The organism is Gilliamella sp. N-G2 (assembly GCF_002142215.1).
Lineage (GTDB): Bacteria > Pseudomonadota > Gammaproteobacteria > Enterobacterales > Orbaceae > Gilliamella.
Window position 1 is genome coordinate 1 of the sequence record NZ_NAST01000004.1, and the last position, 53760, is coordinate 53760.

The 53760-nt window shown below is 36.8% G+C and carries 78 protein-coding genes and 2 pseudogenes (1 of these 80 only partly in view); 56 read left to right on the forward strand and 24 right to left on the reverse strand.

What is annotated here, in order from left to right:
• Positions 1 to 398: 398 nt before the first annotated feature.
• From B6C99_RS02845 to B6C99_RS02930, 17 genes and pseudogenes are all read right to left on the reverse strand, one after another.
• Positions 399 to 1670 carry a hypothetical protein gene (locus B6C99_RS02845; RefSeq protein ID WP_086358434.1) on the reverse strand — a complete coding sequence of 424 codons (1272 nt, stop codon included), beginning with the start codon at positions 1668 to 1670 and terminating at the stop codon, positions 399 to 401.
• A 9-nt stretch (positions 1671 to 1679) separates the two neighbouring features.
• Complete coding sequence (locus B6C99_RS02850) at positions 1680 to 1916, reverse strand: hypothetical protein (protein WP_086358435.1); 237 nt, start codon at positions 1914 to 1916, stop codon at positions 1680 to 1682.
• Between the two features lie 164 nt (positions 1917 to 2080).
• Positions 2081 to 2410: a hypothetical protein gene (locus B6C99_RS02855; protein ID WP_086358436.1), complete on the reverse strand. Its 330-nt coding sequence runs from the start codon at positions 2408 to 2410 to the stop codon at positions 2081 to 2083.
• The gene (locus tag B6C99_RS02860; RefSeq protein ID WP_086358437.1) at positions 2410 to 2850 is read right to left on the reverse strand and encodes a D-Ala-D-Ala carboxypeptidase family metallohydrolase; all 441 of its coding nucleotides are present in this window, start codon (positions 2848 to 2850) and stop codon (positions 2410 to 2412) included. Before B6C99_RS02860 ends, B6C99_RS02855 begins: the two co-directional genes overlap by 1 nt.
• Positions 2850 to 3158 carry a phage holin family protein gene (locus tag B6C99_RS02865; protein ID WP_216819362.1) on the reverse strand — a complete coding sequence of 103 codons (309 nt, stop codon included), beginning with the start codon at positions 3156 to 3158 and terminating at the stop codon, positions 2850 to 2852. The genes B6C99_RS02860 and B6C99_RS02865 overlap by 1 nt, the downstream gene beginning before the upstream one ends.
• 222 nt (positions 3159 to 3380) lie before the next feature.
• Complete coding sequence (locus B6C99_RS02870; RefSeq protein WP_086358438.1) at positions 3381 to 4067, reverse strand: hypothetical protein; 687 nt, start codon at positions 4065 to 4067, stop codon at positions 3381 to 3383.
• Positions 4068 to 4124: 57 nt separating this feature from the next.
• A complete protein-coding gene (locus B6C99_RS02875; RefSeq protein WP_086358439.1) occupies positions 4125 to 4820 on the reverse strand; it encodes an endonuclease in 696 nt (231 codons plus the stop codon).
• A gap of 155 nt (positions 4821 to 4975) precedes the next feature.
• A complete protein-coding gene (locus B6C99_RS02880; RefSeq protein ID WP_086358440.1) occupies positions 4976 to 5707 on the reverse strand; it encodes a BRO family protein in 732 nt (243 codons plus the stop codon).
• A 244-nt stretch (positions 5708 to 5951) separates the two neighbouring features.
• Positions 5952 to 6305 carry an antiterminator Q family protein gene (locus B6C99_RS02885; RefSeq protein ID WP_158092427.1) on the reverse strand — a complete coding sequence of 118 codons (354 nt, stop codon included), beginning with the start codon at positions 6303 to 6305 and terminating at the stop codon, positions 5952 to 5954.
• A complete protein-coding gene (locus B6C99_RS02890) occupies positions 6305 to 6865 on the reverse strand; it encodes a recombination protein NinG (protein WP_086358442.1) in 561 nt (186 codons plus the stop codon). Before B6C99_RS02890 ends, B6C99_RS02885 begins: the two co-directional genes overlap by 1 nt.
• A 290-nt stretch (positions 6866 to 7155) precedes the next feature.
• Positions 7156 to 7602, reverse strand: a complete 447-nt coding sequence (locus B6C99_RS02895; RefSeq protein WP_086358443.1) for a recombination protein NinB — start codon at positions 7600 to 7602, stop codon at positions 7156 to 7158.
• A gap of 131 nt (positions 7603 to 7733) precedes the next feature.
• The gene (locus B6C99_RS02900; RefSeq protein ID WP_086358444.1) at positions 7734 to 7937 is read right to left on the reverse strand and encodes a DUF1187 family protein; all 204 of its coding nucleotides are present in this window, start codon (positions 7935 to 7937) and stop codon (positions 7734 to 7736) included.
• 295 nt (positions 7938 to 8232) lie between these two features.
• Entirely contained in the window at positions 8233 to 8436 is a 204-nt protein-coding gene (locus B6C99_RS02910) for a hypothetical protein (RefSeq protein ID WP_086358446.1), read from the reverse strand.
• Complete coding sequence (locus B6C99_RS02915) at positions 8417 to 9100, reverse strand: replication protein P (protein ID WP_086358447.1); 684 nt, start codon at positions 9098 to 9100, stop codon at positions 8417 to 8419. Before B6C99_RS02915 ends, B6C99_RS02910 begins: the two co-directional genes overlap by 20 nt.
• Positions 9100 to 9819: a replication protein gene (locus B6C99_RS02920; protein WP_086358448.1), complete on the reverse strand. Its 720-nt coding sequence runs from the start codon at positions 9817 to 9819 to the stop codon at positions 9100 to 9102. Before B6C99_RS02920 ends, B6C99_RS02915 begins: the two co-directional genes overlap by 1 nt.
• Positions 9819 to 10001, reverse strand: a pseudogene (locus B6C99_RS02925) (helix-turn-helix domain-containing protein); the annotation flags it as partial. The gene B6C99_RS02920 and the pseudogene B6C99_RS02925, both read right to left, overlap by 1 nt.
• Positions 10002 to 10041: 40 nt before the next feature.
• Entirely contained in the window at positions 10042 to 10266 is a 225-nt protein-coding gene (locus B6C99_RS02930; RefSeq protein WP_086358450.1) for a YdaS family helix-turn-helix protein, read from the reverse strand.
• Positions 10267 to 10390: 124 nt separating this feature from the next.
• On the opposite strand from B6C99_RS02930, the gene B6C99_RS02935 reads away from it, so the two are divergent.
• Both B6C99_RS02935 and B6C99_RS02940 read left to right on the forward strand, forming a co-directional pair.
• On the forward strand, positions 10391 to 11107 hold the full coding sequence (locus B6C99_RS02935) for a S24 family peptidase (protein WP_086358451.1): 717 nt from the start codon (positions 10391 to 10393) through the stop codon (positions 11105 to 11107).
• Between the two features lie 479 nt (positions 11108 to 11586).
• The gene (locus tag B6C99_RS02940) at positions 11587 to 11811 is read left to right on the forward strand and encodes a hypothetical protein (RefSeq protein ID WP_086358452.1); all 225 of its coding nucleotides are present in this window, start codon (positions 11587 to 11589) and stop codon (positions 11809 to 11811) included.
• Here the strand turns inward: B6C99_RS02940 and B6C99_RS02945 are convergent.
• On the reverse strand, positions 11783 to 12736 hold the full coding sequence (locus tag B6C99_RS02945; protein ID WP_086358453.1) for a hypothetical protein: 954 nt from the start codon (positions 12734 to 12736) through the stop codon (positions 11783 to 11785). The two genes, B6C99_RS02940 and B6C99_RS02945, sit on opposite strands and share 29 nt — an antisense overlap.
• Positions 12737 to 13138: 402 nt before the next feature.
• On the opposite strand from B6C99_RS02945, the gene B6C99_RS02950 reads away from it, so the two are divergent.
• From B6C99_RS02950 to B6C99_RS03030, 18 genes are all read left to right on the forward strand, one after another.
• Positions 13139 to 13414 carry a hypothetical protein gene (locus tag B6C99_RS02950; RefSeq protein ID WP_086358454.1) on the forward strand — a complete coding sequence of 92 codons (276 nt, stop codon included), beginning with the start codon at positions 13139 to 13141 and terminating at the stop codon, positions 13412 to 13414.
• Positions 13415 to 13690: 276 nt separating this feature from the next.
• Positions 13691 to 13918 carry a hypothetical protein gene (locus B6C99_RS02955; protein ID WP_086358455.1) on the forward strand — a complete coding sequence of 76 codons (228 nt, stop codon included), beginning with the start codon at positions 13691 to 13693 and terminating at the stop codon, positions 13916 to 13918.
• Between the two features lie 205 nt (positions 13919 to 14123).
• Positions 14124 to 14477 carry a hypothetical protein gene (locus B6C99_RS02960; protein ID WP_086358456.1) on the forward strand — a complete coding sequence of 118 codons (354 nt, stop codon included), beginning with the start codon at positions 14124 to 14126 and terminating at the stop codon, positions 14475 to 14477.
• 16 nt (positions 14478 to 14493) lie between these two features.
• Complete coding sequence (locus B6C99_RS02965) at positions 14494 to 14982, forward strand: hypothetical protein (protein WP_086358457.1); 489 nt, start codon at positions 14494 to 14496, stop codon at positions 14980 to 14982.
• On the forward strand, positions 14983 to 15159 hold the full coding sequence (locus B6C99_RS13160) for a hypothetical protein (RefSeq protein WP_158092428.1): 177 nt from the start codon (positions 14983 to 14985) through the stop codon (positions 15157 to 15159).
• A 10-nt stretch (positions 15160 to 15169) separates the two neighbouring features.
• Entirely contained in the window at positions 15170 to 15766 is a 597-nt protein-coding gene (locus B6C99_RS02970) for a DUF1071 domain-containing protein (protein ID WP_086358458.1), read from the forward strand.
• Between the two features lie 16 nt (positions 15767 to 15782).
• Positions 15783 to 16412 carry a lambda exonuclease family protein gene (locus tag B6C99_RS02975; protein ID WP_086358459.1) on the forward strand — a complete coding sequence of 210 codons (630 nt, stop codon included), beginning with the start codon at positions 15783 to 15785 and terminating at the stop codon, positions 16410 to 16412.
• A gap of 2 nt (positions 16413 to 16414) precedes the next feature.
• Positions 16415 to 16966, forward strand: a complete 552-nt coding sequence (locus B6C99_RS02980) for a hypothetical protein (RefSeq protein WP_086358460.1) — start codon at positions 16415 to 16417, stop codon at positions 16964 to 16966.
• Between the two features lie 28 nt (positions 16967 to 16994).
• Positions 16995 to 17891 (forward strand): recombination-associated protein RdgC, encoded by an 897-nt coding sequence (locus B6C99_RS02985; protein ID WP_086358461.1) that lies wholly within the window; start codon positions 16995 to 16997, stop codon positions 17889 to 17891.
• A gap of 176 nt (positions 17892 to 18067) precedes the next feature.
• Positions 18068 to 18250 (forward strand): hypothetical protein, encoded by a 183-nt coding sequence (locus tag B6C99_RS02990; protein WP_086358462.1) that lies wholly within the window; start codon positions 18068 to 18070, stop codon positions 18248 to 18250.
• Positions 18251 to 18254: 4 nt separating this feature from the next.
• A complete protein-coding gene (locus tag B6C99_RS02995; protein WP_086358463.1) occupies positions 18255 to 18518 on the forward strand; it encodes a hypothetical protein in 264 nt (87 codons plus the stop codon).
• 3 nt (positions 18519 to 18521) lie between these two features.
• Positions 18522 to 18908, forward strand: a complete 387-nt coding sequence (locus B6C99_RS03000; protein ID WP_086358464.1) for a single-stranded DNA-binding protein — start codon at positions 18522 to 18524, stop codon at positions 18906 to 18908.
• 71 nt (positions 18909 to 18979) lie between these two features.
• Complete coding sequence (locus B6C99_RS03005) at positions 18980 to 19204, forward strand: hypothetical protein (RefSeq protein WP_086358465.1); 225 nt, start codon at positions 18980 to 18982, stop codon at positions 19202 to 19204.
• Between the two features lie 13 nt (positions 19205 to 19217).
• Positions 19218 to 19814: a hypothetical protein gene (locus B6C99_RS03010; protein ID WP_086358466.1), complete on the forward strand. Its 597-nt coding sequence runs from the start codon at positions 19218 to 19220 to the stop codon at positions 19812 to 19814.
• Positions 19815 to 19816: 2 nt separating this feature from the next.
• On the forward strand, positions 19817 to 20041 hold the full coding sequence (locus B6C99_RS03015) for a hypothetical protein (RefSeq protein ID WP_086358467.1): 225 nt from the start codon (positions 19817 to 19819) through the stop codon (positions 20039 to 20041).
• Between the two features lie 17 nt (positions 20042 to 20058).
• Entirely contained in the window at positions 20059 to 20304 is a 246-nt protein-coding gene (locus B6C99_RS03020; protein WP_086358468.1) for a DUF3850 domain-containing protein, read from the forward strand.
• A 19-nt stretch (positions 20305 to 20323) separates the two neighbouring features.
• A complete protein-coding gene (locus tag B6C99_RS03025; RefSeq protein ID WP_086358469.1) occupies positions 20324 to 20938 on the forward strand; it encodes an MT-A70 family methyltransferase in 615 nt (204 codons plus the stop codon).
• A gap of 206 nt (positions 20939 to 21144) precedes the next feature.
• Positions 21145 to 22191 (forward strand): site-specific integrase, encoded by a 1047-nt coding sequence (locus tag B6C99_RS03030; RefSeq protein WP_086358470.1) that lies wholly within the window; start codon positions 21145 to 21147, stop codon positions 22189 to 22191.
• Positions 22192 to 22379: 188 nt separating this feature from the next.
• Here the strand turns inward: B6C99_RS03030 and B6C99_RS03035 are convergent, their stop codons facing one another.
• From B6C99_RS03035 to B6C99_RS03045, 3 genes are read right to left on the reverse strand one after another with little or no spacing between them, the layout of a single operon-like run.
• Positions 22380 to 23381 carry a tyrosine-type recombinase/integrase gene (locus B6C99_RS03035; protein WP_086358471.1) on the reverse strand — a complete coding sequence of 334 codons (1002 nt, stop codon included), beginning with the start codon at positions 23379 to 23381 and terminating at the stop codon, positions 22380 to 22382.
• A gap of 3 nt (positions 23382 to 23384) precedes the next feature.
• Complete coding sequence (locus tag B6C99_RS03040) at positions 23385 to 23810, reverse strand: hypothetical protein (protein ID WP_143413958.1); 426 nt, start codon at positions 23808 to 23810, stop codon at positions 23385 to 23387.
• A 13-nt stretch (positions 23811 to 23823) separates the two neighbouring features.
• Complete coding sequence (locus B6C99_RS03045) at positions 23824 to 24189, reverse strand: helix-turn-helix transcriptional regulator (protein ID WP_086358473.1); 366 nt, start codon at positions 24187 to 24189, stop codon at positions 23824 to 23826.
• A gap of 159 nt (positions 24190 to 24348) precedes the next feature.
• On the opposite strand from B6C99_RS03045, the gene B6C99_RS03050 reads away from it, so the two are divergent.
• The 10 genes and pseudogenes from B6C99_RS03050 (at position 24349) to B6C99_RS03095 (ending at position 31287) form a co-directional block, all read left to right on the forward strand.
• Positions 24349 to 24573 carry a hypothetical protein gene (locus B6C99_RS03050; protein WP_086358474.1) on the forward strand — a complete coding sequence of 75 codons (225 nt, stop codon included), beginning with the start codon at positions 24349 to 24351 and terminating at the stop codon, positions 24571 to 24573.
• A 143-nt stretch (positions 24574 to 24716) separates the two neighbouring features.
• Positions 24717 to 25064: a hypothetical protein gene (locus B6C99_RS03055; protein ID WP_086358475.1), complete on the forward strand. Its 348-nt coding sequence runs from the start codon at positions 24717 to 24719 to the stop codon at positions 25062 to 25064.
• On the forward strand, positions 25061 to 25276 hold the full coding sequence (locus tag B6C99_RS03060; protein WP_086358476.1) for a DUF2732 family protein: 216 nt from the start codon (positions 25061 to 25063) through the stop codon (positions 25274 to 25276). Before B6C99_RS03055 ends, B6C99_RS03060 begins: the two co-directional genes overlap by 4 nt.
• Entirely contained in the window at positions 25269 to 25481 is a 213-nt protein-coding gene (locus tag B6C99_RS13625) for a TraR/DksA C4-type zinc finger protein (protein ID WP_086358477.1), read from the forward strand. The genes B6C99_RS03060 and B6C99_RS13625 overlap by 8 nt, the downstream gene beginning before the upstream one ends.
• A complete protein-coding gene (locus B6C99_RS03070; RefSeq protein ID WP_086358478.1) occupies positions 25471 to 25917 on the forward strand; it encodes a hypothetical protein in 447 nt (148 codons plus the stop codon). The genes B6C99_RS13625 and B6C99_RS03070 overlap by 11 nt, the downstream gene beginning before the upstream one ends.
• A gap of 46 nt (positions 25918 to 25963) precedes the next feature.
• Positions 25964 to 26976: pseudogene (locus tag B6C99_RS03075) on the forward strand (phosphoadenosine phosphosulfate reductase family protein).
• Positions 26977 to 26986: 10 nt separating this feature from the next.
• Entirely contained in the window at positions 26987 to 27808 is an 822-nt protein-coding gene (locus B6C99_RS03080) for a Dam family site-specific DNA-(adenine-N6)-methyltransferase (RefSeq protein ID WP_158092429.1), read from the forward strand.
• A gap of 11 nt (positions 27809 to 27819) precedes the next feature.
• Positions 27820 to 28671 (forward strand): DNA cytosine methyltransferase, encoded by an 852-nt coding sequence (locus B6C99_RS03085; protein ID WP_086358480.1) that lies wholly within the window; start codon positions 27820 to 27822, stop codon positions 28669 to 28671.
• The gene (locus B6C99_RS03090; RefSeq protein ID WP_086358481.1) at positions 28672 to 30744 is read left to right on the forward strand and encodes a replication endonuclease; all 2073 of its coding nucleotides are present in this window, start codon (positions 28672 to 28674) and stop codon (positions 30742 to 30744) included. It abuts the gene before it with no gap.
• 99 nt (positions 30745 to 30843) lie between these two features.
• A complete protein-coding gene (locus B6C99_RS03095) occupies positions 30844 to 31287 on the forward strand; it encodes a hypothetical protein (protein ID WP_086358482.1) in 444 nt (147 codons plus the stop codon).
• A 345-nt stretch (positions 31288 to 31632) separates the two neighbouring features.
• On the opposite strand, the gene B6C99_RS03100 is transcribed toward B6C99_RS03095, so the two are convergent.
• Positions 31633 to 32646: a phage portal protein gene (locus B6C99_RS03100; protein ID WP_086358483.1), complete on the reverse strand. Its 1014-nt coding sequence runs from the start codon at positions 32644 to 32646 to the stop codon at positions 31633 to 31635.
• Positions 32647 to 32648: 2 nt separating this feature from the next.
• Positions 32649 to 34430: a terminase large subunit domain-containing protein gene (locus tag B6C99_RS03105; protein WP_086358484.1), complete on the reverse strand. Its 1782-nt coding sequence runs from the start codon at positions 34428 to 34430 to the stop codon at positions 32649 to 32651.
• A gap of 154 nt (positions 34431 to 34584) precedes the next feature.
• On the opposite strand from B6C99_RS03105, the gene B6C99_RS03110 reads away from it, so the two are divergent.
• The 25 genes from B6C99_RS03110 (at position 34585) to B6C99_RS03230 (ending at position 53177) form a co-directional block, all read left to right on the forward strand.
• Positions 34585 to 35424 (forward strand): GPO family capsid scaffolding protein, encoded by an 840-nt coding sequence (locus tag B6C99_RS03110; RefSeq protein ID WP_086358485.1) that lies wholly within the window; start codon positions 34585 to 34587, stop codon positions 35422 to 35424.
• Positions 35425 to 35481: 57 nt separating this feature from the next.
• Positions 35482 to 36492, forward strand: coding sequence for a phage major capsid protein, P2 family (locus B6C99_RS03115; protein WP_086358486.1), 1011 nt, complete (start codon positions 35482 to 35484; stop codon positions 36490 to 36492).
• 10 nt (positions 36493 to 36502) lie between these two features.
• Complete coding sequence (gene gpM, locus B6C99_RS03120) at positions 36503 to 37150, forward strand: phage terminase small subunit (RefSeq protein ID WP_086358487.1); 648 nt, start codon at positions 36503 to 36505, stop codon at positions 37148 to 37150.
• A 93-nt stretch (positions 37151 to 37243) separates the two neighbouring features.
• Positions 37244 to 37714, forward strand: coding sequence for a head completion/stabilization protein (locus B6C99_RS03125; protein ID WP_086358488.1), 471 nt, complete (start codon positions 37244 to 37246; stop codon positions 37712 to 37714).
• The gene (locus B6C99_RS03130) at positions 37714 to 37917 is read left to right on the forward strand and encodes a tail protein X (RefSeq protein ID WP_086358489.1); all 204 of its coding nucleotides are present in this window, start codon (positions 37714 to 37716) and stop codon (positions 37915 to 37917) included. The genes B6C99_RS03125 and B6C99_RS03130 overlap by 1 nt, the downstream gene beginning before the upstream one ends.
• 4 nt (positions 37918 to 37921) lie before the next feature.
• Positions 37922 to 38302: a putative holin gene (locus B6C99_RS03135; RefSeq protein ID WP_086358490.1), complete on the forward strand. Its 381-nt coding sequence runs from the start codon at positions 37922 to 37924 to the stop codon at positions 38300 to 38302.
• Positions 38299 to 38595, forward strand: coding sequence for a phage holin family protein (locus B6C99_RS13630; RefSeq protein ID WP_086358491.1), 297 nt, complete (start codon positions 38299 to 38301; stop codon positions 38593 to 38595). Before B6C99_RS03135 ends, B6C99_RS13630 begins: the two co-directional genes overlap by 4 nt.
• Positions 38582 to 39160, forward strand: coding sequence for an N-acetylmuramidase family protein (locus B6C99_RS03145; RefSeq protein WP_216819364.1), 579 nt, complete (start codon positions 38582 to 38584; stop codon positions 39158 to 39160). Before B6C99_RS13630 ends, B6C99_RS03145 begins: the two co-directional genes overlap by 14 nt.
• Before the next feature lie 341 nt (positions 39161 to 39501).
• On the forward strand, positions 39502 to 39735 hold the full coding sequence (lysC, locus tag B6C99_RS13635) for an Rz1-like lysis system protein LysC (RefSeq protein ID WP_216819365.1): 234 nt from the start codon (positions 39502 to 39504) through the stop codon (positions 39733 to 39735).
• A complete protein-coding gene (locus B6C99_RS03155) occupies positions 39722 to 40168 on the forward strand; it encodes a phage tail protein (protein ID WP_086358493.1) in 447 nt (148 codons plus the stop codon). The genes lysC and B6C99_RS03155 overlap by 14 nt, the downstream gene beginning before the upstream one ends.
• Complete coding sequence (locus tag B6C99_RS03160) at positions 40153 to 40614, forward strand: phage virion morphogenesis protein (protein ID WP_086358578.1); 462 nt, start codon at positions 40153 to 40155, stop codon at positions 40612 to 40614. The genes B6C99_RS03155 and B6C99_RS03160 overlap by 16 nt, the downstream gene beginning before the upstream one ends.
• 60 nt (positions 40615 to 40674) lie before the next feature.
• Positions 40675 to 41313, forward strand: a complete 639-nt coding sequence (locus B6C99_RS03165; RefSeq protein WP_086358494.1) for a phage baseplate assembly protein V — start codon at positions 40675 to 40677, stop codon at positions 41311 to 41313.
• Positions 41310 to 41663, forward strand: a complete 354-nt coding sequence (locus B6C99_RS03170) for a GPW/gp25 family protein (RefSeq protein ID WP_086358495.1) — start codon at positions 41310 to 41312, stop codon at positions 41661 to 41663. Before B6C99_RS03165 ends, B6C99_RS03170 begins: the two co-directional genes overlap by 4 nt.
• Positions 41651 to 42562: a baseplate J/gp47 family protein gene (locus B6C99_RS03175; RefSeq protein WP_086358496.1), complete on the forward strand. Its 912-nt coding sequence runs from the start codon at positions 41651 to 41653 to the stop codon at positions 42560 to 42562. Before B6C99_RS03170 ends, B6C99_RS03175 begins: the two co-directional genes overlap by 13 nt.
• Positions 42552 to 43157 (forward strand): phage tail protein I, encoded by a 606-nt coding sequence (locus tag B6C99_RS03180; RefSeq protein ID WP_086358497.1) that lies wholly within the window; start codon positions 42552 to 42554, stop codon positions 43155 to 43157. Before B6C99_RS03175 ends, B6C99_RS03180 begins: the two co-directional genes overlap by 11 nt.
• Positions 43154 to 45073: a phage tail protein gene (locus tag B6C99_RS03185; protein ID WP_086358498.1), complete on the forward strand. Its 1920-nt coding sequence runs from the start codon at positions 43154 to 43156 to the stop codon at positions 45071 to 45073. Before B6C99_RS03180 ends, B6C99_RS03185 begins: the two co-directional genes overlap by 4 nt.
• Positions 45074 to 45085: 12 nt before the next feature.
• The gene (locus B6C99_RS03190) at positions 45086 to 45691 is read left to right on the forward strand and encodes a tail fiber assembly protein (protein WP_086358499.1); all 606 of its coding nucleotides are present in this window, start codon (positions 45086 to 45088) and stop codon (positions 45689 to 45691) included.
• Positions 45692 to 45897: 206 nt separating this feature from the next.
• Complete coding sequence (locus B6C99_RS03195) at positions 45898 to 47073, forward strand: phage tail sheath protein (RefSeq protein ID WP_086358500.1); 1176 nt, start codon at positions 45898 to 45900, stop codon at positions 47071 to 47073.
• An 11-nt stretch (positions 47074 to 47084) separates the two neighbouring features.
• Complete coding sequence (locus tag B6C99_RS03200) at positions 47085 to 47597, forward strand: phage major tail tube protein (RefSeq protein ID WP_086358501.1); 513 nt, start codon at positions 47085 to 47087, stop codon at positions 47595 to 47597.
• 62 nt (positions 47598 to 47659) lie between these two features.
• The gene (locus tag B6C99_RS03205) at positions 47660 to 47959 is read left to right on the forward strand and encodes a phage tail assembly protein (RefSeq protein WP_086358502.1); all 300 of its coding nucleotides are present in this window, start codon (positions 47660 to 47662) and stop codon (positions 47957 to 47959) included.
• A gap of 50 nt (positions 47960 to 48009) precedes the next feature.
• Positions 48010 to 48084: a GpE family phage tail protein gene (locus B6C99_RS13500; RefSeq protein ID WP_232356458.1), complete on the forward strand. Its 75-nt coding sequence runs from the start codon at positions 48010 to 48012 to the stop codon at positions 48082 to 48084.
• A complete protein-coding gene (locus tag B6C99_RS03215; RefSeq protein WP_086358504.1) occupies positions 48077 to 51397 on the forward strand; it encodes a phage tail tape measure protein in 3321 nt (1106 codons plus the stop codon). The genes B6C99_RS13500 and B6C99_RS03215 overlap by 8 nt, the downstream gene beginning before the upstream one ends.
• Position 51398: 1 nt before the next feature.
• Positions 51399 to 51815, forward strand: coding sequence for a phage tail protein (locus B6C99_RS03220; protein ID WP_086358505.1), 417 nt, complete (start codon positions 51399 to 51401; stop codon positions 51813 to 51815).
• Positions 51812 to 52894: a phage late control D family protein gene (locus tag B6C99_RS03225; protein WP_086358506.1), complete on the forward strand. Its 1083-nt coding sequence runs from the start codon at positions 51812 to 51814 to the stop codon at positions 52892 to 52894. The genes B6C99_RS03220 and B6C99_RS03225 overlap by 4 nt, the downstream gene beginning before the upstream one ends.
• A gap of 73 nt (positions 52895 to 52967) precedes the next feature.
• Positions 52968 to 53177, forward strand: coding sequence for an ogr/Delta-like zinc finger family protein (locus B6C99_RS03230; protein WP_086358507.1), 210 nt, complete (start codon positions 52968 to 52970; stop codon positions 53175 to 53177).
• Between the two features lie 23 nt (positions 53178 to 53200).
• On the opposite strand, the gene B6C99_RS13165 is transcribed toward B6C99_RS03230, so the two are convergent.
• The gene (locus B6C99_RS13165; protein WP_158092430.1) at positions 53201 to 53374 is read right to left on the reverse strand and encodes a hypothetical protein; all 174 of its coding nucleotides are present in this window, start codon (positions 53372 to 53374) and stop codon (positions 53201 to 53203) included.
• Positions 53375 to 53755: 381 nt separating this feature from the next.
• On the opposite strand from B6C99_RS13165, the gene B6C99_RS03235 reads away from it, so the two are divergent.
• On the forward strand, positions 53756 to 53760 hold the 5' end (the start) of the coding sequence (locus B6C99_RS03235) for a hypothetical protein (protein ID WP_086358508.1). It continues 202 nt past the right edge of the window; the window shows 5 of its 207 coding nt (coding positions 1-5); it begins with the start codon at positions 53756 to 53758; its stop codon lies beyond the right edge, outside the window.

Below are 53760 nucleotides of genomic sequence, written 5' to 3' on the forward strand. Positions count from 1 at the left end.
GCCGTTTATTAAAATACTCAGCCACTTTTAAAGATGTGGTCATTACTTGATTACCTTGTAAAGTAACCATGTTTTCAAATTTAAATTGAGTTATAGTCATATTATGTCTCTCTATAGAATGAGCCTACGTCTCACACAGAATAAACAGCCCAAGAGTTAGACATTAACTGTCATTCTCATAGACTCATTCTGTAAAGCTCTCGGTTAATATTTGCCGTGTGATTGGCATTGTGATTGTAGAATTGGTTGCGGTGCGTTTTTGCACCGATTGAAGTTAAATTTTTTTGAATTTTAGGCACAAAAAAACCACCAATTAGGTGGTTATATGTTTTTTAGATACAAAAAAACCGCTCTAGGCGGTTTAATGAAAATATACTTTTGAAGTAAAATTGTTTGTTTTATTGTTTTTTTGAATTAGACACCAATTTAAATAATTCTTCTATTTTATCTTTAGGTAGAGATTTAATTAAATCAGATAAAGTGTCAACATCAAATGGGGTATGTTTCACTTTATCATTATATAATCTTGTTGGATTATCGCCTAAATTGTTAACAGCTATTTCAAGTAATTTCCCAAGTAAATCCCCAGATATTTCTTGAACTTGCTTTTTATATCCCTCAAAAGCCATCGCAGAAGAATACTTATAAGCATAATCTTCTCTAATTCTGCTTAAATATGCACTTTTTCTACTTGTTAACCATGCTAACCATATTAAAGGAAGTGTAATTGGTATTCTTGATAGAAATTCAGTAATAGAAAAACCTTTGTCACTATAGCTAACTGTAAAAAAGAATACTAACAAAATACAGATAGATAATAGCACCAGGTAGGTAATGGTATCTAACCATCTTAATGTAGATGTAATTTCTGTTACACGTGTTTTAAAAGAACCGGCCATACTAGCTCTATTAGCATCATCAATAATTTTTTGAATTTCAGCTTGTTGATTGCTAAAACTTTCTTTCATAACTTGCTCATAAACAGTTAAATCACTGAATTTTTTTTGAATTTCTTTTTCACTCTTGAGGTTTTCTTCAATTTGATCATCAGCTCTTTGTTTAGTAGCCTTTATTCCTGAAATTATTTTTGACGATTCAGCTTGATCAGCTGATATTTCAATTAATCCACTTTTTGCGTATTCTGCCAACTCAGAAATTTTTTCCTTATAACCTTCTACTTCTTCATTTATTTCCGATATTTTTACAATAGTATCTTCGGCTTTATCTATACTTTTCTCTAGATTAGATAAAGCTTCTGCTTTTTTTAATAAGGATTTATACTCTTCTTTTTGTTTAATTAAATTATTAATATCTTCTGAGAGAGCAGCTAATTCAGCTTCAGTTCTATGTACTGGTTCTACAATATTTTGGTAAGCAACTTTTATGATATAAGTTGCCATAAAAATATTTTTTAGTAAGCTATCATTATTAAGTCTTTCACTATTTAGATCATTTTTATTTTGTTTAGTGATAAACCTATTTGCGAATTCTTGTGCTATTAAAATCTCTTTTTTTGTTAAGACATTTACATTTAATTGATTTAACCTTTCAACCAACCCATAAAGTTCTTCAAGTGCTGCGCAAATTAAAGTATCATCCTTATCAATCTCTAGAACTCTAGTTTTTAGTTTTGAAATATTACCTTTTAAAGCACTTGCACTAATAATCATATCAGCCTCTTATTTTCTGTTTAATTCCCATAGCAAAACATCATATAGAAGCCATTTCCTAGATAACGGAAGATCTCCGTCTATAATTGGTTTAGGGAATTTTTCACTACAAATTATTTCATTTTTTACAACAAGATAACGAATTCCAAGTATAGCTGAAATATCAGAAATGTTAACATATAGTTTAGTTTTTTTTGCTATAATCAATAATGCATTGTATTGAATTTCATGCTTATTTATATTCATTATTAATCTCTCTTATCGCCCTTTTATCCGCATTACACTGCCTAAGCTCATTCAATAACTCAGTGTACAAAACTGGACACTGCCCCCAAGTGATTTGCTTATCAATATGAGGCTCGTTATTTGGCTGTGTCAGCGATGCAGGAATATTACATTGATAAACGTACTCAGTTTTTACCGTTCCGCATCCAGTCAGAAATATTGCTGGGCATAATTTCATTAGCACACTGATTATTTTTAAGCGCATCTTTCATTTGCTCGTGAAGTTGTTTAATTGATATAGCGTCTCGAGCTTTTTCTTGCTCACGTTGTGCTATGATTTGATTATTTTTCTCGATAACTTGTTGTAGTTTTTCCAATCGAGAGGTTAGCTCTGTTAGTTGTTTTTTTGCGGTTTGTTCATCTTGGAAACATTGATATGCAAAATAGCTAGCAAAAACTGTAATTACTAATAGAACTATTGGTGACAATCGATAAATTTGTTTTAATTTTTCCATCAGACTAACCCATTGATGTAAAATGTTTTTCCGCCCTGTTTAACTGCAGTTAGAACTATTTGACGGTTATTACTCGGACTGAATCCAATGTGCACCCACTGATTGTGTTCCTGGATTAACTTATCAAACTGAACACCGGTATCAATTAAACGCTGGCAAATTTGTTTGGGATTGCCATAGTCACAGTGGAAATCAACGGCTAAACCTTTTGTATGAGCGCTAGTTGATGCGCCTCCTACACGTTTATTTAGCTCAATGCATCGGTATCCAGATGTAATGATGATAGGTTTACCTAACGCTTTTCTGACTAATTCCAGTTTAATAGCGGTTAATTTGACATTTGGCATTAATTCGTCAGGTACCGAATTATCAATTTTTAATCGACTGGCTATTGTTGAGCGGGTGAATTCCTCAAGCGTAAAATGTTCTGTTAGTTGCATTAGTTATCTCCTTTAGCTTTTTTAATCAGTCTTTCTTCCAGCGCCTTAATTAGTGTTGCACCTGACCAACCAGCCAGCCCAGCAACACCGCCAGCTAATTCAAAATCTAAATTAAAATAGCTAGCACCTAGCACAACAAGCGCGCCTGCAAATGTTGATACCAGTATTTGCGCCAATAATGTGCCAATGCGGAACGTGTCGCCGTTCATAATGTGATAGCAATAGCTAGCTAATGAACCTAATAGAGTGATAAAAAATAAATATACAACAACCGTCCAATTGACGTTGTTAGGGTCTTTTATTGGCATGATAAAATCTTCATGTTAGTTAATAGAAATGACAGCGTACTAGCGAAGGGTTAGTAGTGTGTGTGTCTAGCGTTGCTGTCGATGCTGTGAAACCTCAGAACTGAGGATTTAAAAATAAAAATAGCAACCAACGAAAATATAGTGTTTGCGATGAATTAATGCTGATTGCCGAAAAATAGACATAAAAAAACCGCAATTACGCGGTTAGTCTATTGTTTTAAATTAATTATCCGTCAATAAAAAATCATCTCCAAATTGTGCAGATAATTTATCTATAACTTTTTTATGATATAGGTTTTTAATATTAATAAAATATAAAATTTCAGCTTCCTTGATTTTTAAATCATAAAAGAGAAAAGCTAGAAATTCAAAAGATGCCGATAGGAATGCCCATAAAACATAGTAATAATAACTAATATCACTAGCTTTGCTTTCTTGTAAACAAAGATAAAAATACCCCACTGACAATACAATACAACTAACGATAGAAATCCAATTGCATATTGAAGATCTTTTCATTTTATCTTTGTTTATAAATATATCTTCATGATCAAAAGACAAACACTTATACAATTTCTTAAATTGATTATACGGTATAATATGCTTGGAAATATTAGATAATTCATAAAAATAAAGTGCTAACCTTCTATCTCGTGATTCAGTCAGACTCATTTTACTTATAACCGATAATTCTTTCTCGGATTCTGAAATCAAATCTTTATCCAAATCTTTATTTGAAATGATCTCAGATAGCCTATTTTGGGCTCTATTAAATATTTTTTTTGAAAAAAATGATGTGATAGGCATTACCGTTTTTGTGACAAATGATGGCATAAAAAGCAATAATATAAATATTGGCTGTATTGTAAATGGCAGCGATTTTATCAGTCCGATTAATAAATCATTCATTCTAACTACACCCTCTGTTAATATTTGAGGATATAATTTAAACACAAAATAATCAAATTAATTACATTTTTCGGTAACAAACTTATTATCATTACCCTGAATTTTTTCTATTTGTCGATTCCTGTCGCATTCCCATTTTTCAGGTGGGTACATCTTATTCCATGCTGTCATCAACTTATTTTCAGAATCTGATAGATTGATATTGTATGTATCACGCATATAAAAATAGGTCCGAGCAATCATACCCCGAATTTCGTCACGCGGTTGGAATTTTCGGTTTTTAAAATCGACTGCTGATTGACATTGCCCGTACTGAGTAAATTCTTTTGTAAATTGTGAGTAGCGATAATTTGACCTGTCTCCATTCACCTCGCCAATAGCTGGTTGTAAATTATGCAAATCGCCTTCCATTGCATTAAAGGTTGCATCCTTTTTACACTCTTTACGACCACCGTCACGCCAGCATTGCAAGTGTCTACCAAAATTCTCGGCTGGCATGACATGCTCCCATTCGATGCGAGATGCTCTTTGCTCATTTTTCCTCGGTGTATAACCGCATTTACTAAAATCTACCGAGCCTTTTTTACCGTCAAATGAAAACTCACAGCCACAATAAAACGTTGTTTGCTCAGGGTTTTCTTTATAGATTTTAACTAAATGAGTTTTGGCGGTGTTAAAATTTTGCTGAGATGCGAATGTAGCTGTAGATATTAAACAAAACGTGATTATTGTGATTTTTTTTAAGAATTCCATTTCATTGGACACAATTAAATTTTAGATAATAAAAAGCCCAACTTTTGATTGGGCTTGTAATTTATGCGCTTTAAACCGCATTTTTACTACATTATCCGTTTAAACGTTTAAACAGTCAAGTATTTAACATTAGTTTTATGATAAAAATACCATTTTTATACTTGCCGTAATTGTTTCTTTTCTAGCTGTTGTTTAAACATCGAAGCAACAAAAGCACCGTCGCCAAAATGATCATGAGTTTTAACTCCAAAATCTGAACCTAGCATTTTAAAAACATCGTATAAGCGATTATCTATATAGAAATTATTCAACCATAGCATGTGATGAACCAGACAGATTAAATTTGTTCGATTAACCTCAATCATGTCTTTTCTTGCTTTTGTAACTCCACCCAACCACTTAATAGCTTCATCAAATTCAGACACTGGCAAATCTTGGTATCGTGGTACTTTAAATTGCTGATAGAATTTAGTATAGATGGCTTGATGATGTTCACCTGTTCGATATGAACGTTCATTGACAGCTTGTTTGATCGCCTGCTGTTGTTCTGTATTGATAGTTAATGAATACGAGCCTGTTTTGCGGATTGTTGGTAAAACTTCATTAAATACCCAATTTTGGAAATCTATTGCTTCTTTTTTATTACTGCGAAAAATAACGCGGTATAAATTAGGTTCGTTAATGAAAGTTAATTCTCTTTGTTGCCCAGATGACCTGAGGTACATTTTATGTACCCCAGCTTCAGAAAGATTGAAACGACTAGATTTAGCATTTGATATATTTAAAATTTCTGCTATATCTTTTAAGCAAAACAATGGCTCATTGTTTACTATTTGAATGCGTACTTGGGATTGGTTGAAGTTAAAAACAGATATTTGATTTGACATATTTTGTCCCTTTCGTAAAGTTTAGTTAGTTGATCACTTAGTGGGTGATCGGGCTTCAACTACCGCTTTACGACGGCGAGACTTATTTCTCTTTCGAGTATTGTATTTCGTCTTCTCGACCCGATCATAGATATGATCAAATACCTAAATAACAGGCATAAAAAAACCGCTAGGCTATCGGGTGCGGAAGTCCGCGTAAAGTTGTAGTATTTACAACTATACAACCCGATAAAATTATTGTCAACTATGCCACCTTTGAAAACAATTCAATAATATAACCTCTAATAAAACACTCTGCAGCTAGTAATATTTTTGTAATTTCGGTTGTTTGTTTACCCAAAATTCGCGCTTGTTTACTGCATGATATTTCTCGGAGATAAAATGAGGTTAGCACAGCCCACTGGTCAACATTATCAGCTTTCAGCATTAACACCGCATTATCAACAATCTGGGCTTCTTCTTCTGTCAAGTATTGTCGATAATCAAAATCTCTAGGTGCACCTTCAATGCCTGCTGATTTTGATGGATATTCTGTTCCCATTCTTCTTAAAATGCGTGTGTTCTTCCACGCCGTCAGAATGTCTTTAGTTTCTCTCACTATGCACCTCGTTTTAACTCTCTTAATTTATTTTTATAGTTAGCTTTAATCTCTTTGATTTCATCGATGCTATATTTTTTCGGCTCGTGTTTCCCTTCCAGCCATTCAACCTGTTCTGCGCCGATTTTTTTTACTAAATTGATTCTATATTCCAGAATATTTCCAGACTTATGGTTATTGCATGCTGAGCATTGTTTATGTACATTTAACTCACAGAAACGTAACTCTGGACATGCCCCAACACTCCGATAATGCCCTGCGTGATATTGCCCGCTATGATACCGTCCACAACTAATGCACGGCTCGTTTTTATCTCTTTCTCGAATAAATGCATTGAATACATTTTGTGCGTCTTTCAGATAATCAGAACGTGTTTTAATCCTTTCTTTCTTTATTTTAAATATTGCTCTTTGTACCCGTTCCTGTTTGTGATTCTCTGTACCATATTTAATTGCACATTCGAATGAACAGGCAAAAGCCAGTGAATTGAACGGCAAGAACTTCTCACCGCACACTCTGCATTTTTTCTGTTTTATTGTTTTTTGAGCTTCTTTTTTCATTGCTTGTACTTAGTTTTATCAAGATAGAATTTACCGCAAGAGCCTTTTATCTGACCATCGACTGTAATCAACGGTCTAGCACAAACAAATAAATCTAAATCTACGTTATAGACACATTTGCCACTACATTCTGGGCATGTCGGTATTAGTTTGTGTTTTCTCGGCGTCTTTCACCTTATTTAAATTATTTCGATTAATTATTTCCCTACGCCGTTCGTGTAAAAAATTTAATACTCGCTCAGTCTCTGTGATTCGTTCATCTACTGTTTCTAATTGTTCTAAATCGTTCATCACGCCACCTGTTGCATTTTTAATTTTTGATATTCGCTGTCACTCGGTATTCTCAATCTAAACCCGTTCTGGCTAGCCCAAACTTCAATTTGCTGCAAATAAAAGTGCATTTCACCTGTGTCCAATTCTGATGTTTTTCTTAACTGCTGGGTTACGGTTGTCTCACCAGTTAACAGGTTTTTATGCTCGACATTTTCGTAACCTAAAAATGTTTCTTTTAAATCGCGCTTAACACTTTTTGTAGTGTAGTTATTGGTTTTAGTTCTAGCGTTAGCCTGTTTTGCTAAATCGTCATACCACATGTGAGATAGCGAGTTCTGATCGATACTGCGCTTATCTTTCCAAATTTTTATAATCAATCTGTATCGTTTGCCGCTTTTAGCTAACTCTAATAGCGTGTTCACAATCGACTTGATATTGCTTTCGTGTAGACAGAGATCATCCATTTTTTTCACCTAATAACTTTCTTTTTTTACAAAACAAACTCAGTGCACAGCGCCAAAGTTGATACGAAAAAATAAAGAAACCATAAGCCGAGAAAGCTATAATCACTAAAGTTATTACTTGATCACCCATGCTAGACCTTCACACACTCGAAATTACGCACCTGCACATCAATTTTAGAATTACCAAAACCTTTTTTTACAGTAGCGAATGATTTTGCCAATGATTCTTCTGTCATTGGTGAATCACGATTTAATGCAACACTCGCCCATTCCTGATCTCCTTTCTTAACTTCTGCTGTTATTTGATATTTTTTAGCCATTTTCATTGTTCCCATTATTTCTAAATGTCTTCACCATCGATAAAAAAATCATTTTCAACATGATCAATTTTTTTCCAGTCGGCGCAATTCGTCTGCAACCGTTCTAATAAACTAATTCCAATTTCACATTTACGTGATTGCCGTCTGTCGTTTATGTTCTCCCTAATAGCGCCACAGTAGTTATCACAGTAATTTTCACAGGTTATGCATGATCTTGTTGCTACGTTTGAAAAGCACTTAGCTTCGTGATTATCTATACCTTTTTGCGTCTTCCTGAGTACTTTTAAACAGTGCTCACATTCAAACATTGTCAACTTTCTAGCCATTTTTGTATTAATTCCCTTAATTTTTCCCTTTCTTCATCAGTAAATTTCTTTACTCTTTCTGCTAACTCATATTTAATTTTTGCTACATTTGCGCCACGTTTTCGTATTTTAGTTACATAGTCATATGCTATTTTGTCTAGCATGTGATTAAGACCGAATGGGCAGTGATTAACTAACAACTTTCGCATGACTAAAACCAAATCGCCGTTTTATTTCTTCAAGCTTGGATAACTGCATTTCTTTTGATAGCGGTCTTTCTTCGACTTTTTTAGGTAAAGCCTTGTTAGGCGTTGGGATGACATAGCCTTTCATTATTTTTTTTGCCATTTCGGCAATCATTTTTTCCGCTCTTAACTGTAATTTTTCTATCCCTAAATTTTCATCTTGCATTATTCGGTGGAGATCATTTATCAACCAATAATTAGCATCACTTCCGTAGTCGTAATCGCAAAAATCATCAAATCCCTTGTATTTACCAAATTCAATAACCGCTTTAGTCAAACTTTCTGCGGTTGGTAGTCCATATTGCTCTGCTAACCCTTTTTCACACCACCCGATAAATTGCCCTACCGATGGCATAAACGGATTACTTTGTTGTCTGGCTATACGCATACCTGCATTAATCATTGCTGGATTGATGCCATTTTCAATAAAACCAATTATCCATTGACGTTTAATTGAACTCTCATCATTGTTATTTAAAGTGTGAAACATCGCAGGACACGCCGCTTTAAGTTGTTTAAATAATTTATTTACAATCTCGGCAACCTGTTCTTTATGCTGTTGTTTATTTGAATCATCAGCGATATTAACAGGCTTGAACTGCGGAACTAATTCGGTGATATTTTTCATTAAAACATTTCTCCATTAAGATCATTTATCCACGAAGTGTCACTAACAGGGCTTCCTGTGGTTAGGGCGTTTTTTAGTGGAAAAAGACCTTGCCAACCGTTCATAATGGATCGGTTTATCATGGCTTCGGGGTTTTCTTGTTCCTCTAACATTTGAGATTGTTTTATCCACGATTGTGGTTGTAGTTTTTTACCTAACGAATTTCTGTAATCAATCCAGTTACACCAAACATCCAAACTCACATTTTGAGGTTTGACAGAAATCGGATCAAAAACAGTATTTCTTTTTTTTGTAATATTGTTTTTTATATTGTCTTTTGTAGAGTGACATTTTTTGTTACTGGTGGTAGGTACATTTTTTGTCACTGGTTCAGTGCATTTTTTGCTACTAGTAACATTTTTTGTACCTGCATTTTTTGTTACTGGTTCGGACAGCTCTAAAACTAGTGAATATTCAGTTATTCCACCATTATTTTTAATGGTATTAATTAACCCTAAATTAGCTAATTCAGTTAAAGCCGTGTAAATAGTCCGCTTGTCCTTAATTCCCAAATAATCCATAAACTGTGAAGCACTAATTTTGTCGCTACTTTTACCCCACCCAGTAGTTTTACGGGTTATTAATAGATAACAGCGCAACGCATTAGCTGACATTTTCGCCATTAATTCATCAACTACAGCATTAGGAACTTGAAAGGAATTAGCTATAAACTGACTCATTACTCACCTCTTATCGAATACTCAGCGTACTGAACACCATTCTTATGAACTAGGCGACTATCAATTTCAAACCCAGCTTTTTTAAGATCATAGATACGCGCACCTAATCTAAAACAGCCATATAGATTCAAAGCTTGCATTGGGTTTATGCTTTTCCCACTTTGCAAATGTGATAATATTTTTTCGCACTGACTTTGTGTTTTTTAGTTTTCAGCATAATAATTACCCATTACGAACAATTGACCAATTAACATCAGGGCGAAGGTCTTCACATCGAACCTTTCCTTGTGATTGATTTTCAATTTCAATACAAATTTTTATTCCCAAATTTGAACTGCGATTGCTTATTTTTTTTCTTAAATAGTTAATTGTTGTACCGCAACTAAAAGCGAATTTTTTTTGCTCCTCTGGTTTCATTGTTTTTAAAAATAGTCTCAAATTCTCCATAAATTGACCTTTTGGTTTTATTTTTATTTGAATAATACCAAAAGGTCATATTAAAATCAACACCTTTTGGTTGTTTACCTTTTGGTAAAGTTTTTTTATGATTAACCGATAACAAGGAGTACATATGAATAAATTTGAAATTAGACGTTTAAATCTAATCCGCTTAAAAGATGAATACTGTGACGGAAAGATTGTAAATCTTGCTAGAGTATTGAATAAAGATCAGGGTTATGTTTCAAGGCTTCTATATGAAGAAGGGAAAAAATATAAAAAAAATATTGCTGATAAATTAGTTAGCGATATTGAGTCTTCATTCGGTCTGCAAAGAGGATGGTTGGATGGTTTAACTTCAGATAGTAATCAACCAATAAAACAAAATATAAATAAAAAAAATAATGGAAATGATGGAGTGAAAATAGAAGTACTAGATATCAGTGCAAGCTGTGGAAACGGCGTTATAACCGAGCGAGAGTTCGCAAGCGTTTTAAGATCAATAGAATTTACGCATGAGTTCGCATTGAAAATGTTCGGTAGAAGATCGACAGATCTTATTAAAGTGATTACTGCAAAAGGTGATAGCATGACACCTACTATAAAGTCAGGCGCTAATGTTTTTGTCGATACTAAAATAAATTATTTTGATGGCGATGGTGTTTATGTGTTTATTTTTGATAATGAAATATATATCAAGCGACTTCAAATCACGGGAACTGAAATAATTGTTATATCTGACAATTCTATTTATGAAAAATGGAGATTAGATAAGCAATGTATGAATAACTTTTATATTCAAGGCAAAGTTATAATAGGACAAAATATAGAATATATCTATTTTGATTAGCATCTATTTTTTCAATTTCAACCGCTTAAATGCGGTTTTTTGTACCTACCCCCTTTTACTGGTCAAAAAACAAGCAATCAGAAAAATAAATTACCTCTAAAAAACAATTATTTATTACCTTTAGGTCATATTTTTAATAAATTATATGACCTTTTGGTGTTTACTTAATTATGACCTTTTGGTAATATTTACACATCGAAACAAAACAACTTCCCAAAAAGTTGTTGCTCTTTAAAAATTAGGTTTAGTTGAAAGTAATGTTAAAGCGTGATGAAAGCGAAGTTACAGTACCGAGTAATCTTATGTAAAGGTTATGTCCCAGCAAAAAATAGCACCAAATATTGTATATCCCTGTGAAGTGAACAAGCAATATTTAGGTAAAAGGGCAATAAACATAATCTGCATTACAAGTAAACTTAAAACAATAAATTTAGTAATCACTAGGAATATTATTAATAAATTATTAAAGGGAAAACATAATGAATAAAATTTTAACTTTTCATTCTAATAATGAAAAACCTAAAACCGATTGTAAAAATAAAATAGCCTTATTGTATAATCCATGTGATGGTTATCACTTAGCTGAATGGATCTCTTTCAATGATAATGATGAATTTGAAGGCTTCTATTCATTTAAAGGAAATCGATTCAGTGATAATTTTTATACATTATGGGCTATTCTTCCTGATTTTTTAGAGAATTAATAAAATTAGAAAGACGATTGATATTGACATTTTTATCACTACCAGCGTAATAATCTACCAATTTTGAATATAAAGGATCAAAATTTTGTTTTACAAAAAACTTTTTAGTATTTTCGACAATAAAATTAATTCTTTTAAAATTTGATTCTATATTATTAGCTCTTTTTGCAATCTCACTTAACTTTTTATAATCTCTTGTTGGATTGTTAAGATCTATATTGTCAATGAGTCGCAAAGTGTCCCTAATGTCATCCAAAACTAACCTTTTTAATTCATCTGATTGGGACAAAACTGAGATATATTTAACTTCTCCAAGTGTTATTTCTACGAAATATGGTGGTTTTTTTCCTTGAGCTTTAAAAATTTCAGCTTCTTTGGGGGTTGCAACACGATCAACGGTTACTTTGCCATCTAAAGTCCTTTTCATTCTGTCTAATTCTTTGTATGCGAATTGACCGATAACAGATGGGGAAAATATTCTAGTTAACGTTTCCCAAGCCCATCTTGCATTATTACCTGATTTGTTATAGTGAAATATTAATTGTTCATACCATTTGTCTAAATTATCTCGGGAATTTGATATTATATTAAGGTTATTTTCAATTTCTAATTCAGTTTTATAGCTTTTCCTTAATGTGGAAAAATGAATATGACCGAAAATTCTTTCACCACAATTATTCCCGATATTTGTTTCTTCTTCTGTTGACGTTAATACAATAAAACCTTTTTTATGAGGTTGATTGCAATCAGTTAAACTGCAATGTATTTCTTCATCAAATTCATAGCTTCCTATAACTTTAACTAACTCTTTACCTTTGGGGTCAAAAATAGAAACAAATTTCTCTCTTTTTTTGATTTCATCAAAATCATACAACTGAATAAAGCCAGTACTAGAATTAATATTTATTATTCCCTTTGGAGGCATGCAGAAATACCTAACTTATTATGTTTAAAGATGATTCTATCATACCAACAAAAAGGCAACCTATCAAAATAAAAACGGTTTTAATAACAAAGTTCTTTAGTAAATAGATTGCTAATTAGTATTCAAATCAAAGCCCATTTAAACAAGTGGGCTTGAGTTTGAAATTACTGACAGCTGGAAAGACAGCACTCTACATCCTTTTGCCCCAGAAATGGGGCTTTTTTCGAGGTGATTATGACTAATAAGGATTTTGTCAATGTGAAAACTAAAGATAGGTTTCGCAATGATTATCAACTAACAGAAAGTGAAGTTAAATTTGCCCTATTTTGCACTTTTATTGTTGTATTTAGTAGCTTGTTTGGTTTGTTTTATTGGATTTTGCAAATAGCAACGAGGTGATTTATGTCGTTACAAAGAGCTGTAGAGAATAATTACGAAAAAGCATATTGCAACATGATGAATGATGCAGAGATGCAAGATGCAAAAGAAGAATGGATTGAAAGTCGAGCAGAAGAGCTAATTAAAAACTTCGATAATGACAATGACTGGCAAATTATTGAGCTACTAAAAATCAAGCTAGAAAGCAAAAGTATTGATGCTGATATCTATAACCAATTTGTGACCGATATTTGTTATTCACAAGCCAAATTCGAATTTAATAAAAAGTTTAAGCATTAAGGCTTGGCGCCTGCCTAAAAAGCGCTGTTTATTTATTTCTATCATCCTTTGCCCTCTTTATGAGGGCTTTTTTAAATAATTCTTATGGAGAGGTGCAGTGGACGGAGTGACTACCGAAAACAATTCAAATAATTATAGCAGATACGCCCGCCTAGCGTTTTATTGAAAAAAATCTGTAGAGGTTTAGCTGTCTAGTCAACAGCGCCTCGCCATAAGAATTATTAAATTTACTACATCCACTTGCCCTCTCATGAGGGCTTTTACAGGGTTAAAACAATGAATTACACAGAATGGAAACGAGAATATTTAGAACTGTTAATTGAGTTAATAAAACAGCATGAGTATTCAAAAGATTACACGCAAACTTATATCTATGGATTAGGACATGAATTGCTAGAACGTAGCGGGTTTTTTGAAGATTTTGGACACTGGGAAGTAACGCCTCCAGCACAGGCAGTACAGGAAAGTTTTGAATTATGGCTAACAGATTATTTTGAGGATTAAATCATGAGCGCATCAAAAGAAAAAACCAACAAAAATGATACTTATTCAGAATGTAAAAAATTAATTCAATCATTTTCAATCAGATGCCCTTTTTGTAACGCAGAGGCTGTTCTATATAAATATTCAGATGATTCCGAGCGAATAGAGTGCTTTGGTAATTTACATGAATAACTAAAAAATCACATCCAGGATTGAGGAATAAATTATGAACAGATTAGAAATAACAAAACGTAACGAAGAAAAAATACTTAATTCATTTTATAGCGAGTTAAGGGAACATGGATTTTCATTCTCAGCTCATGACGGCGAATTCTCTCATAAAATTAACTCATTCGAGGATATTTTAGATCTATTTCACGATCTGGACGAGATGAGTATTTATGTGCAAAAAGGCGATTTAAAAGCAAGTGCATCGTTCATATTTGGAAATGGAGAATTTGGGATTTTTTGTATGTATTTCCATTCTGATTCATTAACAAATTATTTAACTCAAACAGAGCTACTTATGGAGCAACTAGTAGATGAAAAAAATGAAAATAATTGGTGTTTACTTGATTAGGTAATGGGGAAAAACAATGGTTAATGAACAAGTTATTGAACGGTTGAAGAAAGGTGATTGGTATGTTGAGTGCAAGGCTGAACAAGATGCTGATTTAGTTTTACAAGCTTGTGATGAGGCGAGAATAAAATGGCGTAATGGTTATAAAGCAACGGAATATAAACCATATAACTACCCAGTAGATATTGGTTTTTATGGTGAGGACAATAGGATAACTCACACCATAAAATATTTTAAGAAAAGTGAGAACGAAAACATCACCAACTGGTTCTTTAATGCTATAAAAAATAATGACAGTAAATTAATACCTCAGAACGAAGAACAAGAACATTTAGTTCAAATGTTGTTAGCAAAACTGCAGGGCATTCCTGTTGAATATTGGTCAACTGTTCATTATAAATGGCTTGATTCTAAGCACGATGCAATAACCGCTAGCGCTATATACCGTATAAAACCAACTTTTAACCAAGAAACATCATTAACAGAACGACCAGAGGATGTATAGATGAACAGCATACCAATAGATTTTGTCGGCTGTAATGTTAGACAAACAGACCGAATGGCAATCAATTATGAGTTAACTACGGGCGAGAAAATATTCGCCCGTTTTTGTATGGTTTTGGTTGGTTGTGAAGGTTTATTTATTTTACTTCTATCAATTATAAGAACAGCAAGTAATTAGGAATATAAAGATGAAAGAATCATTCGAAAAGAAAATATGGGACACATTATCACCAATAAATGTCAACGATAAGGTTGAACATAAAAACGGGTTAACTTATTTATCTTGGGCTTGGGCTTGGGGGGAGTTAATGAAATATTTCCCACAATCATCATACACAATTAATACTCCAATCATCGAGAGTGACGGCTCAATGACTGTTAGTGTAACGCTAACAATAAAGGAAGGTGATAATCAAGTTGCAAGATACATGTGGCTACCAGTTATGGATTTTAAAAACCACGCTATTAAATGCCCTAATTCTGTAGATATTAATAAGGCGACAATGCGATGCTTAACTAAAGCTATATCAATGTTCGGGCTAGGTTTTTATATTTATGCTGGAGAAGATTTACCAGAAGAAGAAAAACGAGCGCTAAAAATTAGTGAAGAGGAATATAACGAAACTCGCAAATCACTAATAACTGCACTTGAAGATGAAGCTAAAAAAGGAGCCGAAGCGATGAGTTCTTATTGGGCAAACTCTTTAACTCAAGAACAACGAAAAATTATCGGTAATGATGAAAAAGAAAGAATCAAAGGATTATGTTCAGCAATATCATCTTAAAAAAGAGGAACTCAAAATGATAATAAATCCCAGTCAAATTGAACAGCGTACCGATGACTGGTTTAGGGCAAGATTAGGTAAAGTTACCGCAAGCAAAATCAGCGATGTTATGGCGAAAACTAAAAGCGGTTATTCCGCTTCTCGCCAAAATTACATGGCACAATTAATCTGCGAACGATTAACCCAATTACCGACTGAAACCTATTCTAATACAGCAATGCAACGAGGTACCGAATTAGAACCCATTGCCAGAGAAATATATATCCTAAATCAATTTGATGTAACAGTAACTGAGGTCGGTTTTGTTCCTCACCCAACAATCGAAAATGCAGGCGCTAGCCCTGACGGACTAGTAAATGATGATGGTCTGATTGAAATTAAATGCCCTAACACATGGACGCATTTAGAGTTTATGCAATCGCTAAAACCTAAACGTGAATACATATTACAGATGCAATGGCAGATGATTTGTACAGGTCGGAAATGGTGTGATTTTGTTAGTTATGATGATCGTCTACCTGAAAATTTAAGCTTTAAATGCGTTCGAATTTACCACGATGATGCATTGGCTCAAGAAATTGAGACGGAGGTTATTAAATTTTTACAGGAACTGGACGAAAGAATTAAAAAGATTGAGGCTAGCTAATTATGGAAAAATTTTTAGAGTTTTTAGATGCTGAAGGCTGTGAGTATGAAATTCAGGATGGAGCGATTAGAGTACTAGATACATTAGAGCCATATGAGGTGCGCTTTGACAATATTGTTATTCCCGAAAATACAGATTTTACGAAAGGGTTGGATCTAGAGTGTTATGAAGGCGATATTCAATTTCCTGAAAGTTTTAAAGTAGCGAATATACTAGCTTTGAGGGATACAAGCATAAAACGACTGCCGTCTAATTTGACTCTTTATAATTATTGTTCTGTTTATGTAGATGCACATAAAATTGAAAATGTTTCATACAGCGATAATTGCGGTCGTTATGGCAGAACAATATTTGCATTGTGGACAAACAATGATTTTTTAATTTCAACAGGATGTTTCACTGAGACATATTCAGAATTTGTGGAGCGAGTTAACTATACATACCGTGACTACAAAGATGAAGCCACGAAATACAAACGAAAAGCAAGAGGCTGTATCAGTCGATTAGCTAAAAAGCTTGGAAAGCCAGACCCGTTTAAGAGAGCAACCGCCTAATGGCGGTTTTTTATTGGAGTAAAAATATATGTTCTTTAAAAATGCAATAGTTTATGAATGTTCAAATACAGAGGTTTTAAACAATATCAATAATGAGTTGTTGCAAGAAATAACTTTTAAGCCCTGCGGTTCAATTGACACGGGAAAAGGTGGTTTTGTATCTCCCGTTGATAACCCCGACGAGCTAATGCTCAATGTGCAAGGTCAGATTTTACTTAAATATAAAACCGAGCAAAAAATATTACCGTCCACAGTTATTAAACAAGCGCATATCGAAAAAATTAATAAACAAGAGGAATTGCTCAATCGCAAACTATCTAAATGTGAAAAAGCCACTTTAAAAGATGAAGTTCTAATAGATTTAATTTCTCGTGCGTTTAGTAGATATAGTTACTATTGGGTGTGGATCGACATGCAAAACAATCGGGTTATTGTTGATTGTAGCAGTTTTAAAGTATCTGAAGATATTTTAGCTCTTTTGCGTAAAGAACTTGGTTCTTTAGCATTACTCCCTTTATCTATTGATCAACCACTTGAAAAGATAATGACCACTTGGGTTAAAGAAAAGTTGAATTTTCCTCCTTTTACATTAGGTGATAAAGCCGAACTGAAAGATCCACTTGAAGGTAACGGCATTATCAATTGCAAAAATCAAGAAATAACAAGCGCTGAAATGGTCAACCATCTCGAATCAGGTAAATGGATCACCAAGCTAAAAATCTGTGACGAGCGAGGCGTTAGCTATGTTTTAGATGAAAATTTCACTTTTAAACAGATTAGGTTTGATCCAACTGTTTTAGATGAAAACGAAGATATACCAGTTGAGGATAAAGCGGCACGGGTTGAGGCTGACTTTTTCTTAATGTCTAAAACTCTGTCAAATTCAATAAACGACATCAAACAAGTATTTGAAAAAATTATATAAGTATATCAAATGTTAATTTCGTCTGGTATATGCGGTGATAATCAATGTTTGCGATGATTCTTAACGTGGGATAGCGCATTGATTTGAAATATACAAGCCAAGTTAGATCTCGTCGGTAGTCACGCCGATGGCGACAGAGTGACACTCTATACAAAATTAAAAATTGGAGCGAGAAAATGGTTAAATTTACAGGCACGTTTGTACATGTAGTAGAGAGCGTTTATCAATTTGAAGTTGAAGCAGATAATCAGGAAGAGGCGCTTAAAAAGATTGAAGATGATCCGTTTGAATACCTAAAAAGTAGCGAGCCATATGATGAACAAGGGCTTGATGTTAAAGAGATAGAATTTGACGAGTAATAGCATGATTACAGAAGAAGAATGGCAAAAGCTAAAGGTTGGTGATGTAGTGTGGCTTGCATCTCAAGAAGTTGTAGAGCCGATGAGATTGATTATATCAAAAATCACAGAGCATAGGTTCTATTGTGGTAAAAGTTGTTTTGATAAAAAGAATTATATATTTTTTATGAGTCTATCTGATGCAATTCAGGCTGTAAATTTTCGTTTAAAAATTCAAATAGAAAAAATACAGGCACAAATAAAATCAAATTTAAATATGAAGGAATAAAATATGTCTATTAATACAATGACAGTAACGGGTAATGTTGGTGGTGATGCTGAATTACGTTACACACAACAAGGTACGGCAGTTGGTGAATTTAATTTACCAGTCAAGCAAGGCTATGGAGAGAATCAAAAAACATCGTGGGTTAAGTGTGTATTGTGGGGAAAAGTAGCCGAAGCGTATGCTCCAAACATCAAAAAAGGTGATTTACTAGTTGTTAGTGGTGAGTTTTATGTCGAAGAATGGACAAAAGATGGCGTGACACATATCAAACCTTGCTTGCGAGTAAATCAAATTCAGCCGACTAAAAAGCTTGATACTCAAGCCCAGCAACAAGCACAAGCGCAAGAGCAAGAGCAAGAAGAACCACTAGAGGATGACATACCTTTTTAAATCAAATACTTACACAAACACAACCGCTCTTGTAGCGGTTTTTTAATATCTGGAGAATAAGGAAAACAACGATGAATATTGATAGTAGCGTTTACGATATAACCATAGAATTTGGCGGATTAAATTGTGGTGATACATTTATCCATCTAACTGATCTCTATATGAAAGTGGTCACACTACACGATGGGACTACTGGATTTTTAGCAGTAAGACTGTTTGATGGTGATACTAGATACTTGGTTGACGTTGAGATTGTTAAATTAGTTAAAACAAAAGCTGTGCGGGACAATGGCTAACTAAGGAAAAATTATGACACAACCAACACTAGAACAATTTTTAGATGACGTTAAAAATCACGAGTTAACAATTCATCAAAATAATGGAGTAGACCGACATTTAATATTTAAAAATCCCAACGATTGCAGTCAACATTTTAATATCACTACGTTTTCTAATTATTTAGTAATTACCGGTGATATGGGCGCATTAGTATTTTCACGACTACATGACATGTTTGAATTTTTCCGGTCTGATGATTTAAAAATAAACCCTGATTACTGGGCAGAAAAAATTCAGTCCGCATCTTATGAAGGAAAAATTGAAAGTTATTCAGAATTTGACATAGACGAAGTTAAGAGATGTGCTAAAGAAGATTTAGATGACTTTATCAAGGGTAACTGGCTTTCAGAAGAGGAGGAATATAATCTTCGTGAGGACTTACAGCGTATTTTACGTGCAGAAGATGAATACGAAATAGTCGAGGCAATAAGAAACTTTGATTGCAATGATTTTGATTTTACCGACTTTTGGGAAGTTGATCACAGAAAATATAGATACCGCTATATATGGATCTGTTACGCAATCGTGTGGGGTATAAAGAAATTTGATGAATTGAATAAGGAATAACTATGAAAGTTAAGTTTAAACCTGTAACTATCAGTATCACAAAAGATGAATTTAATTATATTTATTTAGCAGTTAGTGAGTATTTAGAATTCAGCGGTGGGAGTTATGACGGTTTGGTTGAAACTAGTTTCGAGTCATTTCAAAAAAAGTACTGGCGTGCAGTTCACACACAACAGCGTAGAGATGTAATTAAAAAAGCGCTCACTCATGCTAAATCCAGAGAATAATTAAAGAAAAGGCTAATATGGAAACACATAGACTAAAAATCAAATCTGAGTATTTTTCTTCTGTTATTAACAAAACGAAAACAGCGGAAATTAGATACAACGACCGTAATTATCAAATAGGCGATATTCTAATCCTAAATGAAATTGACGAGCATGGAGAGCTTACTGGTAATAGTTGTCAGGTTGTTGTTACGCATATTTTAGATGATAGCGAATATTTCAAAATGGGTTATGTAATGCTGAGTTTTCATATGTGTAAATAAATTAAAGATTGAGGAAATTATGGAAAATAAATACAAAATAATTTACTGCGATCCACCGTGGCAGTATAAAAATCAGAAAACACGAGCCGCAACAAATAATCACTACCCCACTATCCCTATCCAAGACCTTAAATCACTAAACATAAAATCACTAGCAGATGATAACAGCGTGTTGATCATGTGGTATACAGATACATTCGCAAAGGAAGCGATCGAGCTAGCGAAAGCGTGGGGTTTTAAGGTTAAGAAGATGAAATTGTTTACATGGGTTAAACTCAATAAAAACTATCATCAAAACATTACTAACAGCATGAAAAAACTAGGCTGTATGAATGCTAATGATGTGTTTGATTTAATCAGTGATCAACTTAGGTTTGGAATGGGTAATTATACTCGTGCTAATAGTGAAGATTGTTTGATTGCAGTAAAAGGTAAAGGTGTTAAGCGCATCAATAACTCGGTTAGTCAAATCATTTTAGCGCCAATCGGTCGGCATAGTGAAAAACCACAAGAAGCAAGAGAGCGGCTGGAACGTCTATACGGTGATATCCCACGTATTGAACTTTTCGCTCGTCAAAATGTAGGTGGCTGGCACGCTTGGGGTAATGAGTGTAAGAATGATATTCAGTTATAGGTTAAATATATGGAAATCATCACATTAAAAGATGCCGCAAGAATAACCAAATTATCATATACATATATATTTGAGAACAAGACTAAATATGGTTTTGCTCGTCAAGGTGGTAAAGGTAGATGGTTAGCTGATAAAAAAACATTTGAGGAAATGTTTAAATCAAATAATAATAACGATCGGCTAACCTCTGATCAAGGAGGTAAAAAATGTCGATCAAGAAACGTGGTGACATCTGGCATATTGATATCCAAGCGCCAGATGGATCAAGAGTTAGACGCTCTACTGGTACGACAGACAAAAGAAAGGCGTTAGAGTACCACGACAAGTTAAAGGCTGAATTGTGGGAAATAACAAAGTTAAATAAAAAACCGCAACGTCTTTTTGAAGAAGCGGTTATTTTATTTTTAAAGGATGGAAAGGAGCAAAAAAATTTTAGAGTAAAACAACAACGTGCGAAATATTTTTTAAATAAGTTCTCTGGGCGTGAGATATCATCAATTACAGGCGAGGAAATACTCGATTCATTGCCTGAATACGTTGAACGAACTGGCAAGCCAGCAAGTAATGCTACGTTAAATAGGTATCGAGCCGATATTATGCGTATGTTTTCATTAGCATATAAATTAGATTGGATTGATTCTGTTCCATTTGTGCCGAGAGCTAGGGAGCCAGTAGTTAGGGTTAGATGGATAACTAAAGAACAGGCGGCATTACTAATTTCAAATTTACGATTAGAATGGATGAAAGATGTTTGCTCGTTTGCTCTATCAACTGGCGCAAGAATGAGCGAAATATTTACCCTGACATGGCACAATGTAAATTTGGTTAATCGTATTGCATCGGTGACTAATGTTAATGCTAAATCGAAACGAGCTAGGCCGTTATTATTAAATCATGATGCAATCGAATTAATCAGGAAACGGCGATTTAGAAATAATTGCGAATATGTTTTTACTAGAAATACATTAAAACGTGTTTTTGATATTGATCGTCGTGATTTTTATGATGCGTGCCAATTATCAGGTATTGAAGATTTTACGTTTCATGACTTGAGGCACACGTGGGCTAGCTGGCATGTTCAGGCAGGCACACCATTATTTACGTTGAAAGAGCTTGGCGGCTGGGAAACGTTAGAAATGGTAAAGAAATATGCTCACCTGAATGCCAATCACATGTTGGATTTTGCTAATAATGTCACATTTACGGCACAAAGCAAAATTAATTTATTAAATAAAGTTGCGCAAAGCTCATAAAAGCATTTTAAAACAAGATGTTATTGGTGGGTTGTGAGGGGATCGAACCCGCGACCAATTGATTAAGAGTTCTATGTACACATTATAAAAATCAATAACTTATAATAAAATCAACACGTTAATACACTGAATACAGCCGACCAAAACCGAATAAAGCCGATTTCGACCGCCATTTTACCGCCACTTAATTAAATGTTATTAAATGGATTTAATCTAATAGCATCATCGAAGTGATCGGGGGCAAAGTGAGCATAACGCATTGTCATTTTAATATCTGTATGACCAAGTATTTTTTGCAATACCAATATATTACCACCATTCATCATAAAAAAACTCGCAAAGGTATGACGTAAAACATGCGATAATTGCCGATCTGGTAATTCTATTTCAGCTCTTTTAATGGCAGAACGGAAAGCCGAGTAACACGGAGTGAAAAGCTGACCATCTTTTTTAGGAATTTGCTTAAAAAGTTCATCGCTTACAGGGATGGTGCGGTTACGCTTGCCTTTGGTATTAATGTAGGTGATTTTCCCATCTTTGACTTGAGAGCTTTTTAAACTTTCGGCTTCACTCCATCTGGCGCCAGTTGCTAAACAAATTTTAACAATGGTTGTTAAATCTTTTGCTTTGCTCTGCTCTGCTGATGCTAACAACATCCTAATCTGTTCAGGTTGCAAGTACGCCATTTCTTGCTCATCAATTCTAAATTGGCGTATACGCTCCACAGGGTTTTTAAGTGTCCATTCCCCCAATCTAATCAACTCATTAAACATCGATTTTATATATGATAATTCAAGGTTTAATGTTCGAGGTGCAACGGTTTTGACTCGGTCGGTGCGATATATTTCACCATTCAACCGTTTGGCGCGGTAATCGGTGAAGTTTTTCGATGTAAATTTATGGGCCAATGGATCATTTACACTTTTAGCAATAAATAGCAATGTAGTATAAACATTTTCGCCATCACTTAATGTCTGCCCATGCGCACTATGCCAAATCTCAATGAGATCGGATAATCGTCGATTATCCTGTTTTTCAGTGATCCACGGTTTGACTCCTGCTTGTTCCTCTAAATAGCTTTCATAAGCGAGCGCCTCGCCTTTTGTGACAAACGTTTTTCGAATGCGTCGCCCATTTTCCAAGTATTTCTCAAATAGCCACTTGCCATTTTTTTGTTTTCTAATAGACATAATTTAATCTTCGCAAGCATCTTCAATATAGAACGATGACGATAATGTCTTTTTGTCGTTAAATGTATAACGATAAACAAATTCAAGATCGTTATCTGTAAAAAATGAAACGAATGTATCATCGTCACACATTCTTTTATCAAACATTAATTGCGAGTATACATCGACATCATTTTGAGTATATTTGGTGCTTTTATCTCTATAACGGTAATCGTAAACTATTGCCGCTCCCTTTGAACTTATATTAGTTAATGACATTTTGTCGTTAACTTTTATTGGTAAATTGCCATATGCCTTTTGGAATTCTATTTTTGCCATTTTAGCAATCTCGCGCGCGACACCACTCGGATTGCCGTTTGCAAAAGTTGGCGACGCAAACAAAAGGCATGCCGCGATCGGTAAAGTTAATGCATTGATTTTCTTCATCATCCTATCCTTATTATTAGTTCTTGAAAATACTATTTTTTAATAGCATGTATTCGTCATCTGTTATTGCTTCTTCTTTCTTTAATTTCGAAATACGCTCTAATTTCTCCAAGTCTTCGTTTGAAAATTCTATAGATTTTTTTTCTAATTTAACCCCATCAATATTTGGCTCGCCATCCCCGGTACAAAGCCATAATAAATCAGCTCCAGTCTCCAGTGCGCATTGAATAACTAGATCCGCGGGGAATGTATTCCTAGTTATTCGATTTGATATGACGCTAACACCTACGCCAAGCTTTTCAGATAACGCTTTAACTGTTTTTAATTTGTATGCTGTTACCATTCTTTCTACTACATTTCTGCAGTTATCCGTAAAGTTCATGTTTACCTCGAAACGAAATAAAAAATAAAAAATATACGTTAAGGTGTTGACATACACCTAAACGTATAATATTGTAATTAACAACACCGAATCGGTGCTTTTTAACACCTAAACGACCGAATATAACCGAATAAAACCTATAAAAGGAAATAATGCACTATGAATCAAGATTTATCAATAAATTTTGGCGCCGCTTATATGACTGTTGAGGAATATGCAAAGCATTCAGGTATGAAAGTTAAGACAATCAAGGATTATGTTTTAAAAGGTTATCTGCCTATCCGCAAAAAAAACATCGCAGGCAAACGATCAATCATTTTAATCAATAACGCCGCTCTGGTAGCGGAAGCGCTACAAGACCGAAACCCAACCATTAATTTGTGAGGTGCAAAATGAGTCAAGCTATCTATTTGAGTCCAAAATCGGCGGGGTTGCGACGGTAATTTATATTCGCTCCAACCGTCATAATCCACGCGGTTACATCGAAACGTCACGCGGTAGAGCTATTAAATTAAATGGTGATGTAAATGGAAAATCAAACAGCAAAACAAATTACTAACCATCGAAGTTATTTGCGTGAGTTCCACAAAATTCTTAGCGGAAAACGGAGCCTTGCCAGATCTGCATTTAACAACCTAAAACCGGGTCAAAAATTATTGCTACTAAAAGCGGCGGGGATACAGCAACGCACAACAATGATTTACAACTCTGACGGTAGCAAATTCAAACATGTGTTTGCGCCAGATTACGACTATTTATCAGATGATGAATTAGACAGCTTACGAATAGGTTTACAACGATTGCAATCAATAATTGATGCTTTTGCACTTTGTGAACATGAAGATTTTAAAAAAGAAATAAGGAGAGTGGCATGAATACTTTTACCGTCGGACAACTGGAAAATGCACTAAATATAACAAGATTCGACACCAAAAAAGGCTTATGTGATGTTTTTACAACTAAGCTTGAAAGATTGGCGGCTCATATTCGCGCCGGAAAATTAAATTGTTTTGAAGCCGCAGAACTTCTAGAAAACGAAGCCGAGGCAATGCGTAATCAACATTACGAGGATATGTCTAATGCGTGATTCAGTAGATAGAGCCAATAACCTTGCACAAAGTGAAATAGATAGTCTTGTGGCACAAAGGAAAGTCTATACAGGCAAGTCAGCTCTTTATTGTTGCCAGTGCAGCGATCCAATCCCGCAAGCGCGACGCGACGCAATACCCGGAGTGAGTTTGTGCGTCGACTGTCAAGAAGAAGAAGAACAGAGGGCGCGCCATGGCCTTTGAAATTTTTGATCCGAACAAGTTTTCACTGCTCCTTAATTCGTGGGATCCATGCGTTGGGGTGGTAGAAAGTGGGCTGTTAACAAGAGCCAAACAACAACCATTAATAAAAGGGATAGATATGTTTAATAACGATTCATTTAATCCAGTTAAGCCCGTTTTTAACAAGCTTGAGGACGCTCCAAATTTTTCCGTAGTTAAAATGATAGAGGTTGATAAAAAAATTTTTGAACTGATCGCAACCCAACATTTAAGAGCGATTCATGTTGATAGTTATGTCGAGAATAATTTAAGCGGCGGATCAATGCTAATTATTTCATGCCATGATGCCGCATTTATAACATACATATCCGGTTTTTGTGAATCAACGCTAGAACCGAACAAAAAGCTACTTGAATTTGAATTAGCATTCCAACCCGAACCTACAGCAAAAATTTAATTATCAATCAATAAAATAAGCGGCTGATTGCCGCTGGGGCTCAAAAATGTGTGTAGAAATCGATTTAAGATGTTACCAGCCAAACACTATCAACGTTGTTTTAATTAGCGGCGGTAAAGACAGCACTGCCGTTGGACTGCTAGCAAAAAACGCTAACGTTGAGCGTATAAATGTGTTTGCAGATACTGGGCACGAGCATTCAATAACTTATGACTATGTAAAATATTTGTCTGAAATATTGGGTGAAATTCATCAAGTCAGAGCTGATTTATCAAAAGACATCGAACGTAAGCGCCAGTACATTACTGATCATTGGCAAGATAATTTAATCAGTCGGTATGGATTTAGTAAAGAACGCGCTATCGCAGCAGTAAAACAGGCACTAGATATATTACACCCTACCGGCAACCCTTTTCTTGATTTGTGCATGTTAAAAGGTCGATTCCCGTCAACAAAAGCGCGGTTTTGCTCAACAATACTAAAACATGACGCAGTTAAACATCAAATTATTGATCGGTTATTAGATAGGTATGAGGAAGTTATCATCTGGCAAGGCGTGCGCGCACAAGAAAGTCCGGCGCGGGCAAATTTGCCTGTTTGGGAAACCGACGCTGATAATACACCCGGACTACATGTTTATCGTCCAATTCTGAATTGGTCACACGATCAAGTCTTTTCATTTGCAAAACAAAACGGCGTAAAACCGAACCCTCTTTACCTGCAAGGTTTTTCGAGGGTTGGCTGCATGCCATGCATTCACGCCCGAAAATCGGAACTAAGAGAGATATTTTTACGTTACCCGTATGAAGTTGCACGCGTTGAAGCGTGGGAGCGCTTAGTATCTCTATGCTCCCCTCGCGGGTGTTCCACTTTTTTTATTTCGACTATTGACCCCTGCAATTCTGAAAAAAACAATTCAAATGTCAGCACCAAATCACATGGTATCAGAACAGTTAAAGATTGGGCAATGACAACTCGTGGGGGCGCCAATTCGATTTGCTGTCAGGAATAAACGAAAACACTACGTGCAACAGTGTTTATGCTGGCGTTTGTGAATAAAGGAAATTTTATGTGTATAGAAAAATCTTTTTTAAAATGGGTCGGTAGCAAAAACCGACTAATACCTCAATTATTACCTCATTTACCAAGCGGCAAACGGTTTATCGAACCGTTTGTTGGGGCGGGTAATGTTTTCATTAATACTAATTACGCTAGCTATGTGCTGTGCGATAAAAACAGTGATTTAATAAATGTTTACAAGTGGTTACGAGATGATCTGGCTAGATTGCTAAATGAAACTAAATCACTATTTGATAGCCAGCCTGATTTTTACGATGTTAGATCTCGATTCAATAACTCCACATTATTGTTGTCGGTACAGCGTGCCGCCGAGTTTATCTATTTAAACCGTCATTGCTTTAACGGTGTTTGTCGTTATAACGCAAAAGGTGAATTTAATGTTCCTATCGGCAATCATAAAAGCATTTATTTTCCCAAAACCGAACTTATCGCATTTAGTAATAAATTGATTTCAGCGCCCGTTGAGCTAGTGCGAGCTGATTTTAGTGCTGTTATCGAAAACGCCAAAATTGGTGATGTAATTTATTGCGATCCCCCTTACATCTCAGGAACCAAAGACGACATTTTTACAGGCTACACACCCTGCAAATTCGATACAGAAACCACAAAATGTCTACATGATTTACTTGTTTTAGCAGTAAGAAGGGGCGCAACTGCGATTATATCTAACAGCAATAATTCATTAATTAGAGAGATTTTTAACGATTTTGAGATCTACGAAATTGATGCTAGACGTAGCGTTGCAGCAAACGGCAACCGCAAGCCAGCAAGGGAAATAATCGGCGTGTTGATGCCTGAAATGATTAATTAACAGGTGAAATTATGAATATTTTATCACTATTTGACGGTATTAGTTGTGGTCGAGTAGCTCTCGACCGTGCAGGTATACCAGTTAATAAATATTATGCCAGCGAGATTGATAAAACAGCTATAAAAATATCACAATCAAATCACAGCGACATCGATTTGATCGGTTATGTTCATAATCTACAGTCGTGGAGTTTACCTCAGATAGATTTATTAATAGGCGGTAGTCCGTGCCAAAATTTTAGCCGAGGCGCCACTCTCTCAAATAAAAAACGAACTGGGCTAAAGGGCGACCGGAGTAATCTGTTCTGGAAGTTTTTGGAAGCAAAACACAAATTTAATCCCACATATTTTTTGTTGGAAAATGTTGTCATGCCGAAGGAACATGAGGACATTATAACAATGTCACTGGGTGTTGAGCCTATTAAAATTAACAGTAATTTAGTTAGTTTTCAAAACAGAGAAAGACTATACTGGACAAATATTCCGAACGTATCCCAGCCACAAAATAAAAACCTCTCATTTCAGTGCTATAAAGACAGCGACTTTGATTATTGCGCTCAATTTAAAGTCAACCAAACCCCATCACGCATTAAAATGTGGGGCAATGGGATTGATGGAAGTTGCCTGAATGTGACACATCGTGAAAAAATTAATTGTCTCACGCTAAAACAAGATCGACGCAAAAATAGCGGTTTAATCGATTTTGATGGATTTTGCAGGTTTCTAACTAGACGTGAATTAGAGTTAGCACAAACGTTACCTGTGGGTTATACGGACTGCGTTTCTTACAATCAGGCATGTAAGGCGCTCGGTAACGGGTGGACCGTTGACGTTATCGCACACATTCTGGGGCATCTGAAATAAATGTCAACAATCACGCAAAGCTTACCACCAATCAGCAACAGGGCTAAATCTGCCCTGTTTTCGGCTATGCGTGATTTTTACGGAACAGTTGGGCAATATTTACCAACTAAAGGTATACAACCTAAGTCACAATATGCAGTCGGTCGCCGAGCGCCTAAAGACTTAACGGTTATTGAACGTCCGCTGTGGGAGCAAATACCGCACGAATACGATTATTTTCATCCGTTTTTTAGCGACACCCCACAATTTATTGGTAGCTATTTCGCCCACAAATACGGTTCGCTCTATCAAGAGAAAGGCTCTAAAGCTGCAAACACCTATTTGCGAACATGCGGGCTAACTCGTTGTGCGGAAGTTCAGGAACAGTACACAATAAAAAATGCCGGTGCTAGTTTAATTGCTCAGCAGTTTTATAAACAACTTTCAACACTGCCGACGCTCGACAAATCCGACGTTAACGATTTAGGTGCTGATATTTCTAGCTATATGCAAAATTTAATCATCAAATTTTTAGAGACAGATGAATTTAAATTAAATGATTCTGAGCATGAGCTATCTATCTATAAATTTGCCCTAGAACAACTAGCGCCACTCAAAATTACAGCACCTTATTTCGCTGATTACCAGAAAAAAGAAATCAGTGACCAACAAATCGTGATCGCACTCGCTAAACTGTCAGATGCTAAATGGTGGCAAAACAAATTAAAACGGCAATGGTCGTTTCAGCGTGAACATTTAGCAATAGCTGCGGGGCAAGTGCAAAAGTCCGCCAGCCCATACGCCAGCAGGGCTTGCGTTGGCGAGTGGAAAGAACAAAAAAGGAAAAATCGAGAATGGCTTAAGAATCAATGTATAGAAAATACTGAAACAGGCGAGCAATTTGAGCTTGTTTTACAGGTCGATAAATCAAACGCTAACCCCGCCATTCGCCGTTGCGAGTTAATGGTTAGAATGCGAGGCTTTGAAGATATTGCTGACGAGTACGGCTATGAGGGTGCATTTATAACATTGACTGCGCCGTCAAAATATCACGCTGCACACGCTAAAGGCGGGTTTGTCAAAAACTGGAACAGCGGTACACCACGGGACACGCAGCGTTATTTATGTGGCGTATGGGCAAGAACCAGGGCAAAACTTAATCGTGAAAATATCAAAATCTTTGGCTTTAGAGTTGCCGAGCCGCACCACGACGGTACGCCGCACTGGCATATATTGGTTTTTATGCTCCCCGAAAATAAAGATAAAGTTCGTGACATTATGTATTCATACGCACTAGAAGAAGACGGCGGCGAACAAGGTGCGCAGTACGCCCGCTTTAAGTTTGAAAATATCGAAAAAGAGAAAGGATCGGCAACGGGCTACATTGCTAAGTACATTTCTAAAAATATTGACGGTTATCAACTTGATAATGAGGTCGATGACGAAACAGGACAAAACTTAAAAGAGATGGCCAAAAATGTGACTGCTTGGGCAAGTCGTTGGGGTATTCGCCAATTTCAGCAAATCGGTGGCGCACCTGTGACGGTTTGGCGTGAACTCCGCAGGCTCGGCAGTCAAAAAGTCGAAAGCCCTACAATCGACCCAGTGCTTGCCGCAGCCGATGCAGGCGATTGGGCCGCTTACACTCAGTTACAAGGTGGGGCTATGGTGCAACGTAAAGACTTACGGGTAAGAATTTCGTACGAAGAAGCTCAAAACCAATTTGAAGAAGACATCAAAAAGATTAAGGGGGTGTTTTCCCCTATTATCGGCATGGCTTCTTTTATATGCACTCGTTTAATAAAGTGGGCTATTGTTTCTAAAAATAGGAGCGATAGCGACGCTCGGAGTTCTGTCAATAACTGTACGCAGTCTAAAAATTCGACAGAGTACGATCAACGGCAAAATGTGATAAATGAGTTAAAAAAACATCAAATAAATTACAATCAGCACCAGTTAAATTATCTACTAATGGGTAGGGATTTAACATTTGACGATAAATTGCTCATAAAATGGGTTAAAAACAAATTAGCTATAATCGATTTGCGCCAAAAATGGATTGGCGCACCGCCGGATATTGGATGGAGTTTTTAAAAGAGATTAATACTATGTTGACAATAAAAGAAAATACTTTTTAAACTAAACTAAACTTAAACTAATTAATCACATAAACAAATAAACAGGATTTTAATTATGAAAACAGGTAAATCATCAGCATCAACCGCCCCCAGTCTTTGTATGATTGATCTAGATGCGGAAATTGTTATTGATTTGATTGATTTCGAACGAATTAAGGCGGCGTCATCTGCTATAAAATCCTTACGCGATGTCTATCCGCCATTATTTAACGAATTAGAAAATACTATCAATTCAATAAATAATAAACTAAATAATAGCGATTTTGATAGCTATCCAAACCTCGGAGTTAGAATTGTGTACGTTCCGGTTGACCCTGATTTAGAGATTGTTATTGATTTGATTGATTTCGAACGAATTAAGACGGTATTATCTGCTATAAAATCCAACTTTTATGGATATATGTCATTATTTAGCGCGGGCGGTACTCGGTTTGGCGATGCCGTTATTTTATTAGAAGATGCTATAAGTAATATAAATAATTCGATATCGCAAAAATAAATACAGTTGCACTTCTATACTGCACGAAAACGAAAGATCTAAAAAGGATCAAATGATCGTTAAAGACCTTATATCAAGCTTTTTTCTCGATATCTGCAATTTTGCACAATTCTCTACAAGTTTAGTGCGCGGGTGAGGTGGGGTCTCAATGGCGCAATTTTATTTATAACCTTTTCAATCATCATCAAAATGACTAATTATATTAAACATCAAGCACACTAATAGACAAAATGAGCAAGGGGTTAATCGCCACCCAACAAATAAAAAAGTGTCAGCATGAGCGTTATAGAGAGAATTAGAAGGGAAGGTAATAAAAAGCCCATTCGGGCTTTGGGTTTGTGATTGTTATTCAAGGCTGTAGGGATTAAATTTTACAACTTCTTCCCCCATCCAGTCGTTTAGTTGTAAAAATCTATCTTGCAACGGTTTAATTTCATTACGAGCAAACACTTTGGAGGCTTTTTCTGGATCACCAAATCCACCGGTATTTTTTGGAGTAATGCCCATCAGCGACGGTGGCACCCGGTGCGCGGTCAAAATATCATCTTGGCTTACTGATTTGATATCTGCAAAATTATCTTTGGCGGCAACTTCTCCGACAGGGATTAGTTTTAATCCGTCAGGTTTGCCATTTGGTGCATACATTAACAAATTACGGAAGTTGCCCGGGCCTCTACTATTTTGTAGTGCCTTTTTTAATTCTTCTATATCTTTTTCATTATGTGAGGGGTTAGATAAATACAAAATAAACCCAGCATGTGAACCATTTTTATAATAACGTTGACGGAACACCGTGGCCGAATTATCAAGCCATATAGAATTGATTGCGGATAAATATTCCGGGGACCCATAGATTTCTTGGTTTTCATTCGGTAATAACAGATGAAAGATAGAATTCTTTTTAAATTCGTGTTCTTCGAATAGGTTTTCAATATTCGCATATTTGCTAGAATTTATATAATAATATCTATCAGTATCAACGCCCCGCCTGGTATATTTCGCTAACGTTGGTAATAGCCCGGTCGCTTGTTTTAACATATTAGATCGTTTTTCGAGGTAGCAATTACCAAAAATAAGGAAATCATGAACTATCCTTTCAAAATTAAAACGTGTTAAATATTTGTGAGGTATAAAAGTGCTGGTTAATATATTTCTTTTTACATATATAGGGCTGCTATGATATGAAGATGATGCGCCGAACGTATTTGCAAGCGTGTTAAAATTAATATGGGGTTCATACCACTTGCCGCACTCAATACATTGTAAATAGTTAAGGAGATCTTTAGCACTGGAAAGCGGCTCGCTTTCTCCAAAACTAAAGCACGCTATATTGTCATCATTCTTTTTTAAATCGGTCATTATTAAAATACTCCCATGAAACCACTATTACTGTTAGCACCGCCTAAACTTTCTAGCGGCTCGTTATAAATTGCATGCATAGTTGCCCACGCGATATCTGCGTGTGATATCTCATCGTTTCGATCTGCTACATATGTGATAAACCGTTGGCTTGCTGTTAATGTTTTACGAATCGCCATAAATGCTTGCGCGAGATCTGTCCATCCCGCATCAAACTCTAAACGCTGTCGTCTTAACACATCTTGCATTTTTAAAATTAATCTTTGTTTAATTTCAATTGAATATTTAAATGCGACAGCCGCCGGGTAAAACTGTTTAACTAATTGATAAACCCCCTCTCCTAGCCCAGTTGCATCGATTCCTATGTATGTTACGTTATATCTTTCTGTCATTTTGCGAATAGCCTCGGCCTGTGCTGCAAAGTCCATGCCCGTCCATTGGTGCTTTTCTATTATTCTAAATTTACCCCCCTCAACTAATGGAGGTGCTACTACAACACACCCAGCACTATCTCCAGTGTGCGAGGGGTCATATCCTATCCACACGGGCCTGTCGCCTAACGGCCTTAGGGCAAACGGTTTATAATCATTCCACACGTCCCACGAATCAATCATGCATGGCTGTAGACTTGAAAGCGGAAAAACCGAGGCCGAGTCATCAATAAACTGACATAAAAATAGATTTGCGAACTCGTCGGGGCTGTATTCCATTTTTAGTTGATTTATATCAAATAAATCAAATCCAAGTTGTTCGGCATCTTCAATTGTAACAATTTGACGCCATTGCCCGTCGGCACAAACCGCTCCATTTTTTAAAGCTTTATGTGATACATCAATTCTAATCTGCTCGTCTTTGCGTCGGCCTTTATTGAACAGTTGTCCCGTCCAAAACTTGTACGCCTCATGAGTTATACTTGATGGTGTTGATAAATAGGTTTGTCTCCATCGCTTTTGACTGGCCATTGCTGATGCAACTTTTCTAAACTCTAAAAAGCGACTAATCCAGAAGTACTCATCAAGATATACATTGCCATGGTAAGATTGAGCAGTTTTGGAGTTTGTCCCCAAAAATCTTATACGAGCATCGTTATGTGGAAAGTGAATTACATCACCTTTTAGATCCATATCTATACCGTGAAAAAAATCAACAATATACTGGCGGGACTGGAACGCTTGGGCTTTTGATGCAGATAAATATATTTGATCTCTCCCTGTGTTAACCGCGTCAATCGCCCCTTCATGAGAGAAATACATAGTGGCACCGATTTGTCTCGATTTATTTATGTTTCTTATTCGATGATTAATACCGGCTCGATACCAAATTCGCTGATGTTCATATAAGCCCTCATTGAATAACTCGTTAAGTTTCTCAATCTGCGCATCAGTTAACAAATTTGTTTTAGGTTTTTGTTTAGGTGCTGAATTACGATTAGCAACATTAGGATTAAGATCGGTTTCGTTACCACCGTTTTTATACCGTTCTATTCTTGCTGTACGCTCTAACTGTCTACTGAGTAAATCAATTTCTTTAAAGTCCTTGCCTTCTTTATTTTGTTTTATTACTAGGTGAATCAATTGAGCTTCCAGCACGGCGTTAACGCGCTCCAATGGCGTTGAATCATCCCATTTGTCGCGCCTTTTCCAGCTGTGAATCGTATTTACATTTTCGTTCAAAAGCTCAGCAATGCGCGCGATACGATATCCGGCCCAGTATAGTGAGCGGGCCGACTTTCTCGGATCTGTGTTATCACTGATTAAATGATCTAATAATTTAACGTTTTGCATGCGTCCTCCCATCACGTCAATTTACCCGTGGATCATCATTTTTTATGCATACGCAAGTTGTGATTTTGTTTTTCACAACTCGGCTTAATTGCTCTCTTTTCTTTGTCAATCCAACATAAGCAAAACAATCAGCATATAAGCAAGGATTACGACAATGACATTAGAAGTTAATAAATCAAAAAAATATAAATCAAAATGGTTTAGGGTTGCAGTTGAAGGTGCAACAACAGACGGGCGCAAGATCCAACGCGTATGGATTGAGCAAATGGTAAAAAATTATAGCCCGGATGTTTACGGTGCGAGAGTTAATCTTGAGCATATCAAAGGTTATTCACCAGATAGTCAATTTAAACGTTATGGCGACGTCCTAGCATTACAAGCGGAAGAAATTAAAACCGGTCCATTAGCTGGGAAATTAGCGCTATTTGCACAAATTGAACCAACAGACGATCTTATCCAGCTTAACAAATTAAAGCAAAAAGTTTATTCATCAATTGAAGTTAACCCAGAATTCGCCGATACCGGCGAGGCCTATCTTGTTGGTCTGGCTGTTACTGATGATCCCGCCAGCCTTGGTACCGAATTTTTAGAATTTAGTGCTAACGCTACAGTAAATCCATTAACGAGCCGCAAACAATCACCTAATAACTTATTTACTGCAGCTGAAGAAGCAGCGATCGAATTTGAAGAAATGGACTCGCAAAATGATGCCACATTTAGCACGATATTAGATCGTATAACTGGCTTATTCAAAAGCAAATCAGAAAATGACTCAACTAAATTTGTGAAACTCGGCGAAACAATTGAAGAATTTGCAACTGCAACAGTTAATCGCTTTACAACTCTTGAATCCAAAATTACTGAGTTAACTAACGAGTTAACAGAAGTAAAAGAGAAAAATAACGAGTTAACAGAATTATTAAGCAACATTCCGGAAACCCCATCGCGACCTATTTCCGCCGGTGGTTCAATGGATTTTGAAACCGATTGCTAACGCACTTTAGGCCAATTTAATAAATTAATACTGATTAACCGAATTAGGAAACCCATAATGAGAAATGAAACCCGAAAGTTATTTAATGGATTTAAACACCGCATTGCGCAACTTAATGGCATTGATGATTCCAGTGAAAGTTTTGCTGTTAATCCAGAAGTAAATCAAACATTAGAAAAACGCACCCAACAATCATCTGAATTCTTAAGTAAAATTAACTTTGAATTTGTTGATGCTCAAGAGGGTGAAAAAGTTGGAGTTGGTGTAACAGGCACAACAGCTGGCACAACAGATACCACAGCACAAGATCGTGAAGCTGTAGATATATCAGATCTAAACAAATTCCGTTACCGCTGCGAACAAACCAACTACGATACATCAATTCGTTATGCAAAATTGGATGCATGGCGCCATAAAAAGAACTTTCAAACCCTTTTGCGTGATGCCTTAATTAAACAAAAAGCGTTAGATCGTATTATGATTGGATTTAATGGTACCCATCGCGCGCCAACATCTAATAAAACTACATACCCTTTATTACAAGATGTAAATAAAGGCTGGTTACAACATTACCGAGATGATGCACCTGAAAGAGTAATGAACGAAGGTACATTAACACCGGGTAAAATTATTATTGCCAGCAACGGGGGTGACTATAAAAACCTTGACGCATTGGTCTATGATGCCGTTGAAAACTTAATCGATCCAGTTTATTCAGAAGACACTGATTTAGTTGTTATTTGTGGTCGTGGGTTGCTTCATGATAAATACTTCCCGATTGCTAACGAAGCAGATAAAAACACCGAAAAAGTAGCGGGTCAAATATTGCTTGCTAAAAAATCAATTGGTGAATTACCGGCATACCGAGTCCCCTACTTCCCTAAGGGATCAATGCTAATTACATCTTTTAGTAACTTAGCTATTTATATTCAAAATGAAACAGCCCGCCGTCAAATTATTGACAACCCTAAACGCGATCGTATTGAAGACTACCAATCTGCTAACGAGGCCTTTGTTGTAGAACGTTATGATGCTGGCTGCTTAATTGAAAATATTGAAGTCAGATAAGGGGGAATAGATGATATCACCGGCACAAAAGTTTTTACAAAAACATTACGCTCAAAAGGAGCGTAATGCAGGAAACCTGCAGGCAATCAATGCTTACGAAATGATGCTAGCCAAGCTAAATAACGATCGCATTCGATTAAAAAAATTCCAATCTACAGAAGCAAAAATTGAACTTAAAAAGCAACTTATTCCCGAATATATGGATTGGATTAACGGCGTTCTTGAGTCTGGTAATGCCCAACAAGATGATGTATTTATGCGCCTAATGGTATGGATGATTGATACTAAACAATTTGAGCTTGCCTACCCGCTCGCTAAACATGCATTAAAAAATAATTGGGTTACACCCGATGAGTACCAACGCCAAACCGCCACACTAATTACCGAAGAGTTAGCTAATACAACGCTCGCACAAATCAGTAATAAGCAAACGGTTGATACTGATATGTTACTAAAGTTTGCCGAATTAGTGGCTAATAAAGATATGTTTGATCAGGTCAGAGCAAAACTCAATAAAGCTATTGGCTATGCGTTAAAAGATACACAGCCAGATCAAGCTTTAGGTTATTTAAAGCGAGCACTTGAACTTGACGAAAGCTCAGGCGTAAAAACAGCTATTAAAGAATTAGAAAAGGTCGTAAATAAGACCGATTCTTAACAGGGTGGACCCTCACACCAGGCGGCACCAATTTAAAAAATTATCAATATTTTGCGAATTGGTTCACCGCCTATTATAAGGTTTAGAGTTCTTATGAGTGATTTTATTGCAATATCTAAAGCGAACGAAGCCGAAGAATCTAAAATTAGTAATATTTCGTTTTTCCCTGCCATTGATATTAATGACGTTAGAAAAACTCAGCGGTTAGACGGAACCGTCACAACTGAGCGATTAAAAACAGCAATTGCCAGTGCAATTATTGCAGTAAATGATGACTTATATAACTGGCGGCTAACAAAGCAAGCTGCAGGGATTACATCAATTAACAATTTAAATGACGAGCAAATTAATGGTGAATCAAAATATTTAATTTTATACAAGCATGCGGTTTATTCGTGGGCAAATGCGTTATTGAATGAACAGTATATTAATTTTGATGCAACAGCCAAAGCAAAAATCGATATAGATACTAACATTGAAAGCGCCGGTAATTTGTATCGCAATGCTCGTTATGCAATACGTGACATCTTGGGTAAATCAAGGTCAACAATGGAGCTGATTTAATGATTGTCTATACAATGCAAAATGAAACCATTGATGCTCTGGCATATCGTATTTTTGGTAGAACCGCCGGCATTGTCGAAATCATTTACAACAACAACCCTATGCTGTGTGAATTGCCGGCAATTTTACCGATGGGTACCGCTGTTAACGTGCCAGAAGATGCACCCGAACCACAAAAAAAACTAATTAATTTATGGGATTAATTGAATGACAGAGCCAACAACTACAACATTCACAGCCGTGATCAGTGCGTTTTCAATTTCGATGATATATCCGAACATAGAAAATGGGATAATTCTGGGCGCTCTCTGTGGATCAATCCTGCTTGTAATAAGTGATGAGCGGATCTCTGTACTGCGCAAAATTGTTCTGTTTTTCATAGCATTCGCAATGGGAATACTGCTGGCCGAATTGACGCTGTATTTACTGTTACCGTTTTTTCCATCAAACGTTCAAGCAAAGGTACCTATCGGTCTGGGCGCATTAGTCGCGTCAGCTGTTAGCGTTAAATTACTGCTTTGGATCATAAAAATGTTTGATGACCCATCAAGTTTATTTGATAAATTCAACAAAGGGGGGAAATCATGACAACCCTAAACGCCTTTTTATGTTTACTTATTGCTGTTCGGTTATTTACGTTTGATAGAAAAAATTTCAAATATAATGCAAGGATAAGCTGGTTAGCATGGTTAATGATAACGTCAAGCGCTTCTGTTTTTATGTTTTCATTTTTTGATTTACTCCATCGCGCATACTATGCGCAAGTCATTATGAACATGACGTTATTAATATGTTTTATAAAGAGCAAGGGCAACATAGCGATATTGTGTCGCTCGCAACTTAGACGGAAAAAGAGAGGCAAACAAAGTGATAACAACTGAACAACTACAAACTGTCGCTAACAAACTGGATATAGAATTACCAATGATTCAGGCGGTAACAAAAATTGAGGCTAGATCATCCGGTTTTAAAAATGGCCTGCCAGTAATTTTATTTGAACGGCATATCTTTTACCGCCAGTTAAAAAAGAATGGATTTAACGTTGAGCAACTTGCTAAAACTTATCCAGATTTAATTAATCCGTCAGCGGGTGGCTATCTCGGAGGAAATCGTGAAAACTACAGGCTAACACTGGCAAAACAAATCGACACTAAGTCAGCAATTGAAAGTGCGAGCTGGGGGTTATTTCAAATAATGGGCTTTCATTGGCAATTATTGGGCTATGAATCGGCAATTCAGTTTGAAAAACTAATGACAAAAAGCGAAGAAATGCAACTCGATGCTTTTTACCGTTTTGTTGCCCACAAATCAAATAGCAAATTATTACAGGCGATGAAAGATAAAGATTTTCCAGTCTTTGCCAGACTTTACAATGGCCCGGCGTACAAAAAAAATAGTTATGATCTAAAACTAAAAGAGGCGTATGAAAGTTATGCTAAAAAGTAAGGCTGTTGCTTTGTTAAGTGGGTTTATTCCTCATTTTATTAAATTTGCCCCGTGGTTATTACTTTTCGTATCAATTATATTTTTATGTCAATTAACAGCTAAAAATAAACAATTAAATGTTGATAACGAAACATTAAGAGAGGACAAAGAGGAGCTGATCGGAATCATTGATTATAAAAACAATCAACTTATCGAGCTTGACGAACTACATAGAAACAATGAACAACAATTAATAAATCAAAGAAATCAACTACAAACTGCTGATATATTAAATCGTCAATATAAAAAAGAATTGGAGCAACTTATAAATGAAAATGAACAGTTACGCGAATGGTCTAATAATGATTTGCCTGCTTCTATTAAGCGGTTGTACTCACGTCCAGAAATCACGGGAAGTGAAGACTATCAAGGTTGGCTGTCCAGTCGTAACGCCATGTTATCTGCCAGCAAACAACCTGAAAAATAATAGAACCCTAATTGATGACAACAGGGATATTTTGACAGCATGGCATCAATGTGCATTACAGATCGATATGATTTATCAATGTCAACAGGCTCAGCATGAAAAAAATTAATCAGCTTCGCAAAGTTCTTGAGGAGAATAATTTATTTATCAAGACCAATCCTGAAAAATTACATATATTCATTGACGATGGAGACGTCACAGCAACTGCCGCAAAATCGCTGAGTTTTGAATACGAGTATCAAGTTAATTTAATCATCACTGATTATGATCAGCCTATCGACTATTTAATGGTACCAATCATTAGCTGGATGTATATTAATCAACAGGAATTTATGGCTAATCCTGAACTAAGAAAAGGGGCCATAAAATTTGAGGTCGAGCAATTAAATAATAATACAGCAGATGTTAGTATTGAATTAAAACTAACCGAGCGAGTTATTGTCAAAAGTGGAACGTCAGGACTTGAATATAAACATGTTATTGATGAACCACCAGCGGATCTGCGACCAGATTGGATCAACGAAATATGGCCGATGAATTAAATAAATTACATGATTATGCGAGCGGCATATTGACGCAATTAAGCAGCAATAATCGATCTATTCTCGCACGTGAAATTGCCAGGCGATTAAGAGAAAACAATCGCAAACGAATTATTGCTCAACATCAACCCGACGGTACCTCATTCGAGCCGCGAAAACAGCAAAAATTCATAAAAAAAAGGGGCAAAATTAGGCGTAAAATGTTTACAAAATTACGCACAACAAAATTTTTGCGCACAGCGGCAAACAGTAATCGCGCAACAGTACAATTTATTAGCTCGGTCTCCCGCATCGCACGTATTCATCATTATGGATTGCGCGGAAGGGTTAACAAAAACGACAGTTGGACAATTAAGTACCCTTCACGGCGTTTGATCGGTATTAATCAGCACGACTATAAGATGATTGAACAAATCACGGTTGCACATCTAGCCACTAAGTTGTAAATACAATTTTTACAACTCGGTCAGCTTTATTGTTTATCTATAAATATTAATGATAACGCCATGCAAAGTTATCATCCCGCCGACCTAGTCGACATTTTACGAAAAATTGAAAACCTGATCCGCCCCGGTGTGATTTGTAAAACCAATGGCGATCGGGTTAAAGTCCGTACTGGTGAATTAATTACCGCATGGTTGCCATGGTTTACCCATCGCGCGGGTAAAAGCCGCACATGGTGGAGGCCATCCGTTGGTGAGCAAGTATTCATTTTAAGCCCCAATGGTAACCTGTCCTTAGGTTGCGTGTTGCCTAGCTTATATTGTAACTCTAACCCCGCACCTGCTAAATCCGAAGATGGTTATTTTGTAACATTTCCCGATGGCGCATCATTTGAATATGAACCCGAAACGAGCCAATTAACAATCAAGGGTATTAAAACGGCCGTGATTGAAGCCAGTGAACAAATTACCGCAAAAGCAGGGGCAAAAATCCATCTTGACACCCCACTAGTTGAATGTAGTGATCATGTAATGTTCAAATCATTTAGTGCTAGTGGAGGAGGAGCAAAAGGCAGAACAGGTACCCTAACCGGTAATGTAATACATAAACAAGGTCAATTATCATCAAATGGCATTGTATTAGATTCTCACACCCACATTGGCGTTAAAGCCGGTGGTGATTCAACAGGAAAACCTAAATGAGTTATATCGGCATGAATAGCAAAACAGGACGAACAATAACTGATATGGATCATATAAATCAATCAGTTAAAGATATATTGATTACGCCAATCGGCTCACGAGTTGAACGCAGGGACTATGGCTCATTACTCTTTTTATTGTTAGATAATCCAAATACAGATGCAACACGGTTGAGGGTTATATCAGCTACAGTGATGGCATTAAATCAGTGGGAAAAAAGAATTAAATTAGATGCTGTCAACGTTTCAACAGATAAAGAAAAATTAACGCTGCAAATAACTGGGTCACGCACCGATAAACCGAATCAATCATTTACTAGCGATGTTGAGGTGATAGCATGGCCACATTAACAAATCTATCAAAATTACCCTTGCCAGATGTGGTTGAATTATTAGATTTTGAAACATTATATAACCAGCGCAAAGCAAAATTTATATCGCTTTATCCATTTGAGCGGCAACAAGAAGTAGCAAAAACACTACAATATGAAAGTGAACCCGTTGTTAAACTGTTACAAGAAAGCGCTTATTACGAGCTAATCTTACGTCAACGCATTAACGAAGCGTCACACGCGCTCATGATTGCTCATTCCAGAGGCAATGATTTAGATAATCTGGGCGCTAATTTCAATGTTTATCGCTTAATTGTACAACCCGCGGACGATACAGTTACGCCAGCAATCTCAGAAATCAAGGAATCCGATGACGATTTTAGAATGAGAATTCAGGCCGCCTTTGAGGGTTTATCTGTCGCCGGCCCTCGCGCGGCGTATGAGTTTTATGCTCGCAGTGCAGACGGTCGAGTATTAGATGCCGCCGCAGAAAGCCCCTTCCCCGCTTGTGTTACATTAGCGATATTAGCCCGTGATAATAATGGTATAGCTTCGGATGAATTGGTTGAAATAGTTAAAAAAGCGGTTAATCAAGATGATCGCCGCCCGGTTGCTGATAGAGTGACTGTCAAATCAGTAGAATTAATTGACTATCAAATCAACGCTAAACTATATTTATATCCCGGCCCAGAATCAGAACCTATAAAAAAAGCCGCCACTGAAAATTTACAAGCTTATATCACTGAAAAACATCGAATTGGACGACGTATTAATCGCAGCGCCATCATTTCAGCATTGCATGTGGTTGGTGTTCAACGTGTCGAGCTATTAGCTCCCGCTCACGACATACCGATCAATCGTGAGCAGGCAAGTTATTGTAATAGCTACAAGGTAGAGGTCGCGGGATATGACGAATAAAACGTTATTACCGCCCTCTGCGACGGCGTTGGAAAAGAAATTATCGCGAGCTATAGCTAGCACCCCTCCTGTCCCGTTACGGTCATTATGGGATCCAATGACCTGTCCATATGAATTATTGCCTTACTTGGCATGGCAATATAGTGTCGATCGTTGGGATGAAAAATGGCCAGAACAGACTAAAAGAAAGGTTATAGCAGAAGCATTTGAAATCCATCAACTAAAAGGGACTAAAGAAGCTATTCGACGAGCTGTTGAGCCTTTTGGGCACTTAATAAATATTACTGAGTGGTGGCAAACAAATTCCGAACCGGGCACTTTTTCGATTGATGTTGGCGTATCAGACGACGGCATTACTGACGAGTCATATGATGAACTAACCCGAATTATTGATGATGTTAAACCAGTATCCCGCAAATTAGTGGGGCTTGCATTACACATCATGACGGTTGGCAACACTACGATAGGGGCATCGGCGTATGATGGCAACACGATTAGCATTTATCCTTACATTACAGAAACAATCATTACACAATCCGAAGGCCATTTTGGCGCAACTATTCATTTAATCGATACAATGAGTATAACATTATGAATCAAACCTACTATACAATTTTGACTAAACAAGGGGCGGTATTGTTAGCTAATGCTACCGCACTGGGAGTGCCGCTTAAAATAACTCAAATGGCGGTTGGAGATGGTAATGGCATTATACCTAAACCAGATGCAAACCAAACCAATTTAGTGCACGAAGTTAGACGTGCAGCTATCAACACCTTATTTATTGATAAAGAAAACCCCAATCAAATTATTGCAGAACAAGTTATACCTGAGTCCGATGGGGGCTGGTTTATTCATGAAATTGGCTTGTTTGATGATGAAGGTAATCTAATCGCCGTCGGTAACTGCCCTACTACCTATAAACCTAAATTAGCGGAAGGCAGCGGCCGCACACAAGTGATTAGAATGATTATTGTGGTTGATAATGTTAATGCTGTGGCGCTTAAAATCGACCCATCAGTGGTATTAGCGACCCGTCAATATGTGGATGATTTGATTACTTCTAAAATGACAGCTCATGAAAAGTCAACTAATCATCCAAATGCAACAACCTCATCAGAAGGATTTGTACAATTAAATTCAGCTATTGATTCTAATCTCGAAAACCAAGCTGCAACACCATTAGCTGTCAAAAAAGTCTATGATTTAGCAAACGGAGCGGTAAAAAAAACGGGTGACACCATGACGGGGCAATTAATATTGTCGAAAAATGGACTGAAAATCAATTATGACAACAAAAATATAATGGCTCTTATAACGTCAGATGATAATTATTCACACGTTTTTTATAATGCAGAAAAAAAACAATGGTTGAGTAAACTTATTTACAATTCGACTACAAATTCATGGAATTTTCAATATATTGATGACGTAGCGATCAATGGTAAATCAGTGCTAAAAAATGGTGATGCGATACAAACATTTGGTGACTTGTTTACAACAATAAATTTAAACGATCTGACAGGGGCAAACGAGGGTATATATTATCAAGGTCGCAATGTATCAGCTATTGAAGGACGTGGTTACCCAATTAATGAAGCAGGTACTCTGCAAGTTTTTAAAAATGGCGCCGATGGTGCGGGATGTTGTCAAATTTATACTACATATAGAAATGCACGACAATTTATTCGTAACTATCGGGGAGGTACCAAAACTTGGGAGGGGTGGAATGAGGTTATTACGACGGGGAATAGCGGATCTTTCATAAAAAAAGGTGACTATGGTATAGGCTCATTTACAGGCGCACAGTTAGATAATCCGAATCCAGTACTACCAGGGGGATGTTATGCAACTCGAACAACTGAGTTTCCAGAACTAACAGAATTTAAAAATCGGGATGATTCAGCTAGCCTAATTGTTTTTCCTGCAACAACTAAAAATTGGTGTGTTGAAATGCTAGCTGTCGTTCAAAATATTTTGCCAAGAATCTTTTTCAGATGTGCAACAATAAATGGCAAACAACAGCTACACGAGGTTGTCACGACAGCAAACATTAACAATTATATCCCTGTCGGTGTTCCATTACCATATCCCACTAACAAACCGCCTGCAGGGTGGTTTGAGTGTAATGGTTCAACATTTGATAAAAGCAAATTTCCGAAATTAGCAAATGCATATCCATCGGGGTATTTACCAGATTTAAGAGGGGTGTTTATTAGAGGGTTGGATACCGGCTCTGGATTAGATCCGAATCGAGGTATTTTGAGTTATCAGGGCGATGCTATCAGAAATATCTGGGGTGAAATATCACCCATTTCTGAGTCATTTGCCGCCGATCCGATCGCATCCGGCGCATTTAGATATTTTGAAAAACACGCTGATCATACGCCTTCTCACATCGACGTTGGCAGTGTTGGTGGTGTCACATTCGACGCATCTCGAGTTGTACCAACAGCTAACGAAAACCGTCCTTCTAACGTCGCATTTATGTATATTGTTAAAGCAGAATAAAGGAGAAAAATAATGAAATATGAATTACAACCACAATCAGCAGTATTAGACGATAACGGTTTAACAATTTCGGCTGGCTGGGCTATTATTTATAGCGTTGATGCAAAAGGTGAATTTTTACAAACCACTTATCAATATTTACCGATAGGCGTTGGCTTACCTGCTCATGCTTACTTAGAAGCCCCGAAAAACGTTAAAGATAATCAAGCCATTATTCACAATGGCCAACAGTGGACTTACCCAAAAGATTTTCGTGGAACGACAATTTACTCAATCGAAACAGGTGCGGAAGTGACCATGCAAGAAGTGGGTGAAATCCCTGATGGCTATACAACATTAAAACCAACCAGTGAATTTGATAGCTGGGATGGTAAAAAATGGCAATTAGATGTCAGCAAGCAGCATCAATATGAAGTCAATCAAGCTTCAGCTAAGAAAATTCAGCTTATTACTGAAGCAACAGCGCAAATCAGTTATTTACAAGATGCGGTCGAATCAGAAATTGCCAGTGAGCAAGAAACACAATTACTCGCCGAATGGAAAAAATATCGTGTTCTAGTTAATCGCATTGATATCGAACAAGCGCCAAATATTGATTGGCCAAAACAGCCAAAATAACAATTTGTGAACTATTATTCTGGATAATTGTATTAATTTTCTGAGTATATAGCACAATTATCTGGAATATCTTTATTTATAAATACACCGCTCACTTACGCAAGTTGTAAATTCAGCTTTCACAAATCGAACAACTAACACCCTTAACGTCAATATGCAAACATTCCCCTATATTTTGTAATTCACAAATTTACTGGAGAACACAAATGCCAAATGACTACCACCACGGCGTCAGGGTCATAGAAATCAACGAAGGTGCACGCACAATCAGAACAGTTTCAACAGCTGTTATTGGTATTGTTTGTACTGGCGATGATGCCGATGCAACGTATTTCCCGCTTAACACACCCGTTTTGATTACCAACGTCAATACAGCAATCGGTAAGGCCGGTTCAACTGGGACATTGAAACAATCACTAGAAGCAATCGCAGATCAATGCTCACCGGTCATTGTTGTTGTTCGTGTTGAAACTGGTGCAACCGATGAAGACACTACAGCAAATATCATTGGTACAACAACAGCCGAAGGTAAATATACTGGCATGAAGGCCCTGCTTTCAGCTCAAACGCAATTGAAGGTTAAGCCGCGCATTTTAGGCGTGCCTGGTTATGACTCTTTGCCGGTTGCTACTGCGCTAATATCATTAGCGCAGAAATTGCGAGCCTTTTGTTATGTTTCAGCTTATGGGGCTAAAACCAAAGAAGATGCCGTGCTTTATCGCGATCAATTGGGTGCGCGCGAGGCGATGGTAATTTGGCCTGATTTTGTCGGTTTTGATACCACACAAAAACAAAATGTTACCTTAGCCGCGACAGCGCGAGCGTTAGGTCTACGTGCCCAAATCGACCAAAAAGTTGGCTGGCATAAAACATTATCAAATGTTCCTGTCAATGGCGTCACTGGCATTTCTAACGATGTATTTTGGGATCTGCAAGAGGAGAGCTCCGATTCAAATTACTTAAACGAGCACGATGTAACTACCTTAATTTGCAATCAAGGATATCGCTTCTGGGGATCTCGCACTTGCTCAGCGGACACATTCTTTGCATTTGAAAACTACACTCGTACCGCACAAGTGTTAGCTGACACTATCGCCGAGGCACAATTCGCGTTAGTTGATGCGCCAATGCACGCGTCATTAATCAAAGATTTAATTGAATCAATCAATAACAAATTCCGCGAATTAAAATCTAACGGCTACATTGTTGATGGTAAAGCATGGTTTGACCCTGAGGTAAATACACCAGACATCCTAAAGGCCGGCAAATTATATATTGATTATGATTACACCCCTGTCCCGCCTCTTGAAAATCTCATGTTGCGCCAGCGAATCACTGACAAATATTTGGTTGATCTGGCAAACTCCGTGGCTTCTAATTAAGGATATCAACAATGGCACTTCCAAAAAAACTCAAATACTTTAATGTTTATGTAGATGGGACCTCATATATCGGGGAAATAGAATCATTTACACCGCCGAAACTGACACGCAAGCTTGAAAATTATAGAGGAGGAGGTATGCCCGGCGTAGCTCCAATCGATCTTGGCTATGATGATGACGCTTTAACCGTCGAATGGTCAATTGGCGGCCTTGCTTACCAAGTACTAAAAAAACATGGCGGTTTAATCAATGGTGTTACTTTGCGATTTGCCGGAGCTTATCAAAAGGATGATAGCGAAGATTTTGTAAAAGTCGAAATCATCGTCAATGGACGCCATAAAGAACATGATCGTGGTGAATTAAAACAGGGTGAGAGCAACTCAACCAAAATTACCACGCAATGCACTTACTATAAAGAGATTATCGATAACGAGGAAATTACAGAAATCGATTTTATTAACATGATTGATAAAGTCGGCGGTAAAGATCGTTTAGAACAGGCCCGCCGTGCAATCGGCATTTAACTTCCAATCTAAAATATAGCCCTTACGGGCTATCATAAATCCTAAAATATGAGGGTAACACTATGCAAAACACACAAAAAATTAAATTAAAAGCAGGGGTCCAATCTGGTAAAACAACTATTAGTGAATTAACAATTCGAAAACCACTAACCGGAGATCTTCGTGGGGTTAAATTGCTGGATTTTATCGAGCTCGATATTGATTCTTTGGCTAAAGTACTGCCTCGAATTACAACCCCACAAATCGCAGAGCATGAAGTTTTTGCTCTCGATTTAATCGATTTATCTGAAATCACACAAGTTATTGCCAGTTTTTTGTCAGAGACATCGAAGAATGCCCCGACGGAATTCCCCTCCGCGTAGAGGACGCGATCGCAGATGTTGCGATGGTATTTCACTGGCAACCATCTGCTATGTTTGATTTTACATTGTCAGAGTTAATGGAGTGGCGAGAACAGGCCCGAATACGGAGCGGAGCGAATGAATAACTTACAGTTAAATGTAAATTTAATGGGGGCTGATAAAGTTAGTCGTCCCCTTCGCAACGCTACAAATGGCGCCAAGCTATTGGCGCAGCAATTAACAGACACACGCAATAAGCTAAATCAATTAAATAATACACAAAAAAATGTAGATGGATTTATTCAGTTAAAAAAACAATTTAGCGATGCTCAAAATAAAGCTAAATCACTAGCGCTTGAGTTGAAAAGCGCGCAGCGCCCCACAAAATCACTGCAAAACGCCTTTAACGCAGCGACAATAGAAGTTAAAAAGCTAAAAGAAAAGCTAACGCCGTTAAGGCAGGAATTGCAAAAATCAGGAATTAGCACTAAAAATCTAGCACAGCATCAAATAAATTTAAAAAACAATATTCTAGCGACAAATCACAGCATTAACCAGCAATCCGAGCGTTTACGACAATTAAATCAGCGTCAATCAAAACTAAACCAAATCAGAACAAAATATGATAACGGCATGCAACGAGCGGCAGTTCTCGGTGCCGTTGGGTATGGCTCGCTATCAACTGGCCGAACCGTGTTTAGAGGATTAAAAAACCTACTTCATGTGGGTTATGAATTTGACGCTAGCATGAGCGCAACCCAAGCAGTTACAAGAATTGATAATAAAAACGATCCAAGGATGTTGGCATTAAGACAGCAAGCAAGACAATTACCCCTCATATCAAAATTTACTGATAGCGAAGTTGCTCAAGGACAATATTTCTTAGGTAGAACGGGATATAACCCAGATCAAATATTAAAAGCAATGCCCGGCATGCTGAATCTATCCGCCGCTGGTGATGTTGATCTCGGCACTACAGCAGATATTGCATCAAATATTCAAATGGCTATGGGGTTACCTGCAGAAAAAATGGATCACGTTGCTGATGTTCTAACAGCTATGTTTACTCGCAATAATGTTGATATTCCTATGCTAGGTGAATCCTTAAAATATAGCGCAGGAGTTGGCGCTAGCTTTGGACAAAGCTTAGAGACTATTTCAACACTAACTGCTGTAATGGGTAATGCAGGCATTCAAGGAAGCCAAGCTGGTACAACATTACGTCAGATTTTAGTACGACTTGGAACATCAAACGCAGTAGCAAAACTGGGAGTTAAAGTTGCCGATAAAAACGGTAATATGCGCGATGTTATTGACATTATGTCAGAGATTGCCGAAGCAACCAAACACATGGGTAACGTGCAACGCGCAAGTATAAATAAGCAAATTGCAGGGCAAATTGGTTTAACTGGATTTGAAGTTTTGCTAACTCAAGCATCAACAGGCTTTTTGAAAAAAATGCGTGGAGAGCAAGGGGAATATGATGGCGAAGCAGCCAGAGTTGCAAAAACAAAACTGGATAACCTTGCTGGTGATATGACAATGCTCCACGCAGCATTTGAGAATATTAGCGTAGAATTATTTGAAAACAATAATGAATGGTTACGTGATGCTGTCCGCGGGTTAACTCACGTATTGCATAAAATTGGAGAGTTCCTCAAAAAACACCCTGCCCTCTCAAAAGCTATTGTAATGCTGGGTACAGGTATAGCAATCGTCAGTGCGGCATTTGGTGCATTTGCGCTAGTTTTAATGACTGTATTCGGTCCAATGTTGATGACAAGGTTTTTATTATCCCGGCTAGGCTTAGAGTTTGGCGGGTTATTTATAAAAACAAAAGTTGTTCGTGGCGGATTCAAGTCATTAATTAAAACGATGTTATCATTTGTTGGAGCGCCATTCAAAAGAACCAGTTCAGCTATCCAATCCCTAGGTCGTTCTTTAGCAAAAACATCTAAAGCCCCAAAAAAATTTGGCGGAGCATTTAAAGGTGTTGGTAATACGTTATTAAATTTCACGCGCTCACCAATAAAATCATTAAAAAAAGGGATTAGCGGTATAGGGAAAACATTAATCACTGTAGCGCGTTCACCCGTGAAATCATTCGCCAGTCTGGGGCGAGGATTCCTATTATTCGCAGGTTCACCGATTAGATCGTTTGGTAGTGCTTTTTTGGGTTTAGGGCGGACATTATTTTCGTTCTCTCGCATCCCCGGCATTATATCTGTTGCATTTAGAGGGCTTTTTATTGTTCTTGGGCCCATTGGTTGGATTTTGGGTGCTATCGCTGCAGTTGGTCTCACTATTTATAAATATTGGCAACCATTAGAAGCTTTTTTCTCGGGTTTTTGGGAAGGTTTGAAAGAGGCATTAAAACCGGTTAGAGAAGAGTTCTCTTTTCTCGACCCTATTGTTAAAGCCGTTGGCGATACCTTTAAATGGTTTGGTAAAAAAATCGATGAATTAACAAAATGGTTTAAAGGTTTATTTACTCCGGTAAAATCAACAAAAAAAGAACTAAAAGAAGCCAAAAACGCCGGAAAATCGTTCGGTCGCACGGTAGGCGGAGCCGTTCGATGGGTACTATTAAAATTCAAAAGTTTATTTTTGAAAATAAAGGAAATTATTGATTACATTGCCGGTACTCCAGAGAGAATAGGGAAAACAATTAAAGAGCTCAAAGAGGCATTACTTGGTGAGGATGGAATTGTCGCAGAATGGAAGAAAAAAGGGCAAAGCATCGCTGACAATTTAAAAGATGGTATTTCGGATAAGTGGTCTCAAACAAAAAATGCCGTTAGCGGATTTGGTGCCAGCGTAGGCAATTGGTTTGCAGCCGCATTGAACGCATCACCAACAGCCAAGCTAGGTTTATTTACAGTAGATGGTTATACTAGCGGCGTTAAACGACGACAACCGACCGCATTAAAAGCAGTCAACAAACTCGGGAATAACGTAAGTAGCAAATTTAAAAAATCATTAGACATTCATTCACCATCCCGCGTATTCGCTAAATTCGGGGGATACACGGTTGATGGTTACGTCCGGGGTATTGAAAATAAACAATCAACCGCACTGCAATTTATACATCAACTGGGTAATGGGATTAGTAACCAATTTAAAAAATCATTGGACATTCATTCACCATCGCGAGTATTTGCTAAATTTGGCGATCATACGGTTGACGGTTATATAAAGGGCGTCAATCGCACTCAGCCTGCGGCGACAAAAGTAATAAGTAAATTGGCAAATAAGATTACTTCGATCCCAAGTGGCGTTGTTATCGATAAACGCGTTCCGCTTAGCCAATCTTCTAATGCGTCACAATATTATATCACCATCAATGCCTCCCCCGGCATGAACGAACAAGATATTGCGCGGTTTGTTATCAAAGAGCTTGATCGCCGCGATCGCAACAATTCAGCACAATTTAGAAACAGTTTAAGGGATATCGATTAATATGATGATGTGTTATGGCTTATTTGTTTTCAGCTTAAAAACAATACCCTATCAAACAGCAGAAGAGAACAAGGACTGGCGTTACCCCACTAACTCACGCGTTAATCAGCGGTCAGCATTACAATTTATCGGACGGGATAATGAAACTATTACGCTGTCAGGAGTTTTATATCCAGAACTGACAGGTGGCCGGTTAAGTTTGGCATGGCTTGAAAGAATGGCCGATTTAGGTTATTCGTGGCCATTGATAGAGGGAACAGGGATTCCGCTTGGTTTTTTTGTAATGACAAATCTAAAAAAAACTAAAACAGAATTTTTCAAAGATGGCGCTCCGCGTAAAATTGAATTTACCATTTCACTAACAAAGGTTGACCCGCCAGACTGGTTGCCGTTTGCTGACATCATAGGGATGATATGAAACAACCCGCTTATACAATTAGTATTGATAACAAGGATATAACTTCTAATTTTGACAAACGCTTGATATCAATGCAAATTACAGAAAACCGAGGGTTAGATGCTGATTCAATCTCAATCGAATTAGATGATAGCGATGGTGCCCTTGAGCTGCCAAAACGAGGAATTGAAATTAGCGTATCGCTGGGATGGTTTAATGACAATGTAATTTTGCAAAATATTTTTACCATTGACGAGTGCGAGCACACAGGCACGCCCGACGTTCTATCAATCAGGGGCAAAAGCGCAAATCTTCGTGACTCGCTAAATGAAAAACGCGAGAAAAGCTATGATAGTACTACATTGTACGCAATCGTTGCAGAGATAGCAAAACGCCATAATTTAGACTATCGAATCGATAAAAATTTAGGCGATGAAAGTATTACACATTTAGATCAAACAAATGAGTCTGACGCATCATTTTTAACTCGCATCTGTAATGATCTAAATGCCGCAGCAACATTAAAAAATGGAATGCTAATAGTGTTCAAAAAAGGCATTGCAAAAACAGTAAATGGGAAAGATATACCAACGACAACAATTACCAGAAAACTTGGTGATCAGCATCGATTTGCCATCGCTGATCGCAAAGCATATACAGGTGTAAAAGCGTACTGGATTGATTATAGGCAGCAAAAAAAGCAACAAGCAAAAGCCACCAGAAAACCGAATAAAACACAAAATCAGAATAAACAAACAAATGACAATGGTGTATTGGTCGGCGCAGACGGTAACGTAAAAATATTACGACATACATATGCCAGTAAACAAAACGCATATAGAGCGGCTCGCAATGAGTGGGAAAAATTACAGCGAGGGGCTTCACAATTTAGCATCAATCTAGCCGAGGGCCGCCCGGATATGTACCCAGAAATGCCGGTTGAAGTTAGCGGATTTAAAAAAGAGATTGATTCAACTTTATGGACAATCACCCGATGCACGCACACACTAAATAGTGCTACCGGGTATACTACATTCGTAGAGCTGGAAATAAAATTACAAGATGATGAAATACCGCTAGAAGAACAAAAGGATAAATAACATTTTGATTAAAATGGAAATTATGTTAAAATCCTGTTTAATTTAGTTCAACAGCTAAAGAGGTGTAAAATCAATGAAATGTCCGCACTGCAAATCAAAAACCACAATTCGAACTAGCGAAGAAATCAGCCCTATTACGCGCAAGCAATATCGACAATGTACTAATGTTTACTGTTGTCATTCATTTGTTGTATTGCAATCAGTTTCACTAACAATAGTTCCAAGCGCTATGCCAGATCCAACAGTTAATATCCCGTTATCATCAAAACATCATGCCGCATAAAACGGGGCTATGCCCCGCTACCTTCAGCATTCGCTTTCTGCATTCGCTTTCTGAGTATTCATCGACCTTAATAATATTTCATGCAGTAAGCACAAACCTATTTTTAAGTCTCGTTCCGACAAATCCGCATCAATCATTAATCTACTGACAAATTCTGCGCGTTCTATTTTAATATCATTTATTGTTAATTCATCCATTCGCCACCTCTATTACTGTTGTTTTATACAGTATATTTATTAGTTATTTTATTTTCAATAGATTTTTTAAGTTTTTTATTTCAAATATATGTTTTATTTGAATATATACACAAAACCGCATTATTTTTGTAAGAGATAAAAATAGGCAGCGGAAAGAACCCGAAACAATCATAATTCATCTATTAGCCGCAGACTGTGATGCGCCCGACTTTTTAATAGAGTCACATATTTACCGCTTCAAACATAATTAAACAAAATAGCACAAAATGTTAAAAATAACCCTTTACCTTGTATGACAAATGTAATACTATAATCGCATAGAAACAAACAACACTAACTTAGAGAGCCGAATCGAATCGAGAGAGGCGAAGGAGAAAGAAAATGAC

Coding starts and splice junctions, on each gene's coding strand:
- B6C99_RS02845 (WP_086358434.1), bottom strand. CDS start 1,670: ATGATTATTAGTGCAAGTGCTTTAAAAGGTAATATTTCAAAACTAAAA.
- B6C99_RS02850 (WP_086358435.1), bottom strand. CDS start 1,916: ATGAATATAAATAAGCATGAAATTCAATACAATGCATTATTGATTATA.
- B6C99_RS02855 (WP_086358436.1), bottom strand. CDS start 2,410: ATGGAAAAATTAAAACAAATTTATCGATTGTCACCAATAGTTCTATTA.
- B6C99_RS02860 (WP_086358437.1), bottom strand. CDS start 2,850: ATGCAACTAACAGAACATTTTACGCTTGAGGAATTCACCCGCTCAACA.
- B6C99_RS02865 (WP_216819362.1), bottom strand. CDS start 3,158: ATGCCAATAAAAGACCCTAACAACGTCAATTGGACGGTTGTTGTATAT.
- B6C99_RS02870 (WP_086358438.1), bottom strand. CDS start 4,067: ATGAATGATTTATTAATCGGACTGATAAAATCGCTGCCATTTACAATA.
- B6C99_RS02875 (WP_086358439.1), bottom strand. CDS start 4,820: ATGGAATTCTTAAAAAAAATCACAATAATCACGTTTTGTTTAATATCT.
- B6C99_RS02880 (WP_086358440.1), bottom strand. CDS start 5,707: ATGTCAAATCAAATATCTGTTTTTAACTTCAACCAATCCCAAGTACGC.
- B6C99_RS02890 (WP_086358442.1), bottom strand. CDS start 6,865: ATGAAAAAAGAAGCTCAAAAAACAATAAAACAGAAAAAATGCAGAGTG.
- B6C99_RS02895 (WP_086358443.1), bottom strand. CDS start 7,602: ATGGATGATCTCTGTCTACACGAAAGCAATATCAAGTCGATTGTGAAC.
- B6C99_RS02900 (WP_086358444.1), bottom strand. CDS start 7,937: ATGGGAACAATGAAAATGGCTAAAAAATATCAAATAACAGCAGAAGTT.
- B6C99_RS02910 (WP_086358446.1), bottom strand. CDS start 8,436: ATGCGAAAGTTGTTAGTTAATCACTGCCCATTCGGTCTTAATCACATG.
- B6C99_RS02915 (WP_086358447.1), bottom strand. CDS start 9,100: ATGAAAAATATCACCGAATTAGTTCCGCAGTTCAAGCCTGTTAATATC.
- B6C99_RS02920 (WP_086358448.1), bottom strand. CDS start 9,819: ATGAGTCAGTTTATAGCTAATTCCTTTCAAGTTCCTAATGCTGTAGTT.
- B6C99_RS02930 (WP_086358450.1), bottom strand. CDS start 10,266: ATGGAGAATTTGAGACTATTTTTAAAAACAATGAAACCAGAGGAGCAA.
- B6C99_RS02935 (WP_086358451.1), top strand. CDS start 10,391: ATGAATAAATTTGAAATTAGACGTTTAAATCTAATCCGCTTAAAAGAT.
- B6C99_RS02940 (WP_086358452.1), top strand. CDS start 11,587: ATGAATAAAATTTTAACTTTTCATTCTAATAATGAAAAACCTAAAACC.
- B6C99_RS02945 (WP_086358453.1), bottom strand. CDS start 12,736: ATGCCTCCAAAGGGAATAATAAATATTAATTCTAGTACTGGCTTTATT.
- B6C99_RS02950 (WP_086358454.1), top strand. CDS start 13,139: ATGTCGTTACAAAGAGCTGTAGAGAATAATTACGAAAAAGCATATTGC.
- B6C99_RS02955 (WP_086358455.1), top strand. CDS start 13,691: ATGAATTACACAGAATGGAAACGAGAATATTTAGAACTGTTAATTGAG.
- B6C99_RS02960 (WP_086358456.1), top strand. CDS start 14,124: ATGAACAGATTAGAAATAACAAAACGTAACGAAGAAAAAATACTTAAT.
- B6C99_RS02965 (WP_086358457.1), top strand. CDS start 14,494: ATGGTTAATGAACAAGTTATTGAACGGTTGAAGAAAGGTGATTGGTAT.
- B6C99_RS13160 (WP_158092428.1), top strand. CDS start 14,983: ATGAACAGCATACCAATAGATTTTGTCGGCTGTAATGTTAGACAAACA.
- B6C99_RS02970 (WP_086358458.1), top strand. CDS start 15,170: ATGAAAGAATCATTCGAAAAGAAAATATGGGACACATTATCACCAATA.
- B6C99_RS02975 (WP_086358459.1), top strand. CDS start 15,783: ATGATAATAAATCCCAGTCAAATTGAACAGCGTACCGATGACTGGTTT.
- B6C99_RS02980 (WP_086358460.1), top strand. CDS start 16,415: ATGGAAAAATTTTTAGAGTTTTTAGATGCTGAAGGCTGTGAGTATGAA.
- B6C99_RS02985 (WP_086358461.1), top strand. CDS start 16,995: ATGTTCTTTAAAAATGCAATAGTTTATGAATGTTCAAATACAGAGGTT.
- B6C99_RS02990 (WP_086358462.1), top strand. CDS start 18,068: ATGGTTAAATTTACAGGCACGTTTGTACATGTAGTAGAGAGCGTTTAT.
- B6C99_RS02995 (WP_086358463.1), top strand. CDS start 18,255: ATGATTACAGAAGAAGAATGGCAAAAGCTAAAGGTTGGTGATGTAGTG.
- B6C99_RS03000 (WP_086358464.1), top strand. CDS start 18,522: ATGTCTATTAATACAATGACAGTAACGGGTAATGTTGGTGGTGATGCT.
- B6C99_RS03005 (WP_086358465.1), top strand. CDS start 18,980: ATGAATATTGATAGTAGCGTTTACGATATAACCATAGAATTTGGCGGA.
- B6C99_RS03010 (WP_086358466.1), top strand. CDS start 19,218: ATGACACAACCAACACTAGAACAATTTTTAGATGACGTTAAAAATCAC.
- B6C99_RS03015 (WP_086358467.1), top strand. CDS start 19,817: ATGAAAGTTAAGTTTAAACCTGTAACTATCAGTATCACAAAAGATGAA.
- B6C99_RS03020 (WP_086358468.1), top strand. CDS start 20,059: ATGGAAACACATAGACTAAAAATCAAATCTGAGTATTTTTCTTCTGTT.
- B6C99_RS03025 (WP_086358469.1), top strand. CDS start 20,324: ATGGAAAATAAATACAAAATAATTTACTGCGATCCACCGTGGCAGTAT.
- B6C99_RS03030 (WP_086358470.1), top strand. CDS start 21,145: ATGTCGATCAAGAAACGTGGTGACATCTGGCATATTGATATCCAAGCG.
- B6C99_RS03035 (WP_086358471.1), bottom strand. CDS start 23,381: ATGTCTATTAGAAAACAAAAAAATGGCAAGTGGCTATTTGAGAAATAC.
- B6C99_RS03040 (WP_143413958.1), bottom strand. CDS start 23,810: ATGATGAAGAAAATCAATGCATTAACTTTACCGATCGCGGCATGCCTT.
- B6C99_RS03045 (WP_086358473.1), bottom strand. CDS start 24,189: ATGAACTTTACGGATAACTGCAGAAATGTAGTAGAAAGAATGGTAACA.
- B6C99_RS03050 (WP_086358474.1), top strand. CDS start 24,349: ATGAATCAAGATTTATCAATAAATTTTGGCGCCGCTTATATGACTGTT.
- B6C99_RS03055 (WP_086358475.1), top strand. CDS start 24,717: ATGGAAAATCAAACAGCAAAACAAATTACTAACCATCGAAGTTATTTG.
- B6C99_RS03060 (WP_086358476.1), top strand. CDS start 25,061: ATGAATACTTTTACCGTCGGACAACTGGAAAATGCACTAAATATAACA.
- B6C99_RS13625 (WP_086358477.1), top strand. CDS start 25,269: ATGCGTGATTCAGTAGATAGAGCCAATAACCTTGCACAAAGTGAAATA.
- B6C99_RS03070 (WP_086358478.1), top strand. CDS start 25,471: ATGGCCTTTGAAATTTTTGATCCGAACAAGTTTTCACTGCTCCTTAAT.
- B6C99_RS03080 (WP_158092429.1), top strand. CDS start 26,987: ATGTGTATAGAAAAATCTTTTTTAAAATGGGTCGGTAGCAAAAACCGA.
- B6C99_RS03085 (WP_086358480.1), top strand. CDS start 27,820: ATGAATATTTTATCACTATTTGACGGTATTAGTTGTGGTCGAGTAGCT.
- B6C99_RS03090 (WP_086358481.1), top strand. CDS start 28,672: ATGTCAACAATCACGCAAAGCTTACCACCAATCAGCAACAGGGCTAAA.
- B6C99_RS03095 (WP_086358482.1), top strand. CDS start 30,844: ATGAAAACAGGTAAATCATCAGCATCAACCGCCCCCAGTCTTTGTATG.
- B6C99_RS03100 (WP_086358483.1), bottom strand. CDS start 32,646: ATGACCGATTTAAAAAAGAATGATGACAATATAGCGTGCTTTAGTTTT.
- B6C99_RS03105 (WP_086358484.1), bottom strand. CDS start 34,430: ATGCAAAACGTTAAATTATTAGATCATTTAATCAGTGATAACACAGAT.
- B6C99_RS03110 (WP_086358485.1), top strand. CDS start 34,585: ATGACATTAGAAGTTAATAAATCAAAAAAATATAAATCAAAATGGTTT.
- B6C99_RS03115 (WP_086358486.1), top strand. CDS start 35,482: ATGAGAAATGAAACCCGAAAGTTATTTAATGGATTTAAACACCGCATT.
- gpM (WP_086358487.1), top strand. CDS start 36,503: ATGATATCACCGGCACAAAAGTTTTTACAAAAACATTACGCTCAAAAG.
- B6C99_RS03125 (WP_086358488.1), top strand. CDS start 37,244: ATGAGTGATTTTATTGCAATATCTAAAGCGAACGAAGCCGAAGAATCT.
- B6C99_RS03130 (WP_086358489.1), top strand. CDS start 37,714: ATGATTGTCTATACAATGCAAAATGAAACCATTGATGCTCTGGCATAT.
- B6C99_RS03135 (WP_086358490.1), top strand. CDS start 37,922: ATGACAGAGCCAACAACTACAACATTCACAGCCGTGATCAGTGCGTTT.
- B6C99_RS13630 (WP_086358491.1), top strand. CDS start 38,299: ATGACAACCCTAAACGCCTTTTTATGTTTACTTATTGCTGTTCGGTTA.
- lysC (WP_216819365.1), top strand. CDS start 39,502: ATGATTTGCCTGCTTCTATTAAGCGGTTGTACTCACGTCCAGAAATCA.
- B6C99_RS03155 (WP_086358493.1), top strand. CDS start 39,722: ATGAAAAAAATTAATCAGCTTCGCAAAGTTCTTGAGGAGAATAATTTA.
- B6C99_RS03160 (WP_086358578.1), top strand. CDS start 40,153: ATGGCCGATGAATTAAATAAATTACATGATTATGCGAGCGGCATATTG.
- B6C99_RS03165 (WP_086358494.1), top strand. CDS start 40,675: ATGCAAAGTTATCATCCCGCCGACCTAGTCGACATTTTACGAAAAATT.
- B6C99_RS03170 (WP_086358495.1), top strand. CDS start 41,310: ATGAGTTATATCGGCATGAATAGCAAAACAGGACGAACAATAACTGAT.
- B6C99_RS03175 (WP_086358496.1), top strand. CDS start 41,651: ATGGCCACATTAACAAATCTATCAAAATTACCCTTGCCAGATGTGGTT.
- B6C99_RS03180 (WP_086358497.1), top strand. CDS start 42,552: ATGACGAATAAAACGTTATTACCGCCCTCTGCGACGGCGTTGGAAAAG.
- B6C99_RS03185 (WP_086358498.1), top strand. CDS start 43,154: ATGAATCAAACCTACTATACAATTTTGACTAAACAAGGGGCGGTATTG.
- B6C99_RS03190 (WP_086358499.1), top strand. CDS start 45,086: ATGAAATATGAATTACAACCACAATCAGCAGTATTAGACGATAACGGT.
- B6C99_RS03195 (WP_086358500.1), top strand. CDS start 45,898: ATGCCAAATGACTACCACCACGGCGTCAGGGTCATAGAAATCAACGAA.
- B6C99_RS03200 (WP_086358501.1), top strand. CDS start 47,085: ATGGCACTTCCAAAAAAACTCAAATACTTTAATGTTTATGTAGATGGG.
- B6C99_RS03205 (WP_086358502.1), top strand. CDS start 47,660: ATGCAAAACACACAAAAAATTAAATTAAAAGCAGGGGTCCAATCTGGT.
- B6C99_RS03215 (WP_086358504.1), top strand. CDS start 48,077: ATGAATAACTTACAGTTAAATGTAAATTTAATGGGGGCTGATAAAGTT.
- B6C99_RS03220 (WP_086358505.1), top strand. CDS start 51,399: ATGATGATGTGTTATGGCTTATTTGTTTTCAGCTTAAAAACAATACCC.
- B6C99_RS03225 (WP_086358506.1), top strand. CDS start 51,812: ATGAAACAACCCGCTTATACAATTAGTATTGATAACAAGGATATAACT.
- B6C99_RS03230 (WP_086358507.1), top strand. CDS start 52,968: ATGAAATGTCCGCACTGCAAATCAAAAACCACAATTCGAACTAGCGAA.
- B6C99_RS13165 (WP_158092430.1), bottom strand. CDS start 53,374: ATGGATGAATTAACAATAAATGATATTAAAATAGAACGCGCAGAATTT.